The sequence below is a fragment of the Pseudoalteromonas sp. P1-9 genome, from assembly GCF_001399975.1.
Taxonomy (GTDB): domain Bacteria; phylum Pseudomonadota; class Gammaproteobacteria; order Enterobacterales; family Alteromonadaceae; genus Pseudoalteromonas.
In genome coordinates this window covers 55981-113651 of sequence record NZ_LKBD01000004.1, presented here as the reverse complement: position 1 = coordinate 113651, position 57671 = coordinate 55981, and the positions used below count along the sequence as shown (strand labels likewise).

62 protein-coding genes and 1 tRNA gene (2 of these 63 only partly in view) are annotated in these 57671 nt (G+C 40.1%); 52 read left to right on the top strand and 11 right to left on the bottom strand.

What is annotated here, in order from left to right:
• Together AN214_RS04310 and eno are read left to right on the top strand one after the other, a co-directional pair.
• Nucleotides 1-53, top strand: the 3' portion of a protein-coding gene (locus AN214_RS04310) for a CTP synthase (protein ID WP_054978562.1). It extends 1582 nt beyond the left edge of the window; the window shows 53 of its 1635 coding nt (coding positions 1583-1635); its start codon lies off the left edge, out of view; its stop codon occupies nt 51-53.
• Nucleotides 54-158: 105 nt separating this feature from the next.
• Nucleotides 159-1451 (top strand): phosphopyruvate hydratase, encoded by a 1293-nt coding sequence (gene eno / locus AN214_RS04305; protein ID WP_054978561.1) that lies wholly within the window; start codon nt 159-161, stop codon nt 1449-1451.
• Between the two features lie 106 nt (nt 1452-1557).
• Here the strand turns inward: eno and mutH are convergent, their stop codons facing one another.
• Complete coding sequence (gene mutH / locus AN214_RS04300; protein WP_054978560.1) at nt 1558-2235, bottom strand: DNA mismatch repair endonuclease MutH; 678 nt, start codon at nt 2233-2235, stop codon at nt 1558-1560.
• A gap of 421 nt (nt 2236-2656) precedes the next feature.
• On the opposite strand from mutH, the gene rppH reads away from it, so the two are divergent.
• The 10 genes from rppH to AN214_RS04250 all read left to right on the top strand — a co-directional run bounded on the left by rppH (nt 2657) and on the right by AN214_RS04250 (nt 10906).
• Nucleotides 2657-3166, top strand: coding sequence for an RNA pyrophosphohydrolase (rppH, locus tag AN214_RS04295; RefSeq protein ID WP_010560756.1), 510 nt, complete (start codon nt 2657-2659; stop codon nt 3164-3166).
• A gap of 14 nt (nt 3167-3180) precedes the next feature.
• Nucleotides 3181-5457, top strand: a complete 2277-nt coding sequence (ptsP, locus tag AN214_RS04290; RefSeq protein WP_054978559.1) for a phosphoenolpyruvate--protein phosphotransferase — start codon at nt 3181-3183, stop codon at nt 5455-5457.
• Nucleotides 5458-5471: 14 nt separating this feature from the next.
• The gene (locus tag AN214_RS04285; RefSeq protein WP_010560754.1) at nt 5472-6275 is read left to right on the top strand and encodes a sulfite exporter TauE/SafE family protein; all 804 of its coding nucleotides are present in this window, start codon (nt 5472-5474) and stop codon (nt 6273-6275) included.
• A gap of 19 nt (nt 6276-6294) precedes the next feature.
• Entirely contained in the window at nt 6295-7086 is a 792-nt protein-coding gene (gene lgt, locus AN214_RS04280; RefSeq protein ID WP_054978558.1) for a prolipoprotein diacylglyceryl transferase, read from the top strand.
• On the top strand, nt 7083-7934 hold the full coding sequence (locus AN214_RS04275; protein ID WP_054978557.1) for a thymidylate synthase: 852 nt from the start codon (nt 7083-7085) through the stop codon (nt 7932-7934). The genes lgt and AN214_RS04275 overlap by 4 nt, the downstream gene beginning before the upstream one ends.
• A gap of 24 nt (nt 7935-7958) precedes the next feature.
• Nucleotides 7959-8837, top strand: a complete 879-nt coding sequence (gene galU / locus AN214_RS04270) for a UTP--glucose-1-phosphate uridylyltransferase GalU (protein ID WP_054978556.1) — start codon at nt 7959-7961, stop codon at nt 8835-8837.
• Nucleotides 8838-8925: 88 nt separating this feature from the next.
• Nucleotides 8926-9525, top strand: a complete 600-nt coding sequence (locus tag AN214_RS04265; protein WP_054978555.1) for a FlgO family outer membrane protein — start codon at nt 8926-8928, stop codon at nt 9523-9525.
• Nucleotides 9525-10178: a FlgO family outer membrane protein gene (locus AN214_RS04260; protein ID WP_054978554.1), complete on the top strand. Its 654-nt coding sequence runs from the start codon at nt 9525-9527 to the stop codon at nt 10176-10178. Before AN214_RS04265 ends, AN214_RS04260 begins: the two co-directional genes overlap by 1 nt.
• A gap of 10 nt (nt 10179-10188) precedes the next feature.
• A complete protein-coding gene (locus AN214_RS04255; protein WP_054978553.1) occupies nt 10189-10749 on the top strand; it encodes a FlgO family outer membrane protein in 561 nt (186 codons plus the stop codon).
• 80 nt (nt 10750-10829) lie between these two features.
• Nucleotides 10830-10906 (top strand) — tRNA-Arg (locus tag AN214_RS04250).
• Between the two features lie 200 nt (nt 10907-11106).
• On the opposite strand, the gene AN214_RS04245 is transcribed toward AN214_RS04250, so the two are convergent.
• Entirely contained in the window at nt 11107-12255 is a 1149-nt protein-coding gene (locus AN214_RS04245; protein WP_054978552.1) for a flagellar assembly protein T N-terminal domain-containing protein, read from the bottom strand.
• Nucleotides 12256-12366: 111 nt separating this feature from the next.
• On the opposite strand from AN214_RS04245, the gene AN214_RS04240 reads away from it, so the two are divergent.
• Nucleotides 12367-12834: an LPP20 family lipoprotein gene (locus tag AN214_RS04240; RefSeq protein ID WP_152960704.1), complete on the top strand. Its 468-nt coding sequence runs from the start codon at nt 12367-12369 to the stop codon at nt 12832-12834.
• A 28-nt stretch (nt 12835-12862) separates the two neighbouring features.
• Here AN214_RS04240 and flgN read toward each other — a convergent pair whose 3' ends face one another.
• The 3 genes from flgN to flgA form a co-directional block, all read right to left on the bottom strand.
• Nucleotides 12863-13276: a flagellar protein FlgN gene (gene flgN / locus AN214_RS04235; RefSeq protein ID WP_054978550.1), complete on the bottom strand. Its 414-nt coding sequence runs from the start codon at nt 13274-13276 to the stop codon at nt 12863-12865.
• 3 nt (nt 13277-13279) lie between these two features.
• Entirely contained in the window at nt 13280-13600 is a 321-nt protein-coding gene (gene flgM / locus AN214_RS04230; RefSeq protein WP_010560744.1) for a flagellar biosynthesis anti-sigma factor FlgM, read from the bottom strand.
• Between the two features lie 131 nt (nt 13601-13731).
• On the bottom strand, nt 13732-14448 hold the full coding sequence (gene flgA, locus AN214_RS04225; protein ID WP_054978549.1) for a flagellar basal body P-ring formation chaperone FlgA: 717 nt from the start codon (nt 14446-14448) through the stop codon (nt 13732-13734).
• 140 nt (nt 14449-14588) lie between these two features.
• Between flgA and AN214_RS04220 the strand changes: the two genes are divergently transcribed.
• The 22 genes from AN214_RS04220 to AN214_RS04115 all read left to right on the top strand — a co-directional run bounded on the left by AN214_RS04220 (nt 14589) and on the right by AN214_RS04115 (nt 36345).
• Nucleotides 14589-15521, top strand: a complete 933-nt coding sequence (locus AN214_RS04220; protein WP_010560742.1) for a chemotaxis protein CheV — start codon at nt 14589-14591, stop codon at nt 15519-15521.
• A gap of 17 nt (nt 15522-15538) precedes the next feature.
• Entirely contained in the window at nt 15539-16363 is an 825-nt protein-coding gene (locus AN214_RS04215) for a protein-glutamate O-methyltransferase CheR (protein WP_010560741.1), read from the top strand.
• A 63-nt stretch (nt 16364-16426) separates the two neighbouring features.
• On the top strand, nt 16427-16831 hold the full coding sequence (gene flgB, locus AN214_RS04210) for a flagellar basal body rod protein FlgB (protein WP_010560740.1): 405 nt from the start codon (nt 16427-16429) through the stop codon (nt 16829-16831).
• Nucleotides 16832-16833: 2 nt separating this feature from the next.
• Entirely contained in the window at nt 16834-17256 is a 423-nt protein-coding gene (flgC, locus tag AN214_RS04205) for a flagellar basal body rod protein FlgC (RefSeq protein ID WP_010560739.1), read from the top strand.
• 12 nt (nt 17257-17268) lie between these two features.
• Complete coding sequence (locus AN214_RS04200) at nt 17269-17955, top strand: flagellar hook assembly protein FlgD (protein WP_010560738.1); 687 nt, start codon at nt 17269-17271, stop codon at nt 17953-17955.
• A 79-nt stretch (nt 17956-18034) separates the two neighbouring features.
• On the top strand, nt 18035-19357 hold the full coding sequence (gene flgE, locus AN214_RS04195) for a flagellar hook protein FlgE (protein WP_054978548.1): 1323 nt from the start codon (nt 18035-18037) through the stop codon (nt 19355-19357).
• Nucleotides 19358-19509: 152 nt separating this feature from the next.
• A complete protein-coding gene (locus tag AN214_RS04190) occupies nt 19510-20256 on the top strand; it encodes a flagellar basal body rod protein FlgF (protein ID WP_010560736.1) in 747 nt (248 codons plus the stop codon).
• Between the two features lie 18 nt (nt 20257-20274).
• Entirely contained in the window at nt 20275-21063 is a 789-nt protein-coding gene (gene flgG, locus AN214_RS04185) for a flagellar basal-body rod protein FlgG (RefSeq protein ID WP_010560735.1), read from the top strand.
• Between the two features lie 12 nt (nt 21064-21075).
• A complete protein-coding gene (gene flgH, locus AN214_RS04180; protein WP_010560734.1) occupies nt 21076-21759 on the top strand; it encodes a flagellar basal body L-ring protein FlgH in 684 nt (227 codons plus the stop codon).
• Between the two features lie 8 nt (nt 21760-21767).
• On the top strand, nt 21768-22862 hold the full coding sequence (locus AN214_RS04175; RefSeq protein WP_010560733.1) for a flagellar basal body P-ring protein FlgI: 1095 nt from the start codon (nt 21768-21770) through the stop codon (nt 22860-22862).
• A 134-nt stretch (nt 22863-22996) separates the two neighbouring features.
• Entirely contained in the window at nt 22997-23986 is a 990-nt protein-coding gene (gene flgJ / locus AN214_RS04170) for a flagellar assembly peptidoglycan hydrolase FlgJ (RefSeq protein ID WP_054978547.1), read from the top strand.
• Complete coding sequence (locus AN214_RS04165; RefSeq protein ID WP_054978546.1) at nt 23986-25998, top strand: FlgK family flagellar hook-associated protein; 2013 nt, start codon at nt 23986-23988, stop codon at nt 25996-25998. Before flgJ ends, AN214_RS04165 begins: the two co-directional genes overlap by 1 nt.
• 5 nt (nt 25999-26003) lie before the next feature.
• Nucleotides 26004-27230, top strand: a complete 1227-nt coding sequence (flgL, locus tag AN214_RS04160; protein WP_054978545.1) for a flagellar hook-associated protein FlgL — start codon at nt 26004-26006, stop codon at nt 27228-27230.
• Nucleotides 27231-27536: 306 nt separating this feature from the next.
• Complete coding sequence (locus AN214_RS04155; protein WP_054978544.1) at nt 27537-28502, top strand: flagellin; 966 nt, start codon at nt 27537-27539, stop codon at nt 28500-28502.
• A 449-nt stretch (nt 28503-28951) separates the two neighbouring features.
• Nucleotides 28952-29920, top strand: coding sequence for a flagellin (locus AN214_RS04150; protein ID WP_054978543.1), 969 nt, complete (start codon nt 28952-28954; stop codon nt 29918-29920).
• Nucleotides 29921-30122: 202 nt separating this feature from the next.
• On the top strand, nt 30123-31088 hold the full coding sequence (locus tag AN214_RS04145) for a flagellin (RefSeq protein ID WP_054978542.1): 966 nt from the start codon (nt 30123-30125) through the stop codon (nt 31086-31088).
• Between the two features lie 82 nt (nt 31089-31170).
• A complete protein-coding gene (locus AN214_RS04140; RefSeq protein WP_054978541.1) occupies nt 31171-31584 on the top strand; it encodes a flagellar protein FlaG in 414 nt (137 codons plus the stop codon).
• 34 nt (nt 31585-31618) lie between these two features.
• On the top strand, nt 31619-33013 hold the full coding sequence (gene fliD / locus AN214_RS04135) for a flagellar filament capping protein FliD (RefSeq protein WP_054978540.1): 1395 nt from the start codon (nt 31619-31621) through the stop codon (nt 33011-33013).
• Nucleotides 33014-33023: 10 nt separating this feature from the next.
• Nucleotides 33024-33449: a flagellar export chaperone FliS gene (fliS, locus tag AN214_RS04130; protein WP_054978539.1), complete on the top strand. Its 426-nt coding sequence runs from the start codon at nt 33024-33026 to the stop codon at nt 33447-33449.
• Nucleotides 33439-33723: a hypothetical protein gene (locus tag AN214_RS04125; RefSeq protein WP_054978538.1), complete on the top strand. Its 285-nt coding sequence runs from the start codon at nt 33439-33441 to the stop codon at nt 33721-33723. The genes fliS and AN214_RS04125 overlap by 11 nt, the downstream gene beginning before the upstream one ends.
• Before the next feature lie 9 nt (nt 33724-33732).
• Nucleotides 33733-35832: a 6-hydroxymethylpterin diphosphokinase MptE-like protein gene (locus tag AN214_RS04120; RefSeq protein WP_054978537.1), complete on the top strand. Its 2100-nt coding sequence runs from the start codon at nt 33733-33735 to the stop codon at nt 35830-35832.
• Nucleotides 35833-35853: 21 nt separating this feature from the next.
• A complete protein-coding gene (locus tag AN214_RS04115) occupies nt 35854-36345 on the top strand; it encodes a GNAT family N-acetyltransferase (protein ID WP_054978536.1) in 492 nt (163 codons plus the stop codon).
• Here the strand turns inward: AN214_RS04115 and AN214_RS04110 are convergent.
• Nucleotides 36342-37340, bottom strand: coding sequence for a hypothetical protein (locus AN214_RS04110; RefSeq protein WP_054978535.1), 999 nt, complete (start codon nt 37338-37340; stop codon nt 36342-36344). The two genes, AN214_RS04115 and AN214_RS04110, sit on opposite strands and share 4 nt — an antisense overlap.
• Before the next feature lie 83 nt (nt 37341-37423).
• Here AN214_RS04110 and AN214_RS04105 point away from each other — a divergent pair, with 83 nt between their 5' ends.
• The 9 genes from AN214_RS04105 to AN214_RS04065 are packed head-to-tail and all read left to right on the top strand — an operon-like array spanning nt 37424 to nt 45855.
• The gene (locus AN214_RS04105) at nt 37424-38749 is read left to right on the top strand and encodes an aminotransferase class III-fold pyridoxal phosphate-dependent enzyme (RefSeq protein WP_082428486.1); all 1326 of its coding nucleotides are present in this window, start codon (nt 37424-37426) and stop codon (nt 38747-38749) included.
• A gap of 1 nt (nt 38750) precedes the next feature.
• On the top strand, nt 38751-39515 hold the full coding sequence (locus AN214_RS04100; protein WP_054978533.1) for a cytidylyltransferase domain-containing protein: 765 nt from the start codon (nt 38751-38753) through the stop codon (nt 39513-39515).
• Nucleotides 39508-40575: a pseudaminic acid synthase gene (gene pseI, locus AN214_RS04095; protein WP_054978532.1), complete on the top strand. Its 1068-nt coding sequence runs from the start codon at nt 39508-39510 to the stop codon at nt 40573-40575. The genes AN214_RS04100 and pseI overlap by 8 nt, the downstream gene beginning before the upstream one ends.
• A gap of 1 nt (nt 40576) precedes the next feature.
• The gene (locus AN214_RS04090) at nt 40577-41947 is read left to right on the top strand and encodes an NAD(P)-binding protein (protein ID WP_054978531.1); all 1371 of its coding nucleotides are present in this window, start codon (nt 40577-40579) and stop codon (nt 41945-41947) included.
• The gene (locus tag AN214_RS04085; protein WP_054978530.1) at nt 41937-42896 is read left to right on the top strand and encodes a hypothetical protein; all 960 of its coding nucleotides are present in this window, start codon (nt 41937-41939) and stop codon (nt 42894-42896) included. The genes AN214_RS04090 and AN214_RS04085 overlap by 11 nt, the downstream gene beginning before the upstream one ends.
• The gene (locus tag AN214_RS04080; RefSeq protein WP_054978529.1) at nt 42889-43557 is read left to right on the top strand and encodes a class I SAM-dependent methyltransferase; all 669 of its coding nucleotides are present in this window, start codon (nt 42889-42891) and stop codon (nt 43555-43557) included. Before AN214_RS04085 ends, AN214_RS04080 begins: the two co-directional genes overlap by 8 nt.
• Complete coding sequence (locus AN214_RS04075; protein ID WP_054978528.1) at nt 43548-44483, top strand: DegT/DnrJ/EryC1/StrS family aminotransferase; 936 nt, start codon at nt 43548-43550, stop codon at nt 44481-44483. Before AN214_RS04080 ends, AN214_RS04075 begins: the two co-directional genes overlap by 10 nt.
• The gene (locus AN214_RS04070) at nt 44480-45112 is read left to right on the top strand and encodes a trans-aconitate 2-methyltransferase (protein WP_152960703.1); all 633 of its coding nucleotides are present in this window, start codon (nt 44480-44482) and stop codon (nt 45110-45112) included. The genes AN214_RS04075 and AN214_RS04070 overlap by 4 nt, the downstream gene beginning before the upstream one ends.
• On the top strand, nt 45109-45855 hold the full coding sequence (locus tag AN214_RS04065) for a WbqC family protein (RefSeq protein ID WP_054978527.1): 747 nt from the start codon (nt 45109-45111) through the stop codon (nt 45853-45855). The genes AN214_RS04070 and AN214_RS04065 overlap by 4 nt, the downstream gene beginning before the upstream one ends.
• 22 nt (nt 45856-45877) lie before the next feature.
• Here AN214_RS04065 and AN214_RS04060 read toward each other — a convergent pair whose 3' ends face one another.
• From AN214_RS04060 to pseB, 3 genes are read right to left on the bottom strand one after another with little or no spacing between them, the layout of a single operon-like run.
• Nucleotides 45878-46744 (bottom strand): aldo/keto reductase, encoded by an 867-nt coding sequence (locus AN214_RS04060; RefSeq protein WP_054978526.1) that lies wholly within the window; start codon nt 46742-46744, stop codon nt 45878-45880.
• The gene (gene pseC / locus AN214_RS04055) at nt 46741-47883 is read right to left on the bottom strand and encodes a UDP-4-amino-4,6-dideoxy-N-acetyl-beta-L-altrosamine transaminase (RefSeq protein WP_054978525.1); all 1143 of its coding nucleotides are present in this window, start codon (nt 47881-47883) and stop codon (nt 46741-46743) included. Before pseC ends, AN214_RS04060 begins: the two co-directional genes overlap by 4 nt.
• Nucleotides 47880-48881 carry a UDP-N-acetylglucosamine 4,6-dehydratase (inverting) gene (pseB, locus tag AN214_RS04050; protein WP_054978524.1) on the bottom strand — a complete coding sequence of 334 codons (1002 nt, stop codon included), beginning with the start codon at nt 48879-48881 and terminating at the stop codon, nt 47880-47882. The genes pseC and pseB overlap by 4 nt, the downstream gene beginning before the upstream one ends.
• 198 nt (nt 48882-49079) lie before the next feature.
• Here pseB and AN214_RS04045 point away from each other — a divergent pair, with 198 nt between their 5' ends.
• From AN214_RS04045 to AN214_RS04035, 3 genes are all read left to right on the top strand, one after another.
• The gene (locus AN214_RS04045) at nt 49080-49865 is read left to right on the top strand and encodes a flagellin (protein WP_054978523.1); all 786 of its coding nucleotides are present in this window, start codon (nt 49080-49082) and stop codon (nt 49863-49865) included.
• Between the two features lie 136 nt (nt 49866-50001).
• On the top strand, nt 50002-51450 hold the full coding sequence (locus AN214_RS04040) for a sigma-54 dependent transcriptional regulator (RefSeq protein WP_054978522.1): 1449 nt from the start codon (nt 50002-50004) through the stop codon (nt 51448-51450).
• Between the two features lie 210 nt (nt 51451-51660).
• The gene (locus tag AN214_RS04035; protein ID WP_054978521.1) at nt 51661-52707 is read left to right on the top strand and encodes a hypothetical protein; all 1047 of its coding nucleotides are present in this window, start codon (nt 51661-51663) and stop codon (nt 52705-52707) included.
• A gap of 56 nt (nt 52708-52763) precedes the next feature.
• On the opposite strand, the gene AN214_RS04030 is transcribed toward AN214_RS04035, so the two are convergent.
• Nucleotides 52764-54038, bottom strand: coding sequence for a hypothetical protein (locus tag AN214_RS04030; protein WP_152960702.1), 1275 nt, complete (start codon nt 54036-54038; stop codon nt 52764-52766).
• Between the two features lie 124 nt (nt 54039-54162).
• Here AN214_RS04030 and AN214_RS04025 point away from each other — a divergent pair, with 124 nt between their 5' ends.
• From AN214_RS04025 to AN214_RS04015, 3 genes are read left to right on the top strand one after another with little or no spacing between them, the layout of a single operon-like run.
• Nucleotides 54163-55068 (top strand): M14 family metallocarboxypeptidase, encoded by a 906-nt coding sequence (locus AN214_RS04025; protein ID WP_054978519.1) that lies wholly within the window; start codon nt 54163-54165, stop codon nt 55066-55068.
• A 12-nt stretch (nt 55069-55080) separates the two neighbouring features.
• The gene (locus tag AN214_RS04020; protein WP_054978518.1) at nt 55081-55545 is read left to right on the top strand and encodes a cyclic nucleotide-binding domain-containing protein; all 465 of its coding nucleotides are present in this window, start codon (nt 55081-55083) and stop codon (nt 55543-55545) included.
• Nucleotide 55546: 1 nt separating this feature from the next.
• Nucleotides 55547-55843: a hypothetical protein gene (locus AN214_RS04015; protein WP_054978517.1), complete on the top strand. Its 297-nt coding sequence runs from the start codon at nt 55547-55549 to the stop codon at nt 55841-55843.
• 3 nt (nt 55844-55846) lie between these two features.
• On the opposite strand, the gene AN214_RS04010 is transcribed toward AN214_RS04015, so the two are convergent.
• Nucleotides 55847-56593 carry an MBL fold metallo-hydrolase gene (locus tag AN214_RS04010; RefSeq protein ID WP_054978516.1) on the bottom strand — a complete coding sequence of 249 codons (747 nt, stop codon included), beginning with the start codon at nt 56591-56593 and terminating at the stop codon, nt 55847-55849.
• Between the two features lie 23 nt (nt 56594-56616).
• On the opposite strand from AN214_RS04010, the gene AN214_RS04005 reads away from it, so the two are divergent.
• The gene (locus tag AN214_RS04005) at nt 56617-57282 is read left to right on the top strand and encodes a sulfotransferase family protein (RefSeq protein ID WP_327077683.1); all 666 of its coding nucleotides are present in this window, start codon (nt 56617-56619) and stop codon (nt 57280-57282) included.
• Between the two features lie 60 nt (nt 57283-57342).
• On the top strand, nt 57343-57671 hold the 5' portion of the coding sequence (locus tag AN214_RS04000; RefSeq protein WP_054978515.1) for a tRNA-(ms[2]io[6]A)-hydroxylase. It continues 244 nt past the right edge of the window; the window shows 329 of its 573 coding nt (coding positions 1-329); it begins with the start codon at nt 57343-57345; its stop codon lies off the right edge, out of view.

Genomic DNA, 57671 nt, shown 5'->3' with positions numbered 1-57671 from the left:
TATTTGAAGGCTTCGTGGGTGCAGCATACGCGCAACAAAAAGACGAAAATTAATTACTAAGCCGTGACCTGTGTCGCGGCTTTTTTATTTTAACTGCCTGTGATTTTGAACCCTTCGCAGGCTTAGCACAACAACCTTTATGGGAAAGAGGATATAAGATGTCTGAAATCGTAAAAGTCATTGGTCGTGAAGTAATGGATTCACGTGGTAACCCAACTGTTGAAGCTGAAGTACATTTAGCAAATGGCATTTGGGGTCGTGCATGTGCACCATCGGGCGCATCAACGGGTACCCGCGAAGCACTAGAACTTCGTGATGGTGACAAGAGCCGTTACTTAGGTAAAGGTGTTTTAAATGCGGTGAATTTCATCAATGGTCCAATCGCTGACGCTTTAATCGGCAAAAACTCTCACCAGCAAAAAGACATTGATGGCATCATGATTGATCTTGATGGCACAGAAAACAAAGAAAAACTGGGCGCGAACGCGATTCTAGCTGTTTCTCTAGCGAACGCTAAAGCAGCGGCTCAAGACAAAGGTCAAGAGTTATTCGAACACATTGCTGAACTAAACGGTACGCCGGGTAAGTTTTCAATGCCAGTACCTATGATGAACATCATCAACGGTGGTGAGCACGCGGATAACAACGTAGACATTCAAGAGTTCATGGTTCAGCCAGTAGGCGCACCTAACTTTAAAGAAGCACTTCGCATGGGTGCAGAAATCTTCCACAGCCTGAAGAAAGTTCTTAGTGCACGTGGCTTAAACACAGCTGTTGGTGATGAAGGTGGTTTTGCACCAAACTTATCATCTAACGAAGAAGCGCTTGCTGTAATCGTTAAAGCGGTTGAAGCTGCTGGCTACAAAATGAATGAAGATGTAACGCTTGCGCTAGACTGTGCTTCATCTGAATTCTACACAGATGGTAAATACGACCTGAAAGGTGAAGGTAAAGTATTTGATTCAGAAGGTTTTGCTGACTTCCTAGCGGATCTTTCTGCACGTTACCCAATTGTGTCAATTGAAGACGGCTTAGACGAAAGCGATTGGGCAGGTTGGAAAGTACTAACAGATAAGATCGGCGACAAAGTACAGCTAGTTGGTGACGATTTATTCGTAACCAATACTAAGATCTTAAAGCGTGGTATTGATGAAAAGATTGGGAACTCAATCTTAATCAAGTTCAACCAAATTGGTTCACTTACTGAAACACTTGAAGCAATTCAAATGGCGCACGAAGCTGGCTTTACAGCGGTTATCTCGCACCGCTCGGGAGAAACTGAAGATGCAACAATTGCTGATTTAGCTGTAGGTACTGCGGCAGGTCAAATTAAGACTGGTTCACTATGTCGTTCTGACCGTGTTGCTAAGTACAACCAACTTCTTCGTATCGAAGAAAAGCTAGCTGAAAAAGCGATTTACAATGGTCGTAGCGAAATTAAAGGTCAGTAATTGACACTTAATTTGTAGCTGAATAAAAAACCGCTGTTTTGCAGCGGTTTTTTATTTTTCAGATTTCAGGTTTCCTCTCTTAATCCTGAACTCTAAAAGCTTTCTTTTACCCAACGCCAAACTGTTCGGCTAATATTTGCCGGGTAAATTCTGTTTTTAAATAATACCCCCGTGGCAAGGTCAAAATTTCTTTGCCGTTAGGTCCAATAGCTTGGGTAAGGGCTTTGCTATTGGCTGCTTTTGGGCGCAGTTGCAGTACTTGACCAAAATGACCGTTAATCTGTTCAATGTTGCCAAGCGCAATCATCTCTGTAAGCTCTTCCCAGTCTTTTTTTAGCTGTGCCTCTTGCAACGCACTTGGTTGCCATAAAAAACCATTGCCAATAATGCGGTCTGTTGGTGCAAGTTCGCGCTCTGATAAAATCGGTAACCACAAAACATGCGACAGCTTTTTCTTCACAACTGAGTTTTGCCAAGTTACACCGTGTAAATTGGTAAGTGGTGTAATTGACACATAAGTTGTTTCTAATGGTTTGCCACTGTATGAAATGGGTAATGTTTTAAGTTCTATACCTAAATGTTCAAAGTCGGGTTCAGGCTTTGAAGCTGCGGTCGCTCCCAACACATACTCAATAAGTTGGCCTATCCAGCCTTTTTCTCTTAATAAGTTTTCCGGTGTGTTGAATGCATAGCTTGCTGCTACTTCTCCTAACGTTAAACCAGCGATATCGTTAACGCGCGCCATAAGTTCAGAGGTACTAGCAGGTGGTAGGGGTTTAGTCATACAGTAAGCGCTATAAATTAAAATCGCAGTTTAGCAAATTTACCGATTACGGATAACCTTAAAGGATTGTTTTGTTTGGTTATAAAATGCACTGCTTTTTGAATGTGCCTATTTTATTGTGTTTAAATAGCTTAAATAACTGATATATATGAAAATATTTTTTATGGTGTTGTGGTTTTACTAACTGCTCTGCTGTATTTATGCACTAAATACACAAATATAAACAATGTTATCCACAGAATCTGTGGAGAAGTGTGCTTTTTGAATAGGTGATTGTGGATTTGTTTGAGAAATGTGCGTTTATTTTTAGTTTTATTCACAACTTGTGGGTAACCTGAGTATATGCTGGTTTTTCATTTGCTGTTAGATACGGATTATGGAACAATCGAGCTATATTAAGAATTAAAAGAGGCACATGCGGGTGATAGATGCCGAAGGGTTCCGTGCCAACGTTGGAATAGTTATTTGTAATAATCAGGGACAGGTATTTTGGGCTAGACGTTATGGTCAACACTCGTGGCAATTTCCACAAGGTGGCGTTGACCAAGGTGAAACTGCCGAGCAAACCATGTACCGAGAACTGAATGAGGAAGTTGGATTAAAACCCGAAGACGTTGAAATCATTGCAAGCTCTAAACACTGGTTACGTTATAAGTTACCAAAGCGTTTAATTCGCCGAGATTCAAGTCCAGTGTGTATAGGTCAAAAGCAAAAATGGTTTTTACTTAAATTACGCTGTCCCGATGAAGACGTTGATTTGTCTAAAACTAATCATCCTGAATTTGATGATTGGCGCTGGGTCAGTTACTGGTATCCTGTACGCCAAGTCGTTTCGTTTAAACGAGACGTTTACCGCCGCGTTATGAAAGAGTTTGCACCTCATGCAATGCCATTTCATAAAAAAGACCAAGGCTGGCGGAATAGGCGCTAATTAATGAGGTAACTGTGCTAACAGCATTACGAGAAATCGCGCAAAAAGTGTCGCAGCAAAGTAATTTAAAAGCGGCGCTTGAGTGTTTTGTTTCAAGTGTTAAAAGCACTATGAAAACACAGTGCTGCTCGGTTTATTTTGCTGATTATGCACAAGACGCATTTGTTTTGATGGCAACAGATGGTCTTAACCCTAAAGCGGTTGGTGAATTCAGAATTGGTTTCACCGAAGGTTTAGTTGGATTAGTTGCCCAGCGCGAAGAAGCCATCAACCTTGCGTTTGCAAAATCCCACCCAAGATTCAAACTTGCACCTGAAGTTGACGAAGAAAACTATAACGCATTTTTAGCAGTACCTATTGTGCATCAAGGTAAGATCCTTGGCGTAATAGTTGTGCAGCAACAGCTCGCAAGAGTATTTAGCCAAGATGAAGAATCTTTTTTAGTTACCTTATCAGCCCAATTGGCAGCGCAGTTAGCGAATGCGGAAGTTCAACATTTACTCGAATTTAGCGAATCTGAGCAAAAGACTACCTGTTTAAAAGGGTTAAGCTCAGCCCCAGGCATTGCACTTGGCAAAGCCTATGTGATGGCGCCAAGTATCGATTTTAGTCAATTAGAATTGATGAAATGCGATGCTCATAGTGAACAAATTCGACTTTTCCACCATGCGGTCATAACCACTCGTAAAGAATTTCGTCGCATGGCTGCACAACTTGATAGCGATCTTGGTCAAGAAACGTTGGCGGTGTTTACCGTTTATGAACAACTGCTTGAAGCAAAGAGTTTAGGGGATCAAGTTGAAGCTAAAATTTATGAAGGCTGGTGTGCTAAAAGTGCATTAAAGTTAGTGATTGAAGGCTTGGTTGTTCAATTTATGGCAATGCAAGATACCTACATTCGTGAGCGCGCCATTGATATTCAAGATATTGGTATTCGCGTATTACATCATTTGCTCAACAGTGAATATAAAAAGCATCATTTTGATGCGCCAATTATTTTGGTCGCCGATACCATAACACCGACCATGCTTGCGGAAATTCCAAGGGAGATGCTAGCTGGGGTGGTGAGCATTAGTGGTGCGGCAAACTCACATGCCTCTATTTTGACGCGTGCAATGGGTATTCCCGCAATTTGGGGGTTATCTGGCTTACCAATTTCCCATGTGGCAGAGAAGTTTTTAATTTTAGATGCGTATGCAGGCCGTGTTTATATTTCGCCTACCAAAGCACTTATTAACGAATATTCCAAGTTAAAGCGAGAAGATGCACGTTTGCACGATGCATTTGATGCCGAGTATCAGCTAGAGGCAGTAACGCTTGATGGGGAAGAAATAAGCTTGTATGCCAATACCGGGCTTGAAGTTTCAAATGATTTGATAAATGCTAAGTATTTAGATGGCATAGGTTTATATCGTACCGAAGCTTGGTTTATGCAACAAAACGCATTTCCAAGTTTGGCAGAGCAAGAAGCCTGGTATCGTGAAATACTATCAGCCTACCATCCGTCGCCTGTGACCATGCGTACATTGGATATTGGTGGTGATAAATGCTTAAGCTATTTTAATTTCTCAGAAGAAAATCCATTTTTAGGATGGCGTGGTATTCGTATCAGCTTAGATCACCCTGAGCTTTTTTTAGAGCAAGTAAAAGCTATGCTGAAAGCCAATATGGGGTTAGGTAATTTAAAAATTATGTTGCCTATGGTGGCTGATGTAAATGAGGTGGAGTCATCAAAGCGCCTTATTCAACAAGCCTTTTTTGAGTTGCAAGATGAGTGGCTTCCTGAGCAAGGAAAGTTAGAAATGCCGCAAGTCGGTATTATGCTTGAGGTACCGTCGAGTGTTTATTTATTACCTGAGTGGGCTAAGTGCGTTGATTTTTGCTCGGTGGGAAGTAATGACTTAACGCAATATATGCTGGCGGTAGATAGAACTAACGCGCGAGTTGCGAATTTATTTGATAGTTATCACCCGGCAATATTGCGCGTACTTAACGACATTGCGATTCAATGTATCGATTATCAGCTACCGTTTAGTTTGTGTGGTGAGCTGGCTGCTGACCCTGAAGGCGCGTTATTGTTAGTGGCTATGGGTTATCGTGATTTAAGTATGAGTCCAAGCGCAATTAATAAAGTAAAATACGTACTACGACGCTTAAACGCCAGCGATATGGAACAACTGTTGGTGACCTGTTTGGCGGCAAAAAACGCAAAACAAGTGCATCGGTTATTAAGAGAATTTATAATTCATCACAAATTAAGCCAAATTCTGTATACTAGCGCAGTCCACTAAAACCTAGGTTGTTCATGTCTGATATTTCGATAGTTTTTTTTAGTTGTATGGCGCTTGGCTGCTTGGTTGGATTTTTGGCTGGACTGCTTGGTATTGGTGGTGGATTAATTATTGTACCGGTGTTGAGCTACCTTCTACTAGCGCTAAATTTAGTACCTGCCGATCAAGCCATGGTGGTTGCTATCGCTACATCGCTGGCATCGATTATATTTACCTCATCAAGCTCCGCTTACGCACATCATAAAAATCAAAATATTCCATGGAAAATAGCCCCTTGGGTATTAGTTGGTGTATCAGTTGGTGCATTATTAAGTGGCGTGATTGCCACAGGTATCAGTAACGATACGCTACAGTTGATTTTTGCCAGCTGCGTTATTTTTATCGCGCTACGAATGATTTTACCGCATCAACCAAAAGCACAATCAGCATTGCCTCACGGCAGTATTTTAACCCTAGGAACCAGTGTTATTGGTGCGGTGTCTGGCATGGTGGGTATTGGTGGCGGTGCGTTGTTAGTGCCGTTTTTAACGCATTTTAAACTCGATATGCGAAAAGCCATCGGTTGTGCGGCATTGAGTGGCATTTTAATCGCTACTTTTGGCGTAGTCGGTTATATTAGCTTAGGTTTGCAATATCATGATGTAAGCGAGGGCTTTATTGGTTTCGTTTATTTACCAGCATTAATCGGAATTGTATTAACGTCTGCGTTTTTTGCACAGTTTGGCGCAAAAGCGGCGCAGTATTTACCAGTAAAAATAATAAAACGTATTTTTGCGGCGCTGTTAGTGATTGTCGCAATTAGAATGTTAAGTAGTTAAAAAGGAAAGGTGGAAAGAAGTGGATTTTCCAAATATTGATCCAGTGTTTATTGAGATAGGTCCAATAAAAGTGCACTGGTACGGCATGATGTATTTGATTGCGTTTGTAACGGCTTCATTTTTAGCATCGCGCGCGGCAAGTAAACCAAATAGTGGTTGGACTAAAGAGCAAACTAGTGACTTATTATTTTACGGTATGCTTGGCGTTATTTTAGGCGGCCGTTTTGGTTATGTATTCTTCTATCAATTTAGCTACTTCTTAGAAAACCCACTGTATTTATTTAAAATTTGGGAAGGCGGCATGTCGTTCCATGGTGGTGTAATTGGTGTAGTAACGGCGATAGCCTGGTTTGCCAAAAAACAAAATAAAACCTTGCTGGGAGTTGGTGACTTTGTTGCACCGTTAGTGCCTTTAGGTTTGTTCTTTGGCCGCATCGGTAACTTTATTAACGGTGAATTATGGGGCCGTGCCTCTGATGTGCCTTGGGCGATGGTATTTCCAACAGGTGGCCCTGTGGCGCGCCACCCGTCGCAACTTTACGAAGCTATTTTAGAAGGTTTAGTGCTTTTTGCGATCATTCAGTTTGTAAATAGAAAGGCGCGCCCTGAAGGTGTTATTGGTGGCTTATTCTTATTTGGTTACGGCTTCTTTAGGTTTATTGTTGAATACTTCCGTGAACCAGATGCACATATAGGCCTTTATGGCGGTATTATTTCGCAGGGGCAAATCTTGTCGCTTCCAATGATTTTAGCTGGCCTTGGTTTAATGTTCTGGGCTGCAAAACGCCAACAAAAAGAGTGTAATGCATGAAACAATATTTAGAGTTATGTCAGCGTATTGTTGATGAAGGCCACTGGGTAGAAAATAAACGCACCGGTATTCGCTGCCTAACGGTGATAAACGCTGATCTAGAATACGATGTAGCGAACAATAAGTTCCCGTTAATCACCACTCGTAAAAGTTTTTATAAAGCGGCGATAGCCGAGTTATTGGGTTATTTACGTGGCTACGACAACGCCGCACAATTCAGAGCGATTGGTTGTAATACCTGGAATGCCAATGCTAATGAAAACAGCGCGTGGCTAAACAATCCGCACCGTAAAGGTGAAGATGATATGGGCCGTGTTTATGGCGTTCAGGGGCGTGCTTGGCAAAAGCCCGATGGTACAACGCTTGATCAATTGAAAAAGATTGTTGATAACCTTAAAAATGGCGTTGATGATCGCGCCGAAATCTTAACTTTTTACAATCCAGGTGAGTTTGATATGGGCTGTTTACGCCCATGTATGCATACTCATACCTTTTCGTTGTTAGGTGATACGCTTTATCTAACATCTTATCAGCGCAGCTGTGATGTGCCGCTTGGTCTTAACTTTAATCAGATTCAATGTTTTGTACTATTAGCATTAATGGCACAAATCTGCGGATTAAAAGCGGGTAAGGCGTACCATAAAATCGTAAATGCCCATATTTATGAAAACCAACTTGAGTTAATGCGTGATGTGCAGCTAAAGCGCGAGCCGTTTGAATCACCAAGCTTAACCATTAACCCAAATATTAAAACGCTAGAAGATATTGAAGCCTGGGTGACTACCGATGATTTTACGGTGGAAGGCTATCAATATCACGAGGCGATTAAATACCCATTTGCCGTATAACTACAATTAAGGAAGAGAATAATAATGAAAGCAGTCATTCCTGTAGCAGGCTTAGGCACACGTATGTTGCCAGCAACCAAAGCTATTCCAAAAGAAATGCTTCCAATCGTCGATAGACCATTAATTCAATACATTGTTGAAGAAGTTGCCGCAGCTGGCATCAAAGAAATTGTATTGGTGACGCATTCGAGTAAAAACTCGATTGAAAACCACTTTGATACGAGTTTTGAGCTAGAAGCGACGTTAGAGCGCCGCGTTAAACGTCAATTACTTGAAGAAGTTCAGGCGATTTGCCCAAAAGACGTGACGATTATTCACGTACGTCAAGGTGAAGCAAAAGGGTTAGGTCACGCTGTTGAGTGTGCCAGACCAATCGTTGGCGATGCGCCGTTTGCCGTGGTGTTACCTGATGTAATTCTAGATAACGTGAGCTGCGATTTAAATAAAGATAACCTTGCCGACATGATTACCCGTTTTAATGAAACTGGCCATAGTCAAATAATGGTTGAAAAGGTTGCTGATGAAGACGTGGATAAGTTTGGTATTGTGAATATTAATGGCAATGAGCTGTTACCTGGTGGCAGTACCGCAATCAAAAATATTGTTGAAAAACCAAAACGCGATGAAGCACCTTCTAATCTTGCAGTGGTAGGGCGTTACGTTCTAGATCAATCCATTTGGCCGCTACTTAAGAAAACACCGTTAGGCGCGGGAAATGAGATTCAACTTACCGATGCCATTGCAATGCAAATGAAAGAGCAGCAAGTCGATGCCTATTACATGAAAGGCAAATGCCACGACTGCGGCTCAAAGATTGGCTATATGAAAGCCAATATTGAATATGCACTGCGTCGTGATGACCTTAAAGATGAGTTAAAGGCCCATATTCAATCATTACTATAGTTTTTAAATACTTTTTGAGAATGCCACTTCAAAGTGGCATTTTTTTTGCTTTATTTTTGTAATGTCAATGTGTTTGAAGGTGTCACAAATGAAACAAATTTTTTGCATTGGTTTTACTAGCCTTATACTGTTGGGTTGCTCAAGTGAGCCTGTAATCACACAGCCAATTGAAGCTAAAGTATTCAATCAAACCAATGTATCTGAACGAAATGTTTATAGCTTTGCAAAGCAGCTTGCCGTAACTATGTTTGATACCATGCCTAAGTTAAATGCAGACAATCGTATTGCAGTGGGGACTTTCTTGCCAGAGCAAGATCTTAAAGACAAACAAGACCCGCAATTGTTGACTCTTGGCAATCAAGTTCAAGCAAGTCTTCAGACACTTTTTACGCAAGTTGGTGCAAGCGTTATAGAATTTAAAACTTCAGAATACATCACAATTGCCGATACCCAAGACATTATGCTGACACGCGACAAATCACAGTTGTCTGACAACTTGGCTGTTGATTATTTTTTAACAGGTACAATCAGCAAGATTGAAACGGGCTTTTTAGTGAGTGCAAGATTAATAGACTTATCTGATAAACGGGTTGTTTCGGCAGCAACCGAAATGTTCCCAGCTAACGTTAATTGGCAGCAAAGCAAGATATCGTTACGTGATGGAAAACTTTATAGGAGTACATACTAATGAAGGGTCGCATGGTTAAATCAATCGGGGTCGCATCAATAGCTGCTGTTGTGGTTGGATGTACTACATTGGGTAACAATACAACAGTTGCAGCTAGTGACGAAACAACGGAGCAAGTAGATAGTCGTTTTCAAGCTTACAGTGCGGACTCGTTTATGGCGAATAAGGGGACGGTTAAAGAAATTAAAAATATTAACCATTATGTTCGAGGATTAATGCATCAACTTGCAGATAATGTTAAATACGTTAACCAAAGTACTCCAATTGCTGTGACTAGCTTTGTGCTGCTTGATAGTGATTTACAAAAAACTAATTTAGTTGGTAATCAGATTGCTGAAAGTTTTATTCATGAAATTCATAAGCTAGGTTTACCTGTTTTGGATTACAAGACCACTGATTTTTTCCGAGTGAGTACGGAAGGAGACTATATTTTTAGTCGGGACTACATGGAGTTACGTTCGGATTTACCAATAGATTATGTGTTATCAGGTACCCTAACGAAGCATCAGAAGGGATATTTAGTCAATGCTAGAATCATTGGCATAAAGTCGAAAGCAGTAGTGGCGTCAGCGCAAGGGCTTGTGCCAGATTATGCGATAAAGTCACTGCAAAATACCAAAAACAACGATGGTATTCCGTTACGAAAAGGTTAGGGCAGTATTTATGAAACATTTAATCGCGGGAGTAGCAATACTTGCTTCTGGTTGTCAAACTACAGTGCAACAATCTCAAGAACAGAAGAAAGTGTATCCTGTTGCACAACATCAACCAGCGAATCGAATTGCACCAATTAATGACTATTTGCTTGATGAATATGCGGAACAAATCGCAATGAAATTGATGGCTAACCTTGATGTAGAGCCGGAGCTGGTTCGCTTAGCCGTAACATCATTTGTTGATTTAGATGATAACTTGCAGTATGCAAGTCGATTTGGAAATCAACTTGCTGAATCGATGCTGACAGAAGTTCAGGCATATGGTTTAAATGTAGTAGACCATAAAGTCATGCCAGTTGTTCGCATAGATGGTAATGGTGATTACACCTATTCTCGTGATGTTAAACAGCTAAACTCTCAAGGTGTTATAAATGCCGTGTTAAGTGGTACTTTACTATATAAAAGTAACGGTGTGGTGGTTAACTCTCGCATTACTAGCTTGAGCGACCAGCGTATAATAGCTAGCGCCAAATACACAATTCCGTACAGTGTTGCATTTGATGAATAGCACATAAAGGTAAACTTTCGTTTCCTATAAGTTGCTTGCTTTCTCTTTTTACTCTTTGATAATCTTGAATAAATGATATTGTTCTCGTAGCTCAGTTGGATAGAGCATTCGCCTCCTAAGCGAAGGGTCGCAGGTTCGACTCCTGCCGGGAACGCCATTAAAGTCTATAAAGTTTTAACCCGTCTTTTTTAATTGTTATTTGAACGTCATCAAGCATCTTTTAAATCGAGCTATCTTTTATTGTTTTGTAGCCGCGTGATTAACGTATTTCTTGAAGGTTACGTATTTAAACCGAGTTATTTTGCGATAGAACAGGTTATTGAAACTAAATGCTAAGCTTGTCCTGGCTCTAGCCCCTTAGAAGCTTGCTAACGTAACCAAATCACCAATTTGTACATTTGCCAGGAGTTTGTCGCCTATCACTTGGGCAATGGCGGTGTTTTGATTTACCTGAGTGACTCTCAACTGGTAATCAGTATTAATAATAAGCTGCTTTTGATTAAATCCTTTGCGCAGTGCTACTTGCAGCTTTTGCCCTTTCACTAGATTATTCTCAGCGCCAAGGCTAATGATCACGGTATCGTGGTCGACGCTTAAAATACGTGCTTGCGCTGGAATACAGGCAAGATAGCTTGCTAAATCTTGGCCAAGCTTTAAATTGATATCTGATATTGCTTGTCCATAAGGCATGGTCCAAAATTTTTCACTGTTCACATCGATACGGGCTGTTTTTTTGGTTTGCCAGGTGGCAAATGTATCGTAGTGTGTTTGTTTCAGTAGTTCGCCAGTTAAGCCATTGTATAGCGCCGTATTAATCGAGAAAAAACGTTCATAAGCTTTATTTTGCCAAAATGCTAACGATGAACTCTGTTGCTCACCAAGAGATAAGTCTTCTATTTGCGAAATCCAGACAAACTGACTGTTGTTTTGGTCGGCAATTTGTTGAATAAGGGCGCTTGAGTCGGCATCAAAATGAGCGGTAAACAGGTTTTTGGTATTAAGCTTACGGTTAATATCGGCTTTTGTGTTGAATAAATGGGTAAACTGATACAAATGCTTTGCGAGCTTTTCGCTGTATGCTTTTGGTAATTCAAAAATTTGACCATACGTTGCATGGCTTGGAGTCTTAAAACCTGTTCTTGTTAGAGCCACATTCTTTTTAATCGATGAATTTTGGCAAGTCTCGCTATTATCTAAAATATCTAGTCTAAGTGTAATTGAGAGCGTGTTGTCTGATTGAATTTCATCAATTACTTCAATCTGATCGATTGCGCCATGAGAGTAAACTTGGGTACTTGGTGTTTGCCAAATGCCATTTACCACTTGCTGTAGACTAGTAACTTGCGCACCTGAAAAAAGTAGAGCTTGCTGAATAGCGTTTTCGGTTGCCATCATTCGAGCTTGTTCAACATTACCATTGCGTATTTTGGCTTGGCCGGTTGATTCATACCAAATTGCATGGGACGAAAAGCTCACAATAAAAAGAAGTAATACTAGATGTCGCATAGCGCAGCTCTCAATTTAAACCTTAGTCTGTATATTCAATTTCTGTACCAAACTATACAGTGGCGCGAAAATTGCTAATTCAAATGTAATATGCATTTGTATGGTGGCAACATGTTGAAATCAATTTTCAAAACATCAACTCTGGTAACGAGCTTATATTTATTAGGTGGCTGTAGCCAACTATTTGATAAACATATTGAATATGAATACCAAACACCAGATAACTACCCAGTGCTGTATGCGGTAGGGTATGCACCGATCAGTTTGCAACCCGGTACAACAATAGAGCAAAAATCGATTATGGCAATGAAGGCATCAAAGCTTGAGGCTTATCGTGAGCTCGCGGAACAAGTCTACGGACAAAAAGTTGACGCGCAAACGAGCGTTAAAGGTCTGATCGCTAGTAATGATATTTTGAAAGTACGTGTACAAGGTGTTGTACGTGGTGCGAAAGTGACCAAAAGCTACGCTGTGGGTGATACGTATGCAACAGAAGTTGAGCTAGATATGAAATTGGTGCATGACTTATATATTGGTCAAACAAAACCAAGAAACGTAAAAAAAGTAACCTACTACTAGCAGGTTACTTTTTATTAGTAAATTCAGATTACGCTTTTAGCCCGCGAGCAATCGGGTTAGGTAGAGAGAAAGATTTGCCCGTTTTGTCGTATCCGGTATGACTTTTACCAAACAAGATATTTTTTAATTTTTGTGAAGCAATCTGGCTTTGATTTGCTGCTACTTGATTCACGTCATTCTGCTTTTTGCAGTCAGCTAATACCTGATTAATTTGGTTGATTGTTGGCTGATATTCAGCTTTATCAATACCGTCTTGAACAATTAATTTGGCAATGTGTTGGTCACGTTGCTGAATTGACTGCAACGATGCAACTTTGCTTTCAACAACAGATATCAACGATTCATGATCGCGCGCAACTATCGCTTCTAATTCCTGCTTTAGGATGTCAGCCATAGTATTCAACTCATCAAGTTGTTGCGCTAATATCTGTTCTAGATTCATAAACTATCGACCGAAAAGTTTAAATTCAAGCTTATTGATATTTTCAGCAAGCTTCTCTGCATCAATTTTATACTCGCCGTTAGCGATCGCTTTTTTAAGCTCGTTTACTTTTTTCTCATCAATACCTGATGATTGCTCCGCTTTTTCATTTAGCTTTTTAAGCTGTTGAGCTTGCGGTGTAATGCTTACTGAATCGCTAGTTGCCTTTGCAGTAGCAGTATTCACTTGCACTTGTTTATTAGCAGTTTCAGACGCTTGCTGCTTAGAGCTTTCAAGCCTGACGTTTGCTTGGCTGTTTGAGCCTTGATTTATTTGATTAACCATGACAGTTCTCTCTACTAAGATTTCACATCTTATGTATCGGCATCTCGGGTACAACCTTTAATAAAAAATGCACTATTTTTATTAAATTTGTAAACTCTTATTTAACCTGAAATTTCTACTAGAGTACAGCGCTAAATTGTGACTTTTACCAGCTCAGTGTTTAAAACTCTTGCTTGAATTTTCTTTTTAGATTTTACATTGCGAATACTAATGTTGTCGCCTATGCGTCCATCTTCAAGCGCTTCACCTTGCGTTTTAATTGTCATGCCTTTAAAGCTTGCCAAAATAGTAATTTTATCGCCTTTACAAATAGTACAAATATAATTGTAGTTGATAGTTTGTCCCGCACGAACATTTCGTTTACTGCGGCTACCTACTAAGTTAGTACTCGATTTAAATTGATTCGAACGCGTTAAATGCTTTGCAACTTGCTTGCTGGTTAAATGTTGCGCGGTAATTCGTTGTCCTTTACTGATCCCTTTTGCAGCTGTAATCACTTCAATGAGCTCTAATTGCTTTACATGCACAAAAACTTGCCAATTATTTTGATCTAAACACTTAATTTTTATAGTAGATTGCCGATTAGTATTGATAGGGTTTGCGGCACTTACTTGTAACTCGCGCTGACATGTTCGTGTTTTGATACGAGTATCGAGCGGTAATGCCGTAATCGACAATTGCGAATTCGGGTGTCGGTTAGGGTTGGGTTGTCTATTATCCGCAACATAATCTATTGCGATTTGCTGCAATTCTAACTTACTGTAAACCTTTGCTTTGAGTGAAGTCATAGCAAGCGCAGCAATTTGTATTAAAATAAAGAAATAAAGATTTTTTTTAAACAAACTCATAATGTTTCGACTATGCTTTATGGGTAAAACAAGGTATAACTAGCGAGTGTCAAAATTATGGCACATCAATGTTATACGGTAGTACAATAACAAAGAAGCAAGAAGTATTCCTTTTCATTGCTTCAAGTTAGGAGATTGAAATGGCAGGCATTTTAGATTCGGTTAATCAGCGAACGCAACTCGTAGGTCAAAATAGGCTAGAGTTGTTGCTGTTTAAGTTAAAAGGCAGGCAGCGGTTCGGAATTAACGTGTTCAAAGTACGTGAGGTTTTACAGTGTCCTAACTTAACGGCAATGCCAAAATCTAATCATTATGTTAAAGGTGTGGCGCATATACGTGGGCAAACAATTTCGGTTATCGATCTTTCGTTAGCTATTGGTGGCCCAGGAATTCAAGATACAAAAGATTGTTTTATTATCATTACTGAATATAACCGTTCAGTGCAGGGCTTTTTAGTCGACTCGGTTGAACGTATCGTTAATATCAACTGGGAATCAATTATGCCACCCCCGTCAGGTTCGGGGCGTTATTCGTATTTAACTGCAGTAACTGAAATCGAAAAGGAACTCGTTGAAATACTGGATGTAGAAAAGATACTGAATGAAATTTGCCCAGTAAACACCGAGGTGAGCGCTGATTTGGTTTCAGATGGTGAAATGCAAAAAGACCTTGGTGAGCGTATTGTATTTATTGCCGATGATTCGACAGTTGCGAGAAACCAAGTGAAACGTGCACTTGAGCCTTTAGGTGTGCAAACTGAGGTGGCAAAAAATGGACGCGAGGCGCTCGTTCGCCTGAAAGAAATTGCCGAGAAAGATTGCCAAAGTGTGGTTACTGAACGCGTGGCCCTACTTATTTCAGACGTAGAAATGCCTGAAATGGATGGATATACGTTAACAGCGGAACTAAAGGCTGATCCCAGAACAGCACCGCTTCATGTTATATTACATACATCACTCAGTGGTGTATTTAATCAGGCGATGGTTGAAAAAGTCGGAGCTGATGATTTTATTGCGAAGTTTAACCCAGACGAGCTAGCTACTGCGGTTAAAAAGTGGGTTCATGAAGATTAGACCAGCGAGTAATAAACTTGAACAAAAACTTAGATGATAAAGAATATCAGCAATTTAAAAGCTTTTTAGAGCAGCAATGTGGCATTGTGCTAGGTGACAATAAACAGTATCTAGTAAAGAGCCGTCTTGCACCTTTAATGGCAAGGTTTGATGTCGACTCTTTATCAGAATTAGTGACTAAAACGCTTAGCCCGCGTGAACGTCAGTTAAGGGCTGCGGTTGTTGATGCAATGACAACTAATGAAACTCTGTGGTTTCGTGATACATACCCATTCGAATTGCTTAAAAATAAACTTTTCCCTGAACTGTCGGAGCTGCGCAGACCTATTAAAATTTGGTCAGCAGCAAGTTCTTCAGGGCAAGAACCGTATTCAATCGCTATGAGTGCCGCTGAATTCAAGCAGTCAAAGCCAGGAGCACTAGCGGGCGTTAATATTGTTGGTACAGATATATCTAACACCATGTTAGATATCTGTAAAAATGCTGAATACGATTCGCTTGCGCTGGCACGAGGCCTATCACCTGAAAGACGTCGCAAGTTTTTTACGGATTCGGATCACGGTATGGCAAAAGTGAACGATGATATAAAGCGGATGGTGAGCTTTCGCCACTTAAACTTGTTAGATTCGTATGCCCTTATGGGTAAATTTGAAATCATTTTTTGTCGTAATGTGTTGATTTACTTCTCACCGGAAGTTAAAGCAAAAATTATTAAACAATTTCACCAAGCCCTTAGCCCTAAAGGGTATTTATTTCTAGGCGCGTCAGAATCTATGACTGGATTAAGCGAGGATTTTGAAATGATCCGCTGTAATCCCGGTATCATTTATCAAAAAAAATAATTAGTCAGTAGCTCTGGCTTACTATTTGCATGACTTCTTCAAAGTCACTTTTTTGGAGAAGTTATGGCTATCAGTTTTGACAGAGCACTCGGCATTCATCCGCAAGCTACTCTTGCTCGTTCGCAAAGAGCAGAAGTGCTAGCAACCAATATTGCTAACGCAGATACGCCAAACTACAAAGCGCGAGACATCGATTTTTCAAAAGCCCTTGAGCAGGCTAAATCGAGCCAATCTAAGCGCTTGTCGACCACTCACGAAAAACACTTCGATCTATCTATTAATAGTTTAGAAAGTAACACCTTGTATCGAGTACCCACTCAGCCTGATACCGGCGACGGTAATACTGTGGATATGCAGGAAGAACGTAGTAAGTATGTTCAAAACGCAATGGAGTACCAAGCAAGCATTAACTTTTTAGGCGGTAAGTTTAAAGGCTTGAAAAAAGCACTAGGTGGGCAAGGGGCATAATTATGAGTCTATATAATGTATTTAACATTTCTGGTACTGGCATGAGTGCACAATCTGTGCGTTTAAATACGACTGCAAGTAATTTGTCTAATGCTAACTCAGTGAGTTCAAGTGCTGATGAAACTTACCGTGCGCGTCATCCTGTTTTTTCTGCAGAATTGAGCAAAGCGGTCAACGCGCAACAAGGTGAAGCGGTTGGAGTAAAGGTGCTTGGTATTGTTGAAAGTGACAAACCACTTAAGCGTGAATTCAATCCAGAGCATCCGCTGGCTGATAAAGATGGTTTTATCTATAAGCCGAATGTCAATGTTGTGGAAGAAATGGCAAATATGATTTCTGCATCACGTAATTACCAAACCAATGTTCAAGTAGCTGATGCAGCGAAACAAATGCTGTCTCGTACTCTGCGCATGGGTCAAAACTAATAGGAGCTGATCATGACAACAAACGTGAGTAACGACAGTTTTATTGATTCAGTTAAATGGAAAACACCGACAGGTGTTCCTGAACAAAATGATAACGATCAGCTAAAACAAGAAGATTTCTTTGCATTGTTAACGCAGCAGTTATCGTATCAAGATCCGACTAAACCTGCGGATAACGATCAGATGATTGCGCAAATGACTAGCTTTTCGATGGCTGATGGTATTAGTCAATTGAATGCAAACTTTGAAAGCTTTGCTTCAACGATGACTTCGAATTCTGCACTACAAGCATCAACTTTGGTTGGTAAAGATGCACTGGTTCCATCAACAGTGCTAGAACTAAGAGATGGCAAAACATCGACTGGCAGTGTGGCGCTGGATACCTCGGCTCATGATGTCACGGTAAAAATCAAAAATGCAGCGGGTGAGGTTGTTCGCACGCTGGATATTGGTTCGAAGACAGCGGGCGCAGCAAAGTTTGAGTGGGATGGCAAAGATGAAAGCGGTAATCCGTTGCCACCTGGCAATTACGCGATGACGGCGGAAGGACGAGTCGCAGATGGTGAGTATATGAGTTTTCCAACTGGTGCGTTTTTGAACATTTCAAGTGTTAGTTTAAAAGGCACACATGGCTTGGTACTTAACACGGGCGCTGGTTCGATTAATTTAAGTGATGTTGTCGAAATCGCTCAAGGTTAATCTTGGCATTAAAGTTGAATAAATAACTCCGAGTAAGCAGTTTTCTAACAATCAGGACTGCGAGTTTAAGAGGTGAATTATGAGTTTTAATATTGCATTAACGGGATTAGCTGCGGCACAAAAAGATCTCGATGTAACCGCAAACAATATTGCGAACGTAAACACAACAGGTTTTAAAGAGTCACGAGCTGAATTCGCAGATGTATATGCTGCGTCGGTATTTAGTTCGGGCAAAACGAAAAATGGTGACGGTGTGCAAACAACGGTTGTTGCACAACAGTTTAATCAGGGTTCATTACAGTTTACTCAAAACGCGCTTGATTTAGCGATTACCGGCGAAGGTTACTTTGCGATGACTGATTCCTTATCATCGCAAGATTATACCTATACACGTGCTGGTGCATTCAAACTTAACAAAGATAATTTCGTTGTCGATGCACAAGGTAACTTTTTACGTGGTTTCCCTGTAGACCCATCGAATGGTGATACAACGTCTGTAAGTTTAAGCACAGCTTCTCCGATTCAAATTCCGGATGCATCAGGTGCACCACGCGCAACAAATAATGTGTATACCTCATTTAACTTAGATGCAGGTGCAACTCAGCCTACAGTAGCGCCATTTAATCCAACAGATTCTGCTACGTTTAATGCATCTACATCTACGACAGTATACGATTCACTTGGTGAGCCGCATATTATGCAGTTTTACTTTGTTAAAACGGCCACTAATAACCAGTGGGAAGTTCGTGCAACATTAGATGGTCAAGAGTTTGATAATACAGGTACTAATCCTGCAGCAGGTCCTGTTAGCACATTCACATTTGATTCAAGCGGTCTACCATCAGCACCAGTTACGGCCCCAAATACCACATTTGATCCGGTTTCATTAACTGCGGGTAACTTATCTAGTCTTTTAACTAATGGTGCGGCCTTTCCAAATGACGTAAACATCAATTGGCGTGATGAAGCTGGTACTGCAAATAAACAACCAACTCAGTATGCGAGTCGTTTTGAGGTAAAAGCGCTTGAACAAGATGGTGCAACAGTAGGGCGCTTAACGGGTATTGATATCGGCACCGATGGTAAGATCGTTGCGTCATACAGTAATGGAGATTCAACCTATATTAGTCAAGTGTCTATGGTACGATTTGCTAATTCACAAGGTTTATCACAGGTAGGCAATACGGCGTGGAAAGAAAGTTTAACGTCCGGTGAGCCAATAGCAGGTGAGCCTAACTCTGGCACATTAGGTACGATTAATTCAAGTGCGCTTGAGCAATCTAACGTAAACTTAACCAACGAACTTGTGGATTTAATTTCTGCGCAGAGAAACTTCCAAGCGAACTCACGAGCTTTAGAAGTTAACTCAACACTGCAACAAAACATCTTACAGATCCGCTAATTTAGTTAGCGTAATTCACTTCTTTATAGGGCTGATTTTTCAGCTCTTTTTTATTTAATTTGTTATTTCTCAATAGCGTCAATTTTCAATCATTGCGATTGGCATCATTTTTGCTCTACCTAACTATTAGTGATCACTATTAGGTCGAGTCGATGGATAAATTACTTTATGTCGCTGCATCGGGCGCTAAACAAAATATGTTGGGTATTGCAGTTAAAGCTAATAATTTGGCTAATGCAAAAACCACTGCGTTTAAAGCTGATTTAGAACAAGCACGTTCTATGCAGGCATTTGGTGAAGGCTTACCAACTCGCGTATTTGCGATGGAAGAAAGACCGGGCTCACGCTTGAGTGCTGGCGCCTTATCTATGACCGGTCGTGAACTTGATATTGCGGTTGGTGAAAACGGTTGGCTTGCTGTGCAAGATGCAAATGGTGACGAGGCCTACACTCGTTCAGGCAATTTACGCATGAGTGAAACAGGGCAGCTATTTACAGCTAATGGCTTACCTGTCATCGGTGAAGCGGGTCCCGTTATTTTGCCTGTGCCGATTGAAAAAGTACAAATTGCCAAAGACGGCATGATCCAAGTTAGGCCGCAAGGCGCACCTGCAAATTTTATTGAAGATATCGACCGTTTAAAGTTGGTCAGTGCGTATGGTGTTCAACCTTTAGAAAAAGGGTTGGATGGCTTGTTTAGAAATAAAGATGGGGCGGAACTGGATACCGACCCAAATATGACAGTAACTAGCGGTGCATTAGAGATGTCTAATGTGAACCCAGTTGATGAGATGGTGGGAATGATTTCACACCAACGTCAGTTTGAGTTGCAAGTCAAAATGATGAAAACCGCAGAGAAAATTGACGAAAGCCAAAGTTCTCTTATGCGAATTTATTAATGGTTTTTGGAGGTTAGTATGCATCCTGCATTGTGGATCAGTAAAACAGGTATCGATGCGCAGCAAACCGATACGTCTGTAATATCAAATAACTTAGCAAACGCGAGCACCGTAGGGTACAAAAAAAGCCGTGCGATTTTCGAAGATTTGCTTTATCAAAATATTAATCAACCGGGTGGTCGCTCATCGCAAGATACGCAACTGCCATCGGGTTTAATGTTAGGTGCGGGCTCAAAAGTAGTTGCTACGCAAAAGAATTTCTCACAAGGAAATATGCTAACAACTGATAACTCGATGGACTGGATGATTCAAGGTCAGGGTTTTTTTGAAGTTGCGATGCCGGACGGTAGTCTTGCCTATACGCGAAATGGCCAATTTACCACAGATGAAGAAGGTCGCATCGTAACATCGGGTGCAGGTTATCCGTTACAACCAGAAATGAACGTCCCTGACGATGCACAGCAGATTATTGTATCGCAAGATGGCGAAGTATCAGTGCGTATCGCAGGGCAAGCAGATAACGCGGTAATTGGTCAGCTCACTATTTCTGATTTTATTAATCCATCAGGTCTTGAGCCTATGGGGCAAAACCTCTACACAGAAACCGCAGTAAGTGGTGCACCAGTGCAAGGTAACCCGAGTGTGGATGGATTAGGTGTGATTGTGCAGGGCTCTCTTGAAACATCAAACGTGAATGTAACCGAAGAGTTGGTAAATCTTATTGAGACGCAGCGCGTTTATGAGATGAATTCAAAAGTGATTTCTTCGGTTGATGAAATGTTGAGTTACATTAATCAGCAGCTTTAATAGGTGGTTAGCATGAGTAAGTTACTATTAACATTGATCGGCAGCGTACTTTTAAGCGGTTGTGTGACAACAGCAAACCGTTTCGTCGAACGTGATGATCCGTATTATGCGCCGCTGTATCCTGAAGATACCGATGTGTCGCAGGTAAATACGGGCTCACTTTATAATATACATTACTCAAATGACCTTTATTCAGACCAAAAAGCGCTGCGCCAAGGTGACATTATTACCGTAGTGCTGAGTGAATCAACTCAGGCATCAAAAACGGCAAAAACGGAAACTGACCGAGAAACGGATTTTGCACTATCACCGGTTACTGGATTTGGCGGTAATGCAGTGACGATCAATGGTGATGCGTTGCAATACGGTGTTGGTTCAGAGGGCTCATATAAAGGCGATGCGAAGTCAGATCAGTCAAATAGTCTAAACGGTAATATTTCAGTTAATGTGATGCGCGTATTACCAAACGGTAATTTAGTTATTCGCGGTGAAAAGTGGCTCACGCTTAATACCGGTGAAGAGTTTATTCGTTTAGAAGGCATCGTTCGTCCGAAGGATGTTAGTGCTGACAATATGGTGATGTCTACCCGTATTGCAAACGCACGTATTCAGTACTCTGGTAAAGGGGCACTGGCAGATGCACAAGAAGCAGGCTGGTTAGCTCAGTTCTTCTTAAGCCCATTAAACCCTTTTTAGGAGGTCGCATGCGTAATTTTGCTATTGGTTTTATCGCGCTTCTTAGCCTTTTTAGTTTCCCAACAACAGCAGAACGCATTAAAGATGTGACCGTTGTTGAAGGGGTGCGTAGTAACCAGCTTGTTGGTTATGGTTTAGTTGTTGGTTTGCCTGGCACAGGCGAAAAAAGTAGCTTTACCGAGCAAAGTTTTAAAGCCATGCTCAGCAGTTTTGGTATCACTTTACCTGCAAACTTAAAGCCTAAGATTAAGAATGTCGCAGCAGTAGCTGTACATGCTGATTTACCGCCTTTCGTGAAACCGGGCCAAACAATCGATGTTACCGTATCGTCAATTGGTAGCGCATTAAGCTTGCGCGGTGGTACATTAATTCAAACCTTTCTAAAGGGCGTTGATGGCAACGTGTATGCAATTGCACAAGGCAGCATGGTGGTTAGCGGATTAGGCGCCGAAGGTGCTGATGGCAGTAAAGTATTAGTAAATACACCAACTGTGGGCCGCGTGCCAAATGGAGCGATTGTCGAACGTGCGGTTGCGTCGCCGTTCAACCAAGGTGATCACATTACATTTAATTTGCACCGTCCTGATTTTTCTACTGCAAAAGCCTTGTCTGATACGATAAACGATTTAGTAGGTCCAAATACTGCCACAGCAATGGATGCAGCGTCGGTTAAAGTGTTAGCACCACGCGACCCTGCGCAGCGCGTAGCTTACCTCGCTACCTTAGAAAACCTTGAATTCGAACCAGCTGATAACAGCGCAAAAATTATCGTTAATTCGCGTACAGGCACTATCGTTATTGGTAAAAATGTTACTTTGGAGCCCGCTGCAATCACCCATGGTGGATTGACCGTTACGATTGCAGAGCAGCAAAATGTTAATCAACCCAACGCACTTGCTGGTGGGCAAACGGTTGTTACAGAGCAAAGTATTATTGATGTTGCACGCGATGATACCCGCGCCTTTGTATTTGATCCAGGTGCGAGTTTAGATGATCTCGTGCGAGCGATTAACGAAGTCGGCGCGGCGCCCGGTGATTTAATGGCAATACTTGAAGCGCTGAAAGAGGCGGGCGCAATAAGTGGCCAGCTAATCGTGATTTAAGTTTAAAGATTGTTACTAAAGCCCTGCATTGCAGGGCTTTTTTGTTTAGCGTTCTAGTTTGGTTTCTTTGGCTTGATTTTTGCATTGATTTATCAGTGTGTTTCGTAGCCAATTTATTGAATGAGAGCTGACTTATGGATGGTAACAACATAAATCATCAACAAAGTTTCTTTGACTTGAGTAACTTAGATTCTATACGTCAAGAAGCGCTGCAAGGCGATCCTGATAAAAAGGCGCTCAAGCAAGTTGCAGCTCAGTTTGAATCTATTTTTACCCAAATGCTATTTAAAAGTATGCGTAAAGCCAATGAAGCATTTGAAGACGAAGATAGCCCGTTTAATGAAAGCAGCGTTAAATTTTATCGTGATATGCACGATCAGCAGCTTTCTATGGAACTTTCGCAAAGTGGTGCATTAGGGCTAGCCGATATTATCGTCCAGCAACTTTCACCAACGCCAGGAAAATATACGCCTGCAAGTTTGTTTTCAACAGACCAAATAGCGCCAATGCAAAAGCCTTCATTGAATACCGCAAATACAGATTCACCAAAACAGACAAATACTATAGGTGAAGAAACCGCATTTGAAAATGAGCAGTCGTTTGTTTCTGAACTTTGGCAGCACGCTAAAAGCGCAGCTGAAAAAATAGGGTTAAGTCCAGCTGTTATGTTGGCGCAATCAGCGCTTGAAACAGGCTGGGGAAAACATGTGATTACTAAGAGTGATGGGCAAAGCTCAAATAATTTTTTCAATATTAAAGCTGACCGAGCATGGCAAGGTGATAAAGCAGCTAAAGCGTCGCTTGAATTTGAACAAGGCGTTGCCGTTAAAAAACAATCTAATTTTAGAGCGTATAAAAGCATTGCTGAAAGCTTTGATGATTTTGTTAACTTTTTACAGCAAAACCCACGCTATCAATCAGCACTGAAAACAACGTCTGACCCATCTCAGTATCTCGATGAATTACAAAAAGCAGGGTATGCAACTGACCCTAATTACGCAGATAAAATTAAAGATGTGCTAAAGCGCAGTGAATTTACGCAAGCACTCAATGCTGTCGCTTCAGGAATAAATGTAAACAATATGAAGAAAAGTTCGATAACAAGTTTAGGAGGCACTAACTAATGTCTTTTAATCTACTTAACATTGCAAACTCAGGTGTACGTGCAAGTTCAGAGTTACTGCAAACTACCAGTAAAAACATTACCAACGTCAATACCGAAGGTTATGTTCGAGAGCGCACAGAACATAGAACGCTGTTCGATAACCAAGTTGGTTTGGGACAAACTGTAAGATTGGTTAATGATTTCGCCCAGCAACAGCTCAATCGAGATGTATCCAATCTGGCTTTTTTTAATCAGTTTGTTGATGAATCTGCTCGCGTAGATAGCTTGTTTGCTGAAGAGTCTAATAGTTTATCAACCAGTATTAATTCGTTATTTAGTTCATTGCAAGAAAGTTTAAACCAGCCTTCATCAACGGTGAGTCGTTCACTCTTTTTTAATGATGCACAAGGGTACATCGATCAACTTGGCCGTTTGTCAGGCATCGTATTTGATCAAAAGACTATTGTGAATGACCAACTTGAAATTTATGCCGATGAAGCAAATGGTCTTATTACAAAAATTAGCGAACTTAATTTAGCAATAGCCTCAGGCTCCTCCGGTCCCGATGGCAGTGCATTAAATAGCACCATTAATCAACGGGATTTGGCAATAAAAGAGCTTTCTGAATATATTGATGTTGAGACTTTAGATGGACCAAATGGTGAGAAATTAGTATTTATGGGCACCGGTGAAGCTGTCGTCATGGAGAATGGGGCATTCAACTTATTTTCCTTGTCGGGTGATCCTGACCCTAACTTTAAAGATTTGAAACTTGATGTTGATTCAGGAAAAGCAATTCCACTGGAAGTAAATACCAGTGTGTTAAAGGGAAAAATAGGTGGATTATTAGCGTATCGTGAGGAAATATTAATCCCGTCACAGAATAAACTAGGTCAGCTTAGTTTGGCGATGGCTGATGCGTTTAATCAACAAAATAAGCTTGGCCTAGATGCTGATGGTGAGTTAGGTGGTGATTTATTTACGATTCCCACTTCAGGAGCCTACGCCTTCGCAGCAAATACGGGCACAGGACAAATTACAGGAACGCTAGAACCAGGCCAAGGAAGTGAGATCCCTGCATCTGATTTCTTAATTGAATATACAGCAGCAAACGAAATCACTGTCTCCGCACTTGATAAATATGGCGATCCTGTAGGTACACCGATTGTGGCTAATATTGTAGCGGGACAAGCAGACTCTACCACAGCAGTTGGCGGCGAGTTATTTGGCCTTCAAATAAACTTGACAGGTGTTGCAAATGTTGGTGACCAATTTGAGCTCAAATTAAATTCAGGTGCTTCAACGAATATTCAATTAGCAACTACTCGACCCGAGGATTTGGCTTTAGCCTCACCTATTCGTACCAGTAGTAACTTAAATAACCAAGGTACGGGCAGTATTTCAAGTGGTTTAGTATCAGATACACAAGCACCAGGGTTTACTGTAGGTCCGCCGCCATCATTAACCAATGGCGCCATTACTATTATAAAAACCGCTAACCCTAATGAATTTAATATAACAGACGGTTCACCTCCTGTAACAAATACAGTAGTGCTAACTGCACCCTATGAAAATGTCTTAAATCAAGCTGGTGCACCTTATGATACCTATGGATTCGACTTTAATATTGAGGGAGTACCCAATACAGGAGACTCTTTTACCCTTGAGTTTAATACTGATGGGTTTGATGACAATCGAAATGGCTTGGCACTCGCTGGGTTGCAAGATAAAGAGCTTGTTAGAGCAAATATTCTTACTTCACCAGGAGGGGATAATTTAACGAAGTTGAATGAGGCCTACGGTAACTTAATCACTGATGTAGGTATTAAAACCTCTGCAGCGAAAACAAATCAAGTGGCATTTGAAGCGCTAGCAGAACAATCGAATGCATGGTATGAGTCTATTTCAGGTGTTAATTTGGATGAAGAGGCTGCTAATCTATTACGCTATCAGCAGTCATACGCGGCCTCGGCGCAAATTTTAAGTACCGCGGGCACTGTATTTGATACCCTATTGAATGCTGCGAGGTAAAAAGTATGCGTTTATCAAATAACATTATGTATCAAAATAATCTTGATAAGATTTTAGATAATCAGCAAAAAGTAGCGATAGCGCAAGAGAAGGTATCGACGCAAACGCGAATTTTAAGCCCTTCAGATGATCCAGCGGCTTCTGCGCAAGCACTCCTTTTTAGTGAACGAATCGATATCAATGATCAATTCCAGAAAAATAATAGTTACCTCACGAGCAAGCTACAAACAGAAGAAAGTGTTTTGCAGAACATCAAAACATCATTACAAAGAGGTTATCAACTAACTGTTCAAGCGGGCAATGGCGCGTTATCTGAACAGGATCGAGAAACCATCGCTGAGGAAATGAAATCAATTCAGGCGACGTTATATGACCTTATGAATTCGAAATCTGAAGATGGAAAGTTTATCTTTTCTGGGTTTCAGGACAGTAAACAAACTTATATTTTTAATAGTGCTACTGGTACTTATGATTATCAGGGGGATCAAGGCAACCATGAAATGCAACTGGCAGTTGGTGTAACCCTTCGATCAAGTGATAATGGTGCTGATGCATTTGAAAATGTTGATGCACGATTGAATGTTGATACAAATACTCCGGCGGTAGGGGGGGGAATTACTAGCAGCTCTGTTTATGTAAAAGAGCAAGCTCAATTTGATGCATTCCACAAGGCAAATTACGACCCATTGGTACCTGCAAATAATAACCTACAAGTTACTGTATCGGCAGGTGTACCAGATACATATTCTATTACACTTGGCGGCACACCAGTGGCAGCAGGTAATTTTACAGGTGAAGTCATAAAGTTTCAGGGCATGGAAATAAGTGTATCTGGTGCCGCACCTGGTACTTCAGACTTTGCCTTAGCACCACCTGAAAAGAAAAATATGCTTAACACCTTAGAAGAATTAATTACAGGTCTTAGTATACCGGGGCTATCTAATGATGCTTATCAAGAGTTTTTGGCGGATGGCATCACGGGATTAACGAATTCACAAAATCAAGTATCGATCACTCAGGCAAACTTAGGCGGGCGCATTAATGTGGCTGAACGTTTGGCTAGCTCTACATCTGATATCAATATTAATCACAAAGAATCCAAAGCAAAGTTGGTCGAATTAGATATGGCTGCTGCAATATCTGATTTAACTAAAGAGGAGACTGCGCTTCAGGCCTCTCAGGCAACTTTTGGCCGTTTAACGCAACTTTCACTGTTTGATTACATTCGTTAGGCATAATTTTTTAGATATAAAAGCGAGGTTTTCCTCGCTTTTTTTATGTAAAAAGCGTTATTTTCCCATTACAAAGAAGTTAAATAAGCTAAAGTAACTTAAATTATAGTCGATAAGTTAAATAAGCCACCTTTTACCTTTTTTTAATTCATTGTTTTTTAATAAAAAATTTAAAAAATAAGCTAAAGGATTTTTTTTGCCGCCCGATAACAAAAGTAACTTAGGAAGATATTGAATTAACACTTCAAGCTTTATCTTAAACCAGAGAAATGAAAGTAAGTTATTTTTACTTCGGGAGAATGAGTCATGGCACTTTATGTAAATACAAACGTAAGTTCATTAAATGCTCAACGTCAATTAATGAATTCAGGAAACGCTTTAGATCAGTCTTTTCAGCGTTTATCTTCAGGTCTACGAATCAACAGCGCAGCTGATGATGCGGCAGGTCTTCAAATCTCAGACCGTTTACAATCACAAATTAATGGTTTAAACCAAGGTAACCGTAACGCTAACGACGGTATCTCACTTGCACAGACAGCTGAAGGTGCAATGGATGAAATAACGGGTATGTTTCAACGTGTTCGTACCTTGGCTCAACAGGCTGCAAATGGTTCAAACACAGATGAAGATCGTCTAGCTCTACAAGAAGAAATTCGTCAATTATCTGCAGAAGTTAACCGTGTAGCAACCGATACAACATTTGGCGGACAAAACCTACTTGACGGTTCATATTCAGCAAGTTTCCAAGTGGGTGCTGATGCAGTTCAGACAATCGGTTTCAGCATGCAAACTGTCGGCGGCACAGCAACTATTAATAGTTTATCTGCAAATGGCGGTTTCACCCTTTCAGGTATTGCGGGCATTGCAAGTGCGGTAACAGGCAATGAATTATCAGCATTAGCATCAGGTGTTTCAGATATTGATGGTGCAGCAATCACGGAAACGTTTGCGAACACTTTTATTGCCACAGCAGTGAGTGTCTCTACACAGACAAATGCGCAAGTGGTGATGGCAGGTATGGATTCATTGATTGCGGTTGTTGATAAAAAACGTGCAGAACTTGGTGCTGTGCAAAACCGTTTCCAATCAACGATCCGTAACCAAGCGAATGTTTCTGAAAACTTAAATGCTGCAAAATCACGAATCAAAGATGCTGACTTTGCTGTAGAAACAGCTGCTTTGACTCGTAACCAGATTCTACAACAGGCAAGTCAAACAATTCTTAGTCAGGCTAACCAGCGTCCACAAGCGGCATTAAGTCTACTAGGTTAATAAAGAAAATGCCCTCGCCAAATGGGGTAGTAGGCAAGGGCATTGGATTGGGTATTTAAAGCGGAGGCATTTGCTAAAATATCCCAATAAGTTAAGTACTAAGAAGCCAGATGGGTCTCTCGTACTAAAATTTAAATAAGCAAATATAGTACCAAGTATAAATCAAGTTTTCTGACGCTGCTATATTTTACCCTTACTTTCATACTCTCTTTTTAAAGGAGCCCAAGGCTCCTTTTTCTTTTGCCTACACTTTTGGCACAGTAATTGAATTAATCTCTTCGAATAAAGATATGTAGGAAAACTTAGGTAGTGTTTTGCCGCTCACCTGTAGTGAGCTGGCAAGTATTTTCCTAAACCCCTAAGGCAATGTTGCAAGTGGTACTTAAGATACTGCGTTTACCGGGTTACTCATATCTAACCATATAAGTAGAGATAGAGAGAGTAAGATTATGGCTTTATATGTAAATACAAATGTAAGCTCGCTAAATGCTCAGCGTCAGTTGGATCGTTCAGGAAATGACCTTGATACAGCATTCAAACGTTTATCATCGGGCTTACGTATCAACAGTGCAGCCGATGATGCGGCAGGCTTACAAATTTCCGATCGATTACAGTCGCAGATCCTCGGTTTAAATCAAGGTAATCGAAACGCAAACGATGGTATTTCACTTGCACAAACTGCAGAAGGTGCGATGGATGAAATGACGTCAATGTTACAACGTGTGCGTGTTTTATCACAGCAAGCTGCAAATGGCTCAAACACGGATGAAGACCGCTTAGCGTTGCAAGAAGAGATTCGCCAGCTGGCCTCAGAAATAAACCGGGTGGCAACAGATACGACATTTGGTGGTCGTAATTTACTCGATGGTAGCTATTCTGCCAGTTTCCAAATTGGTGCTGATGCAGTGCAAACAGTTGGATTTAGTATGCAGAATGTTGGTGGTACTGCGACAATCAATAGTTTGAGTGCAAATGGCGGTTTCACGTTATCAGGCATCGCGGGCATAGCTAGTGCGGTAACAGGTAATGAGCTTTCAGCATTGGCGTCAGGTGTGTCTGATATCGATGGTGCAGCCATTACTGAAACCTTTGCGAATACATTTATTGCAACTGCGATCAGCGTATCAACTCAGTCAAACTCACAGGTCGTGATGGCAGGTATTGACTCATTGATTGCGGTTGTTGATAAAAAGCGTGCAGAACTTGGTGCGGTGCAAAATCGTTTCCAATCGACAATTCGTAACCAAGCTAATATTGCAGAAAACTTAAGTGCGGCAAAATCGCGAATTAAAGATGCTGACTTTGCAACGGAAACCGCATCATTGACACGAGCGCAAATATTACAACAAGCAAGTCAGACTATTTTAGGACAAGCCAATCAGAGGCCCCAAGCGGCGCTTAGTCTACTTCAAGGCTAAGAAGAACAATTAAAAAAACTCCCAATTGGGAGTTTTTTTTGGCCTGTGAAAAAATGTTCAAAAAATTAAAAAAAATTCTAAAGCATTCACTGAAGTTGTCGATAAAACAGTTAGAACCCCTATATTAGGATTCTAATTTGGGCTTATTTTTAAGTAGGGGTACTTCTAAATAAGCACTTAGATTAATAAAGCGGAGGCAATTATGGCTTTATATGTAAATACAAATGTGAGCTCACTTAATGCTCAACGCCAACTATCTCAATCAGGTAGTGCGTTAGATACCTCGTTCCAACGTTTATCTTCGGGTTTGCGTATCAATGGTGCTAAAGATGACGCGGCTGGAATGCAAATTTCTAACCGCCTAAATGGTCAGATTAATGGTCTGAATCAAGGTATCCGAAATGCCAATGATGGTATTTCACTTGCGCAAACTGCGGAAGGGGCTATGGATGAAATTACGGGTATGTTCCAACGTATTCGTACATTAGCACAACAGGCATCAAATGGTTCAAACACCGATGAGGACCGCTTAGCGATTCAAGAAGAGATTCGCTCTTTATCATCAGAAGTAAACCGTGTTGCTGAAGATACGACATTTGGTGGTCAGAACTTACTAGATGGTAGTTATGATGCGAATTTCCAAGTGGGTGCTGATGCAGTTCAAACTATTGGTTTCTCGATGCAAAATGTTGGTGGTACTGCAACAATTAATAGTGTTTCTGCAAACGGCGGTTTTACTCTTTCAGGAATAGCTGGTGTTGCAAGTGCGGTAACAGGCAATGAATTGTCAGCACTAGCATCAGGTGTATCAGACATTGATGGTGCAGCTATAACAGAAACATTTGCGAATACGTTCATTGCTACGGCTGTGAGTGTATCAACGCAGACAAATGCACAAGTTGTAATGGCGGGTATGGATTCGTTAATTGCAGTTGTAGATAAAAAACGTGCAGAGCTTGGTGCGGTGCAAAACCGTTTCCAATCAACAATTCGAAACCAAGCAAATGTATCTGAGAACCTGAGTGCTGCGCGTTCACGTATTCGTGATACAGACTTTGCTGCAGAAACTGCTGCGTTGACACGTAACCAGATTTTGCAACAAGCAAGTACGTCAATTTTGAGCCAAGCTAACCAAAGACCACAAGTGGCGCTTTCTTTACTTGGATAATTGACTCGCTCAAGCTGATTACATTGAAAGTGAGCCTCTTTGTAATCAGCTTAAGCTATACTTGTGAAAAGAGGACTTTGTTATGAATACTATTCAAGAACCGTTAACGAGTGTATTCGATACTAATAACGCACCTGTAGCTCAAGAAACTAAACCCGTTGTTGGTACGGATCGTGCTAAAGATGAAAAAAACTTAACTCAAACGTTGTTGCGACCTGATGAAAGTACAGCGGCGTTAAAAGATAAAAGTTTTTTTGAAGAAATAAAAGATAATTTAAAAAAGATTAATGACTTTATACCTGTTAGCTCAACAAATCTAATTTTCGAATTTGATGAGTTAGGTGAACCACCTGTGGTAAAAGTAATTGATAAGTCAAATGATGAAGTAATTCGTGAGATCCCACCTAAGGAGATACGGGAAGTTGCTAAAGCTTTTGAGAATTTGGCCGATAAGTTAAATACTCAAACGGGGATCTTATTTAACGATTCTGTTTAGAGTGGATTGAAGTGAATTTTAGAGAGGTTGGAATATGGCGAGTATCACATCCGCAGGAGTCGGCTCCGGTTTAGATTTGGAAAGTATTATTAAGGCTTCCCTTGACGCTGAGAATATTCCTAAACTTCAAGCTTTCGCGACAAAAGAAGAGTCACTTCAAAAAGAGTTGAGCTCGATAGATACTATCAGTTCTGCCATTTCTCAGTTTGAATCAACGGTTAAAAAATTAAGCGACATCGATAACTTTAACAAGCGGACTGCCTCTATTACTCAGCCTTCCTCAGGCGAAATCATTGGTGTGAGTACAACTAAAAACTCTACGGCAGGTAAATTTGATATTGAAGTTGTGCAATTAGCCCAAGGTAGTCGTGCCGTTTCAAATACAGGATTCAGTGCGAGCACCGATGTAGTAACAGCATCGGGTGGCACGTTAAGTTTTGCAGCTGGTGGCTCAAGTTTTGATGTTGTCCTTGATGCTGGTGCAACACTTGAGGATGTTCGAAATGCAATTAATGATGAAAATTTAAATTTTGGCGTGGTTGCAAACATTATAAATACTGGTACCGAATCAAAATTAGTACTGACTTCCAACAAGACTGGTCTTGGAAATGATCTCGTTGTAAGCAATGATATCGCTGAGCTTGATGCGGTTTCCACAGTAGCTAATGCCGGTGGTGCAGGAGGGCTTGCAATCGCTGCAACTGATCAAGCTACAGATGCCATCATTAAAGTTGATGGTATCACTGTTACAAACGACTCGAATACCTTTACCGATGCGGTGCAAGATATGACTATCACTGCCAAGCAGGTCAGTGACAATAACGATACTGCTCGAATTACAGTTGGCTATGATAAAACAGAAGTTAACGCTTTGATTGATGAGTTCATTGCTAATTACAATAACTTGATTGGCAACATTGGTTTTCAAACGCGTATCGGCAATCCATTGAATGGTGATGCGTCCATGCGAGCGTTACAAAACCAATTAAATAATTCCTTATCAACAGCTCTGTCAGGTGTTGAACCATTTGAAACCTTATTTGATATTGGTTTAGGTATTGATAAAGAAGGGTATCTTGAAAAATCATCATTAGTTCGCAGTGTTAACGAGTCTCTGGATGACTATTATGATCAAGTTGGCGAGGTTTTTGCTGGTGAAAATGGTATCGCGAGTGCGTTTCAAGGGTTGGTTGACAACTATATTGATTCAAAAGGCATTATCAAAGAACGAGAGTCATCGTTAAACTTACAACTTGATGATCTTGAAGATGATGTTGCAAATCACGAATATAGAATGGAGCAGCTTGAGGTAAGGTTGCGTAAACAGTATTCATCACTTGATGTACTATTGGCAGAGATGCAATCAACACAATCTTATCTCAGCGCTCAGTTGGCTAGTTTACCTGGGTTTACGTCGTCTAAAAAATAAAGGGTAATTTATGTATAACGCTAAAGTAAAGAACTATCAAAAAGAAGCACTTAAAACGAAGGTAGCTGGTGCTGATCGCTATCAAATTATTCAAATGCTAATGGCAGGTGCAATTGAAAAGCTGGTAATGGCAAAAGTGTCTATTGAGCGTAATAACTTAGAAGCAAAAGCAGAGCATATATCTCGTGCAAGTGCAATTATAGAAGGACTTCGCAGTTGTTTAGATTTTGAAGTCGGTGGGGAAGTCATCGAAAACTTATATGCATTGTATTCATATATGCTTGATAGATTGCTCGATGCTAGTATGAATAATGATGCGCAAATCGTTGAAGAAGTGTCATCTTTAGTGAAAGAAATCAAATCAGGTTGGGATGCAATTCCTGTGGAAGTGAGAGAGCAAGTGATGAGTTCTCAAGCCGATGCTCATGCAGGCTAAACTTGAAGATGTGTTGTCACAGCTGACAACAGCCATCCAAGACAATAACCTTCAGCTCTGTCATGAGCTGTCGGCTCAATTCAAAGCGTGTTTTACTTCTGAACTACAGAAAAAAAATATTTCTGCCGAACAGTTACAGCGATTAGAATCTCAACTTGATTCATATCAAGACTTGGTTCAAGTATTGCAAGAAGAAAAAAAGCTAGTTGCCTCTGACATTACAAAATTCAAGCGTAACAGCGCAAAAATATCCAAATATACTCAATACAAATAGATTTTTAATATGGCCTCTTTAGAACAGCAAATCGACCAACTAACACAAACATTAAGTGATAACCAAGGGAGAATAGAACAAGAAGCGCTTTTTGCTGAACGTGGAAACCTAATGTTTGAAAATAATATGTTAGCGTTTAAAGAGTACTTCCCAGATATATTTGACAAATTTTTGACGCATAACCCTTCAGAAAAATTTAACCTTTTTGTGAATGCGAATGGAACGGCAAACCTGATCGATTATGATACTGCAGTCCCTATGTATTCTGATAATCCAGTAACGCAGGTTGCTCAGCAAGTGAAAACCTCACTGGCTAAACCAGAACTAAGCCGTATTAATCAATCTGCTGTAGAGCATTTGGTCAATGAAACAAATTTTCTACACGTCGATTTGATGCGCAATATTGGCGCAGTTTACAATCAAGCTAAAGAGTCTCTTGAGGTTAACAATAAAGTAGACAAGCATATACCAAGCCTTGTTATTTTTGGTGTAGGTCTTGGTTATCACCTTCAATCGTTAATAGAAGCAACAACTGCAGCTTACATTAGTATTTTTGAACCTAACGAGGACTACTTTTTTGCTAGTTTATTCACTTTCGATTGGAAACGATTTCTTTTAACTGTCGATGAACAAGGTGGCTCACTCTATTTAGGTATCGGTGTGCATGAAGATGAACTATACGAAACCTTGTATCAAAGGGCACAAAACATAGGTGCTTATAGTATTGCTCACTCATATTTTTATCAGCACTACCCATCAAAAAAAGTGAATGATTTGATTGCGGAAATACGTTTGAATTTCCATCAGTTTTTTATGGGGTGGGGGTTTTATGATGATGCATTGCTGAGTATTGCTCATACGGTTAAAAACACAGAAAAAGATATTTCAGTTATAGCGCGGGACTTACATGTGCCAAAGGATATTTCAGACTATCCAATCTTTATTGTCGCTAACGGACCATCGCTTGATAATGACATTGGAACAATAAAAGCATTTCAAGATAAGGTCATTGTGGTTGCTTGTAATTCAGCGTCAACTGCACTCATCCAGCATGGTATTATTCCTGATTTCCATGTTGCTCTTGAACGAACTAAAGCTACTTATGATTTTTTGAGTTACATGTTAACAGATGAGCAACGTGAACAAATAAATCTTTTAGTTTTAAATGTGATGTACCCAGACGTGCTGGACTTATTTGGTTGGTGTGGTGTTGCGTTAAAAGGCAACGAAGCAGGTACGAGTTTATTCCATTTAGGTGAGTTTTTAAAACATAAGACCATTACACCGACGATTGGTTATTGTAATCCTTTAGTAGGTAATACGGCATTAAGTTTTTTTACGGCCATGCGATTTAAGCAAATCTACCTATTTGGGGTAGATAACGGCTATGTGGACCCAGAACATCATCACTCTAAATCAAGTTATTATTATAATCAGTCTGGTTCTACGGTACATAAACCATTGAAAATGGGTAAAGAAATACGCGTCAAAGGTAACTTTGCCGAGTCAGTAATTACAGACCACTTTATGCATACCGGTAAAGAACAAATGGAGCGCTTATTACAGTCATTTCAAGGAACAGGTTTGGCCTGCTTTAATTGCAGTGACGGTACTTATATTGAAAATACAATTCCACTTCGTTCAAGTGATATCTTATTAACCCACTCAGGTGATAAGCGTGCAGTAATCGATACTATCAAGACATCATCCTTTAAAGAAATTGATACGGACCTTAATCTTGAGGCACTTTTGGACTTTGATGTGTTTACTGAAATGTGTGGCATGATGGTAGAGTTTTTAGAAAAACCAATGCATAACCGTAGCGACGCCTTAGCCAATCTATTAGAAAGTTTACGCTATCTTTACTCGTTCAAAACTGGTGGCCGTTATGTTCATTTATACTTAATTTTGGAGGGGGAAGCTCTTTATACTTCATCTGTATTGTTAAGTACGTTATATAATTTTGGCGATGAAAAAGAAATTATGCCGTTTTATAAACAAACACTTAATTTATGGATTGCGTTTTTAAAGGATGCACCACAAAATTACCGTGAACGTTGGCATAAACTCAGTGACTATAGTTTTGACTATAGCAAGCCTTCCGTATAAAAACAGGCAATTGGGAATATTATGCGACCGATTGTGACACCACGTTTCGAGCTAATTGAATTAACCCCTAACCATGCCACTAAGCATTATTTGAGTTGGTTTGCTGATCCGCACACTCAGCAGTTTATTGTTACGCTTGCACACTCACTTGAAGAATTAAAAACCTATATTGCAGCAAAGCGAGCGGATGAAAAATGCTTATTTTTAGGTATTTTTTATCATGGTTCACACATTGGAAATATTAAGTATGAGCCGATTGAAAGCTCAAAAGCGCAAGCGACTATGGGGATCCTAATTGGAGAGAAGGATTGGCGAGGAAAAGGGGTTGCGGGTGAAGTGATTATGGCGTCCTCAATTTACTTACGAGAGCATTACGGTATTAACCGTATATTACTTGGGGTTGAGCAGGAGAATATAGCGGCAGTGCAAGCATATAAAAAGCTTGGCTTTGTAAACTATAAAGAAACGCCAGACGGGCTATATATGAGCCTTGATCTCAACCGCGTTAATTAGCTTATTGTAGATATAAACCTGTCATCGCGAATCTTTAAGAAATCCAAACGTCTGTTTTTTCTAACTCTTTGTCTTATTGATAACAGTAAGTCTCTACTTGTCGTACATCGCCTTAAGTACCCATACCGGCTTAGCATACAATGATCAAATTGTGAACTTGCCTGTGGTTGAAAAACGTAAACGTTTAACCCGAGTATATAGGCTTCTAATAACACAGTGGATGCCATCCCAATAACTAAATCATATTGCATTAACTGTTGATGACTAAACGAGTTATAGCGGCAATGATAAGCCGATTTTGTCCGATTTAGTTTGTTTTCTTTAGGATGAAGTTTGACACTTAACGTTTGTTTAGCCCGTAAATGCCTTAAAACTTTCAAAATTGCAAAGAATGTTACTTTCTCATCATACCCGTAAATTTGTTGAATTTGTTGGCGGTTTAAGGTGCTACTTATCGGCTCGCTAATAAATAAAGTCTTAGCCTGTTGCTTTTTTACTTTTCTTGCAGATGGCCTTAATGTCAATGATCTTAAATAGGGTTGTCCACCACAGGCCAGGTCACCGTGGTCACCTACCTCCTTTTTAAACTCTTGTATAGCGTTGTTGTCGGGTAAAATTATTTTATCTGGTAAAACAAACTTATTAAATTGCTTAAAACGAACCTGATAATTTTGCCACTGATCAACAAAAGCAACGGTTTTAATTTTGAGTTGTCTTGCGGCTTTGATAATGTGAGGCTCAATTTGATTTTGATTGCTCGTGCCGAGTAAGACAAGCTCGGGTTGAATGGTTTTAAGTTGCACGAGTGCTTCATCACTTGTTTTTGTTACTTTGTGAGGAATATTAGGATAGTTTTGAAAATAGTTTGTGGCACTTTGGCTTACACATAAACTTATCGCAAACTTCGCCGATAACTTACTAAACACAGTTCTGATGATTTGCGCGGCGCCAATATCGCATACGAATATAAATAAGCGCTTTTTAATTGCTGTCATTATTATTACACTTAAAAGATATCATGCTGGTGTAAATATTGCAGATGATCTCTTGAAAAACAATGTATTGTGGAGCTTTTACTTTGTCTCTTAAAGAAAATTCAGGCGCTAAGCTTTGGCAGCGTGCAAAACAAATCATTCCAGGTGGCAATCAGTTGCTGTCAAAGCGTGCAGAAATGTTTTTACCCGAAGCTTGGCCTGCTTATTATAGCAAATCAAACGGTTGTGAAGTATGGGATCTAGACGATAATCACTATTATGATTTCTCGATTATGGGAATAGGAACAAGTTCTTTAGGTTATGCACACCCTGAGATTACTCAAGCGGTTGTTGATGCAATCCAAAATGGTAGTATGGCGAGTTTAAACTGTCCAGAAGAAGTAGCATTAGCTGAAAAACTGTTAGCAATGCATACTTGGGCAGGAGCGGCGCGTTTTACCCGCACTGGGGGAGAATCTTGTGCGCTAGCGATTCGTATTGCAAGGGCGTATTCAAAACGCGATATGGTCGCGTTTTGTGGCTATCATGGTTGGCATGATTGGTATTTAGCAACCAACATTGTTGATAAAGATAACCTTGATGAACAATTACTGCCAGGTCTTCAACCGGCAGGTGTGCCGCAGCAACTTGGTGGCTCGGTTGTACCCTTCAAAGAGGGCGATATTGCCAGATTTAAGCAAATTATTGAAAAACACGGCGATCGTTTGGGAGTTGTGATGATGGAAGTATTTCGTCACGGCCAACCTGATCTTGCATTCATTCGCGAAATTCGAGCCCTTTGTGATCAGCATAATATTGTACTAGTGTTTGATGAAATCTCTTCTGGCTTTCGTTTAAATACCGGAGCGTCACATTTATTATGGGATATTGAACCAGATATTTGTGTGCTTGGCAAAGCGCTAGGCAATGGTCACCCTATCGGTGCGGTTATTGGTAAGCATAATGTAATGGATGCGGCGCAATTGTCGTTTATTAGTAGTTCATATTGGACTGAACGTGTCGGCTTCGTTGCCGCACTTAAAACGCTAGAAGTGTTTGAAAAAGAGCACGTTCCTGAGAAGCTTAATCAAATAGGGCAGTACCTAAAAGCTGGGCTTGAAGCCATTATTGATGAAACAGGCTTTGAACTAGGTATTATTGGTATCGATAGTGTGCCAATATTTATTTTTCCAGGGGAAGAGCCGCTGGCGACCAAAACGCTCTTTACACAAGAAATGCTAAAGCGAGGTTTCTTAGCCAGCAATGTGATCTATTTATCGATTGCCCATACACCAGAGCTTGTCGATAAATACTTAGCAGCGGTAAAAGACGTATTTATATTTATTAAGCAGGCAATGGATAACGGGATTGCGCTTGAGACCTTGCTGGAGCATCAAGTGTGCCACAGTGGCTTCCAGAGGCTCAATTAACATGGGCACGACCGCATTTATCCAGGCAAGAATGGGATCGTCAAGGCTGCCGGGCAAGGTTATGAAATCTCTCAATGGGTTGCCAGTGATTATGCACATAGTGCAGCGTTTAGAAAAGTGCAAACGAATCGATAATATTGTCGTGCTTACATCAACTAAACCTGAGAATAAAGCGTTAGTTGACTACCTTAAATCTCATGGTGTTGCTGTATTTCAAGGTGATGAGGTCAATGTACTAGCACGTTTTCAGGCTGCGTTACACCATTACCCATGCGATACCATTGTGCGCATAACCGGTGATAGCCCTTTACTTGATGCCGAAATATGCGACCAATTAATCGACTACTTTAACTCGCAAGCGGCAGATTATGCTTACTTAAGTGAGCAATTTGCCGAAGGCGTTGATTGTGAAGTTGTTAAGGCAAGCTTATTGGCAAAGCTTGATATCAATAAGCTGCGCCCATCTGAGCAAGAGCATGTAACCTTGCATTTCTATGAAAATAATGAAAATCAATTTAATTGTGTTGAGTTGGCAAATAAGCACGACGATAGTCACTATCGCTACACCTTAGATACGCTCGAAGACTGGCAAGTTATAGCGACCTTGTATCAAAGCAATAAGGACATCGCTAATATGGATTATGCTGCGGTTAAAGCGTATTTCGATTGCCACCCTGAAGTTAAAGCAATAAACCAGCATATAACACGTAATGAAGGGTTAGCAATATCTCTACAGCAAGAAATAAGTGGGAATGTAAATGAGTAAGTTTATAATAAATCGTAGAGATATTGGTGCTAATGAACCTTGCTATATTATTGCTGAAATGTCTGCTAACCACGGAGGCAACTTAGACAAGGCGATTGAAATATTACATGCGGCAAAAGCTGCGGGTGCAGATGCCATTAAACTTCAAACGTATCGTGCTGAGACCATTACACTTAATTCAACTAAGCCTGATTTTTGTTTGCCTTCAGATAACCCGTGGCAGGAACATGTTTCACTGTACTCGCTGTATGAAAAAGCCTATACACCTTGGCAATGGCATGAAACCTTATTTGCAGAAGCCAAAAAAATCGGTTTAGATATTTTCTCTTCCCCATTTGATGCCAGTGCAGTTGATTTGCTCGAATCGCTCGACGCACCAGTCTATAAAATTGCCTCGCCAGAGATTACAGATATCCCATTATTGAAGAAGGTTGCCAGTACTGGCAAACCTATTATTCTATCGACAGGTATTGCTGAACTAAGTGATATTGAACTGGCTGTTGATACCCTTAGACAAAATGGCTGCGAGCAACTTGCTATTTTAAAATGTACAACGGCTTACCCTACGCCGTTTTCGGAATGTAATTTAGCAACTATCGCGGATATTGCGACACGCTTCAATTGTGTTTCTGGCTTGTCAGACCATACCCTAGGATTAGTGTCACCAATTGCTAGCATTGCTTTAGGTGGCAAGATTATAGAAAAGCACTTTATCTTAGATAAATCAGATGATTCGGTAGATGCGTTTTTTTCACTCGATGAAAAAGAGTTTAAACAATTGGTAGATGCGGTTAGGGATGCTGAACAAGCTATAGGTACAGTCAACTATACGATCACCCAGTCTGCACAGAAAAACATTCTTGCTAGACGTTCACTGTATTTTTGCCGAGATTTAAACGCTGGCGCTGTGATAACAGAAAAAGATATTCAATCGGTACGGCCGGGGTTTGGCTTACATACCCAATACTATGATGATGTTCTAGGTAAAACCGTCGCCCGAGATGTTTCTCACGGTGATCGTGTTACCTTTGATGTGGTAACGGGTTTGACGGAGAAGTAGAATGAAAGCATGCGTTGTTGGTGGTGGGATCAGTGGCTTAACAGCTTCTATCTTACTAAAAAAGCATTTCGACTCAGTGTATTTGATTGAGCAAGGTGATCAGTTAGGTGGCTTGTTATCGAGCGTCTCAGATGAGCTTGGCAATAGCTACGATCAAGGTACACACATTCCTGAAAAAACAGGGGTCGCAGAAATAGATGAAATTCTATTTGACGAGCAGGACCTTAGTGAAAATTGGCATGCTCTATCGCCTTTAGTCACAGGCAACTACTTTGCAGGTAGTTGGGATAACACGACGCAAACAATTGATGCCCGTAAGTTACCAGCTGCTTTGTACCAACAAGGGGTTGGTGAGTTTATGCAATTGGTAGATACTCCTGATTCAAGCAGTATCGAAGCTTATTTAAATTCAACACTAGGTCCGACATTCTATCAGCATCTTGCTGAGCCAATAATTAAAAAGCTATATGGTAGTGAGGTAGATTGCGCCTCCCTTGCGGTGCGAACTGGGGTGAATTACTTTGGTGCTGGCCGAATAAAAGCATTTGATAAAGCAACAACTCAAGTGTTAAAAACACATCCAAGTTTTGATAGCAAACTTGGTTTTCACAGTGCAGCAGAATATGAAACCTTGTTAGCAGAACAAGGCGTTTTATTACCTGAGTACTATTACCCAAAAGGGGAGCGTGGCGCAGAAGTATGGATTAATAAACTGACTGCCAAAGCGCAAAAAGTTGGCGTCGAGATTCTCACCTCACAGCAAGTGGTAAAAATAAATAGTAAAGCCAAGGTAATTACCAGTGTGCAGTTAAGTGATGGGCAAGTGTTAGATTGCCAGTTGGTGTATTGGAGTGCGCCGCCCATTTTTGCTTTAAAAGCCGCACAGTTAGAGATTGCAACGGCACCAATTAGTTTTAGAACGGCTAATTTACTGCATTATACACTTGATACTAAACCTAATAATGATATTGCACACTATTTGTGGAATTGGGACGCGTGTTCGCCAATCTTCAGAATCACCTTGTACCATAATATTCGTAAAAATAAGCAATATCAGCTAACAGCTGAAATTTTAAGCAGTAAAGAAGGCGCGTCAGAGATTAGCCTAGAACAAGGTCTAAAAGACTTAAAAGCGATGGGACTTATAGCAGAAAGTACACAAGTATTATCGAGTCTGAAGCAGACTATACATAATACATTTCCAGTACCCACCCATGATTTTGCAAAATTGACGGATGCTCATTACCAACAATTAACTCAGCATTTTGATAATTTTATTTTGTCCGGTCGCTTTAGTGGCCGATGTTGGTTGCAAGGTGATGTGCTTAAATTAGCGCAGCAAGAAATACAGGAATTCTGTAGTGAGTTTTGATGTCATTATTTATTGTCATGGCACACAAAAAACGGGATTAGGACATTTTTCGCGCTGCTTTAATCTCGCTTTGGCGTTACAAAAATTAAGTGCGAGCTTGGCTTTTTATGGTCAGTTTGATGTATTTGCACGTTCTCGTCTTGAACAATCTGGATTTGCATGTCTATCTCAACTACCACTGTGCTCACATCCAATCATTGTTTGCGATGATTATCATTTTACGCACGTTGAATTAAAAGAGTTACATGATGCGGGTGCAAAACTCGTAATCATTGATGACTTTGATCAGTATAATTTTGAATTTATTAAACGAATCGTTAATTTTCGCTATCAGGCGGCTTCACTATGTCAGGTTAGCGAGCGTCACCTATTGGACCTTAATTACTTTCCATTTCATGAAGACTTGAAAGCAGTGCGTGCACACGCTTTAAAAATAGAAAGTGCAGCGAGAGAGATTAGTTCAATCTTATTGTTTATTGGCGCACATGACAGGCATAAAATTGCCGCTCGTTTGCTATGTGCGCTTGATAACTTAGTAAATGGTAAGCGAGTTATATTAGTGGCCAGTGAGCAATGTGCATTTGATTGTAAAAATAACCGATTAACGCAATTAAATTTTGTTGATGATATGGCAGGCTTATATTGCAAAGTTGATATGGTGATTTCAGGCGGTGGTCTGACGAAATATGAAGCGGGTTTTTGCTTATTGCCTAACGCAGCCTTCTCACAAACAAAACAACAGCAACTCGATACCGAAATATTGGCTGAGGCTGGCTTATGTTATGATTTAGGTCTTTCTACAGCAACAGAGCAAACGGAATTGGAAAATCGATTGAGTTTGTTTTTAAGCGATGAATTTAGACATCAATTTGAAAAGCAAAAATCAACGTTTAGCATTGACTCTACACGCCATTTAGCGCAAAAAATATTAGAGGTAAGTGATGAGTGAATTTCTAAAAAAACAGTCTGAATGGCAACAGCAAGCAAGTTCATCTGATGATTTTAAAGTACAAGTCGGACGCCCTCAAAGCGATGAAAGCTGGCAGCAGCTTGCGTTAGATGTAAAGCAAAAGCTTAATCTCGTACAAAGTGACTCACTACTTGATGTGGGCTGTGGTAGCGGGTTGTTATTATCTAAATTAGCAGCTCAATGTGCAACTGTTTCGGGTGTTGATTACGCACAAGCCATGATTGATAAAGCGCAACAATTATTGCCTCATAGCGAGTTCTATTGTGGCGAAGCGACATCACTTAAATTTGATAAAAATGCATTTGACAAATTATTGAGCTACAGCATTTTTCATTATTTTCCAAGCCAAGAGTATGCCATTGAAGTAATCAAAGAAATGATCCGCGTAGTTAAGCCCGGAGGTGTAATCTTGATTGGTGATGTACTTGATGCAGAGTTCGAAGTAGTAATTAAATCTGGTAGTAACTTAGAATACGAACAGAAAATACCTTATATTCATCGTTATTCTCAGTGGCGCTTTTATGACTTAACGCAATTACAGGCAGCCGTTTCACCCTTAGTAAAAAAATATGAAGTGCTTTCTCAACCGAGTGATTTTGCCCTTTCGGCTTATCGAAAGGATATCCGCTTGTGGCTTTAGGTAAGACGCAGCAGCGTTTGGCAAGCATGTGTCAACGCCAGCATGCGATATTGACGCGCTCTGGCAGTATGGCAATTATAGCTGCCTTGCATGCTGCGCAAATAAAGCCAAATAGCAAGGTAATAATGCCTGCTAGTTGCTGCCCGATTGTACTCTTTGCAATTCAACTTGCAGGCTTCGATGTTGTGCTTGCTGATGTATCTCTAATCTCATTGTCGATGGAAGTAGAGCATATTGATGCTGTTTATAACGAACAGGTCTCGGCTATTATTGCTGTGCATGGCTATGGCCACTATTGTGATATTGAAGCAATAACTGCGTATGCAAATAACAAGCAGCTGATTCTAATCGAAGACGCCTGCCTTGCCTATGGCGCTTACTTTAACGGTAAAGCACTCGGAAGCTTTGGAGATTTTTCTGTATTAAGTTTTGGTTATGATAAGCCAATCAATTTAGGTTATGGCGGCGCTGTACTCGTCAATAGTAAAAAGTTTGCGGTATCACTTAATCAATTTCTCTCGGGCAATAATATGAGCCGCTTTGATGAAATATCGATTCTGCCAGAGCTCAATTCTGCACTGGAGTCTTTGCCTAAATATATCGCTCAACGTAAACAGAATATTGCGTTTTTACAGCGGGAAATAGTGCACCCGGCATTTACGAAAATGCCGTATAACGATGAGTTAGTGTATTGGCGTTATCCGCTTCTAGTTAAAAATAGGTCTCAGTTTTTAGCATATGCTGCAAATAATAATGTTATTTTTACATCACATTATAAAAGCTTAAGTGATTTACAAACCGCGGCGAACTGTCCAAATGCGCAGCGTATCGGTAGCGAAATGATTAACTTGTTTGTCCGTCATCAAACGACGCAACAAGAGTTGGATGCTATGGTGCAATGTATTAATGAGTACCCATTAAAATGACAGATTTAAAAGCCTATTACCAAAAGCTATATCAACAACATGGTGCCAGCCATAACGCTGTTCAACATGTTTCAAAGGCATCTCAACAAGTTAGATTTGCAATATTTAATGCTTTGATCAACGAACATGATAGCATTATTGATCTCGGTTGTGGGCTGGGTGATATGTTAGGTTACTTAAGAGAAAAAGGCTTTAAAGGACGTTACTTAGGTTGTGACTTTGTGCCCGAGTTTATTAATTTTGCAAAGCAAGCTTATAGTGATGATAAGCGTGCCGAGTTTATTGAATTTGATATCTTTAAACAGCAGTTACCGAACGATTATGATCATATTCTGATCAGTGGCATTTTTAATAATAAGATGGCAGATAACTTTGCCTTTTTAAGCCATACACTTGAAATGAGCTTTAATGCGTGTAGGCGCTCGGTTATTTTTAATGCCTTATCTGATTTTGTGGAGTTTCAAGACCCTGAACTATTTTATATTTCGCCGCTTACGCTATTTGAACACTGTAAAAAGCAGTTAACCCCCTATGTTTTATTAAAACACGATTATGTAACGAAACAAGGTGGTTTCCCTTATGAGTTTACCATGCAACTAAATAAACAAGCGGAGCCAATAGCGTTATGATTGTTAGTGTCATGCAACCTACTTATTTACCTTGGCTTGGCTATTTTGACCTTATTGATAGCTCAGACACTTTTGTTTTTCTTGATGATGTGAAACTAGAGAAGAGTGATTGGCATGTGCGAAATCGTATTAAAGGTGCTAGTGGCGAGTTAATGCTAACATGCGCCGTAGCAACACCTAATGGGCGCATGGAGGCAAAGATCAATACTACGGAGTTTGCTAAAGGTCATCCTTGGCGTAAGAAACATTTAAAAAGTATTGAAGCGTGTTATCGCAAAGCGCCATTTTTTAATGAATTATTCCCTAAGCTTAGCGCATATTATTTAGCATCAGACAGAATGCGATTAGGGCAATTTAATATCGGATTAATTAAATTATTATCTGAGTATATGTCTATATCCAGTCAGTTTATAACTGCCTCAGAACTTGTGGGAATAGCAGGGGTAAAAGACCAAAGGTTGGTGAGTATTTGTCAAAACTTAAAGACAACTCATTATTTATCGCCAATCGGTGCAAAAGCCTATATAGAACAACACCAGCCAGGTGGTCAACTTGCTGAAAATGGTATCGATGTATTTTATCAGAACTTTGAACACCCGCACTATCAGCAGCTTTTTGGTGATTTCATTTCTCACCTTGGTGTCATTGATTGCTTATTTAATCTTGGGCCAGAAAAAACTTTAACACTGATTCGTCAAGCACATAAACCTGCGATTCATTATCATGATATCAGCAAGCTATAGTTTATTGCGTACATCTATCTTATCAGATTTGCCATAAACTTGGGTTAATAAACGCCTCATTTTCGCAGCTTAATCTTTGCCAGTCACATTTCGGTAGTGGTAGGTTTAAAGATTGAATAATTGCTGCGAGCTGTGCTTGGTTATTAACTCCTACTACTACTTTATCAACCTGTGGTTGCTGCATTACAAAGTTAAGTGCCACAGCGAGCTGTGATAGGTTGTTTTCGGTGCAGAGCTTGTCTAATTGTTGGAAGTGACTAGCGAGACCCTTAAAATAGCTAGGTCTTTGTGTTTTATTCATCAGTAATAGGCCTTGTAAAAAGGCTGAGCGCACATGTACTTCAACCCCTTTATCTTTTAACCTTTTAAGCATGCCTGAATGAATAAACCTTTGATCAAACAGATTTAATGGAATTTGTATTAAATCGATATGGCAGTGTTCAAGTATATTAGCTGCTTGCTCTGGGCTATAGACGGAGACGCCAATTTTGTATATTACACCTTGTTGCTGTTTAACAGTGAGCCAATTTCTGACACTTGCATAGGTGAGCATATCTTCGCAATGATGGTATAGGTAACCATAAATATGATTTGATTGTAGATTCTTGAGCGTGGTCTGTAATGAGTTTTCAGCAAAAGCGAGAGCTTGCTGGCTAGAACTATCAGATTTAATTGGCGGCAGTTTTGACACAAGTTCAAAATCTTTAACGTTGGCACGTCCTAAAACTTTTTCAGCATCACCATAGGCAGCGGCTGTATCAAGCAGGGTTATCCCTTGTTTCTGGGAATAGTTGAGAATAGCTTTTACATGTTTCTGTGATGTTTGACCAGTGTTATTACTCACTCCATAATCGAGGCCAAACTGTACCGTACCAATTGCAAGCTTCACATTAGTTCTCTTAATGTGTCTGAAATAAAGATAATGTCATTTTCAGTTAAATTTGGGTGAAGCGGCAAAGTAATGGCTTTGGAATAATATTCTTCCGCATTTGGGTATTCACCTTTTCTAAAGCCTAAATTGCGGTAGAAAGGCTGTAAATGAATTGGAATATAGTGAACGTGAGCAAATATACCTCTGGCACGTAATTGGGTAACGATTTCTTTTCTTTTTGCAGCATTATCCAAAAGCACCACATATAAATGATAAGAAGAATAGCAATCAGGTGATTGCATGAGGTGCGTTAGGCTAGTTGGTAAATACTTGGTATATAACGCTGTGAGTTGGTGACGCTTGGTAACAAATTCATCTAAGCGTTTCATTTGACTAAGGCCAAGAGCAGCTTGAATATCCGTGATGCGATAATTAAAACCGAGAGATTGTTGCTCGTAATACCAAGGCCCTTGATTATCTTTTTCGAGCTCTTCTGGTTGGTTTGTAACGCCATGACTACGCAAGCTTTTTAACTTGGTTGCGATATTACCGCACTTGGTTGTTAGCATACCGCCTTCGGCGCTAGTGATGATTTTTACCGGGTGAAAACTAAAAACACAAATATCGCTGAACTGGCAATTACCTACTGGCGAGTTTTGATATTTTGCACCGATTGCATGAGATGCATCTTCGATAATTTTAAAGTGGTATTCATTTGCCAGTTTTGCAATTTCTGCCATGTCACATGATTGACCCGCAAAATGCACTGGTATAATGACTTTAGGTAATTTGTTGCTGTTTTTTGCTTCTTGTAATTTCGCGCGAAGTGAAGCAATCGAGATATTCCCTGTTTCAACATCAATATCAACAAAGTCTACGGTTGCGTCACAGTAAATCGCGCAGTTACTGCTGGCTACAAATGAGTTTGGTGAAGTCCAAACATAGTCTCTTTTGCCGACACCAAGCGCTAAACAGGCGATATGTAATGCTGACGTTGCGCTATTAACCGCAACTGCATACTGAGCACCACAATATTCACTAACCGACTGTTCAAATCGACCAATTGCTGGACCTTGCGTTAAGTAATCCGATTTTAAAACGTTAACAACAGCATCGATATCGTCTTGATTGATATCTTGTTTGCCATAGGGAATCACTTAAGTGCCTCAATATTAAAATTGGCAATTTGCTCAATTGTCATATAGTCAGGGTTGTCTAATGAGTTATATTCAAAGCCAGGTTCAACTTCTTTGCCTTTCTCACCAATCGCATTAATAGTGAAGTCATTGCTTCTGCTGCTGAATTTGATGCCCGGTGCAATGACGAAGTGATCGTCGTATTCAAATGTGTCATAGCATAGATCGGCTGGGCACATTACTTCGTGTAACTTTTCGCCAGGACGAATGCCAATGATTTTAAGTGGTAAATTAGGTGCCATTGCTTTGGCTAAATCGGTGATTTTAATTGACGGAATTTTAGGTACGAAAATTTCACCGCCAAGCATACGTTCAAAGTTCTTCAGAACGAAATCTACGCCCTGTTGTAGGCTAATCCAAAAACGCGTCATATCTTCATGCGTAATAGGAATGTGAGCTTTACCTTCATCGATAAACTTTTGGAAAACAGGTACTACTGAGCCTCGAGAACAGACAACATTACCGTATCGCACTACAGAAAACGTGGTTTTATGACCACCGGCGATATTATTTGCCGCGACAAATAGTTTATCTGACGCAAGCTTTGTTGCGCCGTAAAGGTTAATGGGATTTGCTGCTTTGTCAGTTGATAGGGCAATGACTTTTTCAACGTCATTGTTGAGAGCTGCATCAATCACATTTTCAGCGCCATTGATGTTTGTTTTAATGCATTCCATTGGGTTGTATTCAGCTGCTGGAACCTGCTTTAAAGCTGCTGCATGAATGACGTAATCAACCCCTCTCATTGCTCGATTGAGTCTTTCTTTATCTCTAACATCACCAATAAAATATCGCATACAATCTTGGTTGAAATCTTGTTGCATTTCGAACTGCTTTAATTCGTCGCGAGAAAACACAATAATTTTTTTAGGGTTATAAAGTGATAACAATGTTTTGACATATTTTTTGCCAAAAGATCCTGTTCCACCTGTTATTAAAATTGTCTTATTGTCGAACATAGTGTTTCCCACTGTATTTACTGAATTTCACAAAGATTAATAATTCTTTCATTACTTTAGCTTATTAAGCACTAAATATGCCAATAGTTTGTCAATAAACCCTTTAGTCACGGGTAAAAAAGAAGCTTCTTGTACTATAATTGTACTAATTGAATATTGATATAATTCCATCAGATTACGGGTAGGAGGCAACCTAGTATGAAGATCCAAAATCAAAATTTTGCTTTTTTTAATCGCTCAGAGGAAAAAAGCAAAACATTACTTGAACAATTAGCTAGCGGAAAGCGGGTTAATTCAGCATCTGATGACGCAGCGGCACTGCAAATTATTGACAGGTTGCAAGCGCAGCAAAACGGTCAAAACCAAGCTATCCGAAATGCTTATGATGGTATTTCATATGCTCAAGTCGCTGAGGGTGCACTCGCTGGGGTAAATGAATCGGTATCTCGTATTGAGCAATTGTCATTGCAAGCTGCAAATGGCGCATTAACAGACGCCGACAGAAATGCAATTCAAGAAGAGATATCGCAACTACAAACAGGTATTACTGAAACCTATGAAAACACTACATTTGGTGGTGCAAAATTGTTTGACGGTAATGAGGTAACCTTTCAAGTGGGTGCAGATGCAAATCAAACCCAAAGCTTGAATCCAGGTGATAATAGTGTTGTTTCTAATGTACTTACTATTGACGTTTCGACCCAAGCTGGCGCTCAAGCTGCCATTAGTGTGACTCAACAGACACGTGATGATATTAATTCTAATCGTGCTAGTTTAGGTGCTAGTCAAAACGCGTTTGAGCAGAATATTCGTGGGTTGACGAATAATGCGATTAATGTGGCTGCGTCACAAAGCCGCATTCAAGATACTGATTTTGCTCAAGCAATTTCTCAACGCACCGCTAATGATATTCTCTCACAGGCATCTATCGCATTGCTCGGGCAGGCAAATCAGAATGCAAGCCAAGTACTTGGCTTGCTTTAATTTGCTTGTGATAAATCAAACTTTGGTGTCAATTTTTTGAATTGACGCCAAAATCCCGCCACTTGTACCTTGCAACATCGGTCTAAGCCGTTACAATAAAAAAATAATTAGAATAACATTATAATTGTGCCCGTATATGAGCCTTACCAATTCCACTTGGGTTATTGACGAAAACGAGAATCGAGCAAATAAGTTAGTTGCATCACTGTGTTTTATTGGAGAACACGCGAAAGTGGTAACCGCAACAGACGTGCAAGAATCAGCATTACATCATGTGGAAACGGTGTTTTTAGGTGCGTTAACGGGTCATGATCATGAAACGCTGATAAAAAGCCAGCCAGAGACTCCTTTTATTCTAATTGGTGAAACGCTACGACCGCTATTATCGTTGGCTAACGTGATTGGCATTTTAGCTGAGCCCTTCGCTTATGCGCCAACGACTGAATTGCTGCGCGACTGCCAAGAATACAAACGTCATTTACCTAACTTAACCAATTCGCAGAATGAAAAACGCTTTGACGGCTTAATTGGTGCGACGTCTGAAATTGAACATATTCGTTTTTTAATCCAACAAGTAGCAAAAACAAACGCGAATGTACTTATTTTAGGTGAGTCGGGCACAGGTAAAGAAGTTGTCGCACGCAATATTCATTTATTGTCTAATCGCAACAATGGGCCATTTATTCCGGTTAACTGTGGCGCAATTCCCGGTGATTTACTGGAAAGTGAGTTATTTGGCCATGAAAAAGGGGCATTCACAGGGGCTATTTCTACGCGCAAAGGGCGATTTGAGATGGCACAAGGGGGAACTTTATTCCTTGATGAAATCGGTGATATGCCAAGCCAAATGCAGGTTAAGCTACTGCGAGTTTTACAGGAGCGTGTATACGAACGCGTGGGTGGCGGCAAGCCAATAAAAGCGGATGTTCGTATCATCGCAGCCACGCACCGCAATCTAGAAACCATGATTGAAGAAGACGCGTTTCGTGAAGATTTATATTATCGCTTAAATGTATTTCCCATTGAAAATCCATCGTTGCGTGAGCGTAAAAACGATGTTCCTTTATTATTACAAGAGTTGATTAAGCGCAACGTTGCAGTTGGCGGTGCAAACGTAAAGTTTACCGAGCGAGCGCTTGATAGTTTAAAAGAGCATGGTTGGCCTGGTAACGTTAGGGAGCTCTCTAATTTAGTGGAACGTATGCAAATTATGTTTCCGGAAAAAGTGGTTGATGTGTCTGATCTGCCGAAAAAATATCAGCATATTGATGTGGAAGAGTATATTCCTGAATATCCAGAAGAGATTTTAGAGCGTCAGGCTCTCAACGATATTTTTAGTGAAGGCTTTGGTGAATTTGAAGAAAACGACAGCGATGCATTTGATACTCCACTTGATACAAGTCAACCCGCAGTACTGCCTGTAGAAGGTATCGAATTAAAAAGCTATTTAGCAGAATTAGAAGTGTGTTTAATTGAACAAGCACTTGAGCGTAATGAAAACGTGGTAGCGCGCGCTGCTGAAGTGCTTGGTGTAAGGCGTACAACGTTAGTTGAAAAGATGAAAAAGTATAATCTAAACAACTAAATAAGTTCACACTCATGGCTGCTTGTTAATTCATTATGGCGTTAACAGTAGGCCATTTAGTCGACATTTCCCCTATACAAATCTAAACGACAATTAGAGTCTAAACTCTATATTTCTTGTACCTAAGATAAATTATATTGAATTCAACTGTAATAATTGTTAATTTTTTGTATCGAGGTTGAGGAAAATAATAATTATAAGGTTGGTAGTATGAAACAATTAACAATTACGGCATGTTTAGCCTTGTCTTTACTTGGTTGTGGCGATCCCGATAGTTTGGATAACATTGAATTTGTTAAACGTAATTTAGAAAATAAAAACCTACACGAAAAGCTACTGACAATTGAGCTTACGAAAGATCGCTCAAAGCAGCACCAAGAGCTGTATCAAAAAATTAGCACAAGCTATAAATTACTTGAGCAAAGTAAAACTGAGAAAGACCGCTTTTCCTCGTACCACCATAGCTTTCTTGCCCGTGATGCATACTATACCGATGAATCTGACTATCAAGCCGTCGTGAGTGCCAAGAAACTAGAGGACGTCACTGGGCTATATCGTCGTATTGAGCCTTATTTTAAAAATGAACAAGCTGCAGACTTTATTTATACCACTACGGCAGATACATGGGATATTTACTCGGTAATACAGCAAGTAAAATACAACGCGCAGGTTTTACATGCGGTTGACGAAGGTAAAAATGTTAAGAAGAAAAATAACAACCCAGAATTAAGAAAGTGGCTAGATAGAGCCATCGCACGTGAGTATCAAGAACTACAAGAAATCGTTTTTATATTGGTTCAGGCTAGTGAGACCAACAAGGAAGATTTTTACGCGGATAAAAAACAAATTGAACAAGACGCCGACCGAATTCTAGCTGGTGTGCGTGCAGAAAAAGCCAGACAAATGTTAAAACCAGATATGTATGCTTGGCAGCAAAAGAACTTATGGCGCTACGAACTGGTTAATAATACGTGCATGGTACTGGATGAAAAAATTAGAGATTACGCCATCGCAAAAGATTGTCATCGTTTATTAAAGGCATACGAAGGTTACACAATCGAGCCTGATGAATTTTTAAACTTCGCAGCTAAATCTCGTATGGCACGTAACAAGTTAGCAGCCGTGACCGAAGAATTAAAAGAACGCTACAACTACAGCGAAAAAGTGCAGAAGTCTGATTTAAAACCGAATGACCAACTTAATTTGTTGATGCTTTCCTTAAAAAAAGATTTATATCGCGCAACGCCAAAGCTTTAAGTAGGGTGAGCACCTTGAGTTAGGTGTACTCTCAGTCGAGAGTACACTTGAATCAATCAGCTTTGTGTTAAGATTTGAAGAAGCTTTTCTAACTTAGTTTCGTCAATCGAAAGAGAAACACCGTTATTAAAGGAGTCACTTAGCATTCGTTCTCTGGAAAAGTAATTAAAATAATTGTCTTCGTTTTTTAGCTCGAGAGAGTTTAATATTTTATTGAACCGAGGATTGGTCGTCTTAGTAGCAGGGATTGATTCTATTTTTATGTTTAAGGACGAGACCTTAAAATGTGCTTTCCATTTTTGCGATATATCTAATATATTTTTTTCAATTTCTTCAATGCTCTTTCCATATGGTAATCTGGAATGAAGTTCTAGATGTGTGTGGTTTTCATCACCATTTAAAGCATGAGGCCAAAGAGTAACAGGCCCCATACTTTCATCTTTGAATGCTAACTCTCCAAACCTTACTGCATAAGGGTTTAATGCTATTAAACTGTTTAAATATTTAACAATTTTCCCGCTTTGATTTAGCTCTATTGGTAGCCCCTTAAAGAGCGATGCTATATAACTAATCGCATTAATATTCATTATTTCTTTGTCATGACCGAAGAATTCACCACTAGCTATTATTTTTAACCCGTTGCTTTGGTTTAGAAATGCATAGCTAACGACTGATTTCTTTTCTGATCGGACACGGCTTACTTTTTTAAGATGTTCACTTCTTTGCTTTATTTTCTTAAGTAATTCGGGAGTGATATTCTCAACTAGGATACTGGCCAAAACAGGGAAGTTGTTATCTTGAGTACTACTAAATTGAGATAGTTTTAAAGCTTCACCCTCATACTCAACTCCCTCTGAGAATTGAATGTTAATTATACTTCGACCATAAAAGTCTATAATACTCGGATAGGGCGAATCCAATGAGATTGTTATATCACTTTTAGACAGTGATTTTAATATGTCATCAGAATTGTTTAAAAGAATAACAATCCTAGAATTACTTGTGTTTATATTTTTATCTATCTTATTTAAAATTGTAGCTAATTCTTCAAATGTATTCGGATTGCTGGCATCAATTAAAATCTGACTTTTTACCACTCCATTAACTGATGAGGTATAAATAACATCATCTTCTTCGTGAAATTCTATTTCTTTATGAGTTAATTTCATTTTGATAAATGAAGAGATTGTTGAACCTTCATTTGAATTGTCAATAGCGATTAAGTTCTGCTTTGTCAGTTCATTTACAGAGCTAACGGCAAACGAATATTTAGAAAAAATTATATATATGCACAAACAAGAGATGTTAATACTTGATTTTAATAGTTTCATTTGAGTTATGAGTATCATTAATACATGTTCTCTATAATATCAATGTCATTCTCAACTTTGAATATGTAGAATGACAATGATGCGACAAAGATTCTTAAAACGACTTATAAGTTAATTAAATAATATGAAAAAATACGCCATAGGTATTCCTGGCCAAAAGTGGAATGACGCAGAAAAGTCACAATGGTTAAATCAGCAACAAAAAAAGCGTGATTATAATCAGCTGGTGGTTTCACAAATAAACCAACTAACCGATGCATTTGATATTGAAAGTTATGGGCAGTTGCCTTACGGTGATGATCTCATTCTGTTCGCTCTGCGTTCTAAATCTTGGCAACAAGATAAGCCATGTGTATTAATTACAGGTGGAGTACATGGTTACGAAACTAGCGGCGTAATGGGTGCTCTGGCATTTGCTAAAAACGATGTCAAAGACTTTGAAGATGCGTTTAATTTTGTGATTCTACCTTGTATTAGCCCGTGGGGATTTGAAACCATTAATCGCTGGAATTCTTATGCCGTCGATCCAAATCGGTCTTTTTTTAATGATTCCCCAGCACCTGAATCTCAGGCGGTATTAAATTACTTAAGCAAACTTAACTGTGACTTTTTAATGCATATTGATTTGCATGAAACCACAGATACGGATAATTCTGAATTTCGCCCAGCATTAGCAGCACGTGATGGCGTTCAGCATACCAATTGGAATATTCCTGATGGGTTTTATCTGGTAGGCGATTCAAAACGTCCTCAAGCGGCGTTTCAAAAAGCCATTATTGAGTCAGTTGAACAAGTCACCCATATTGCGCCGGCGGATGAAAATGGTGAATTAATCGGCGTAGCGATTTCACAATTTGGCGTATGCGACTATGACTGTAAAGGTTTATCTCTGTGCGCTGGTATTACTGATGCGATATATGTCACTACCACAGAAGTTTATCCGGATAGCCCTAAAGCGGATGAGCAAAATTGCATTGATGCACAAGTTGCCGCAATTCGTGGCGGGTTAAACTACTTGAACGCGTTGTAACGGAGAGAATTAGTGGCACTGATCACACAAATTCCCCTAATCAAAAAAATGGAGTTGGTTAACCGCCTGCCATTTTTTAAAACGCTTACATTAGCAGAAAGGCAAATGGTGGTTGAATCATTTTCTGAATTGCATTTGTTCAAAAAAGACAAAATGGTATTTAGACAAAATGAACACGATAATCACCTTTATATTGTGTTGTCTGGTGAGCTAGTGTTGTTTAAACAGCAGCATAAACCATCGCTCGTTTCTATTCAGCCTGGCGATTTTGTTGGCGAAGGATCATTTGTCGAAACACATAGTCGCAGTATTAATGCCAAAGCGAACACTGAAACTATCGTGTTGGCTATTTCACATACTGCAATGCAAAAATTGCCTTACGCAATTCGCGATAAGATAAAAGATCGCATTATTTTAGGCATGAGCCAACGCATTGAAAAACTTGGCGTAGTGATTGAAAAACTGCAAGGAAGTTAGCATGAAATTATATAAATTATTGGCTTTGGTAAGCGCGATTGTCGCGTTAAGTGCGTGTAGTACTGTGCCAAGAAATAGCAACCAAATCGAATGTAATGGTGAGCATTATCCTGTGACCTACATGAGCGAAATGCAGCAATATGAGGTAGAGCGTTTTGCAATGCGTCACGATTTCAGACCCGGTTGTGTATCGGGCAAGCTAAAAGAAATTAAAGCGCAAACTTGTCAGACAGCGTCATCTCTCAGCTATGAGCAATGGATGACATTGTATAACAGCTGTGTGGTTAATAAGCCTTAGGCTTTAACTTTTAGTAATTTGCTTTAACTTACTTTTTACAGAGCGCCAATGTGTCATCGGGATACTTGGCGCTTTTTTTAGTAAGTAATTAAAATCAATGTCAGCGAAATTTATTTTGCCATCATGGGCAAGTAGCACTGAGGTTGGCTTTAAAGTTTTTAGCATCAATAATGAATTAAGATAGCGCTTGGGGTAAAAAACTGGAAAAGGCGGGATCAGCTTTCCTTTTACGTTCACCATAAGGTCGGCGACGTAAATCATATTGCTGGGAATGTGATGCAAGCAAATATCTCTGTCAGTATGGCCTGGACTATGATGTACTTGCCACTCATCAAAATCAGGAATGCTAACACCATCAGGCAAATAAATATCGGCCTTAAGCTTACGTGGGTACCACATAAAAGCTTGTTTTTTACCTTTACGATTGGCAACCCAACGCGCCAATAAAATATCGGTAATGTGCATCATAATGCCATCAAAGCCTTGATACCAATGACCAGGTGCGTTTGATGTGGCGATTTTTGCACCTGTCATACGGCGCAGTTTGTGTGCACCACCGGCATGATCAGGATGCATATGCGTAACCATAATCAATTTTAGATCCGATAATGGACGCTTTAGCTCTTGTGTAATAAAGCGTGCAACGAGTTCACAATCCGCGCGGCAGCAGCCGTCCAACAGCATTAATTTATCTGGATATTCTACTAAATAGATCGATTGTATGTGTCCATTTAAGTTATGTAGTTGCATAATAAGCGCATTGTTTAAACGTGATATTATTCAGCTTATCGCAACTCATCAGACCACTCAAGAGGTGTCTTATTAGCAGTCAGAAAATCTTTGTTTTAGGCTTACCCCGCACTGGCACAACGAGTGTGTGTGCCGCTGCGCTCGCATTAGGCTTTAAAACGGCGCATACAGTGTATATTCAATCAACGTTAGATAGTGCTGAGTTTGTCGCAGACACACCGGTTTTTAACGACTATGAGGCGCTGCTACAGCAATATCCTACGGCAAAGTTTATTTACCTTGAGCGGGATTTAGCAAGCTGGTTGCCATCAATCAAAGTTTTGTTAACGCGTATGGCAGATAGGCTGCTAATTGAACACGGTGGTTTTTTTCCAAGCTTAAAACGCTGTTATGGCGATATTTTCTATCCGCTAAATAAGCAAACTATGTTAGATGATGCGCATTTAACACAGTGTTATTTATCGCATAAAGCCAAGGTAATGGACTTTTTTCAGCACATCGATAACCAGCACTTAGTGGTTAACTTGTCTGATGATAACAGCTATCAGCAATTTTGTTCGTTTCTGGGTAAACAAGAAAAAGGCGGTTTTGAACAGCTCAATGTAAACGGTAAAGTTACGGCGTGGAAGCAAATCAAAAGCCCGCTAAAACTCGACTCAACACGCAATGGTAAAGCGGATTTAAAATAGACATCTTTGAAGCTGACCATTAAACTGCGGCTAATTTGAATTACTAACATTAAGCCAAGTATGTTTGAACTGAAATACAAAACGCCATTTTCTTGGACTGAAGCGGTAATGGCCGATTTTGATACCTTTTTACAAGATCACGCAGCCGCTGAGAAAAAAGCGTCGGGCATGGCACTATCAATGCTTTCGCATTACCCAGATCGCCGCAAATTAGTGCGCGCAATGACTGACTTAGCGCTTGAAGAAATGATCCACTTTAAGCAAGTGGTGAAAATTTTGTTGGAGCGCGATATTACTCTAGGCAAAGACACTAAAGATTCGTATGTAAAAGACTTACGTGCGCTATTTCGCCAAGGTAAAGACGTATTTTTACTCGACCGCTTACTGGT

What these genes read in the sequence shown, in the direction of transcription:
- eno (WP_054978561.1), top strand. Translation starts at nt 159, where the DNA reads ATGTCTGAAATCGTAAAAGTCATTGGTCGTGAAGTAATGGATTCACGT.
- mutH (WP_054978560.1), bottom strand. Translation starts at nt 2,235, where the DNA reads ATGACTAAACCCCTACCACCTGCTAGTACCTCTGAACTTATGGCGCGC.
- AN214_RS04285 (WP_010560754.1), top strand. Translation starts at nt 5,472, where the DNA reads ATGTCTGATATTTCGATAGTTTTTTTTAGTTGTATGGCGCTTGGCTGC.
- AN214_RS04275 (WP_054978557.1), top strand. Translation starts at nt 7,083, where the DNA reads ATGAAACAATATTTAGAGTTATGTCAGCGTATTGTTGATGAAGGCCAC.
- galU (WP_054978556.1), top strand. Translation starts at nt 7,959, where the DNA reads ATGAAAGCAGTCATTCCTGTAGCAGGCTTAGGCACACGTATGTTGCCA.
- AN214_RS04265 (WP_054978555.1), top strand. Translation starts at nt 8,926, where the DNA reads ATGAAACAAATTTTTTGCATTGGTTTTACTAGCCTTATACTGTTGGGT.
- AN214_RS04260 (WP_054978554.1), top strand. Translation starts at nt 9,525, where the DNA reads ATGAAGGGTCGCATGGTTAAATCAATCGGGGTCGCATCAATAGCTGCT.
- AN214_RS04255 (WP_054978553.1), top strand. Translation starts at nt 10,189, where the DNA reads ATGAAACATTTAATCGCGGGAGTAGCAATACTTGCTTCTGGTTGTCAA.
- AN214_RS04245 (WP_054978552.1), bottom strand. Translation starts at nt 12,255, where the DNA reads ATGCGACATCTAGTATTACTTCTTTTTATTGTGAGCTTTTCGTCCCAT.
- AN214_RS04240 (WP_152960704.1), top strand. Translation starts at nt 12,367, where the DNA reads ATGTTGAAATCAATTTTCAAAACATCAACTCTGGTAACGAGCTTATAT.
- flgN (WP_054978550.1), bottom strand. Translation starts at nt 13,276, where the DNA reads ATGAATCTAGAACAGATATTAGCGCAACAACTTGATGAGTTGAATACT.
- flgM (WP_010560744.1), bottom strand. Translation starts at nt 13,600, where the DNA reads ATGGTTAATCAAATAAATCAAGGCTCAAACAGCCAAGCAAACGTCAGG.
- flgA (WP_054978549.1), bottom strand. Translation starts at nt 14,448, where the DNA reads ATGAGTTTGTTTAAAAAAAATCTTTATTTCTTTATTTTAATACAAATT.
- AN214_RS04220 (WP_010560742.1), top strand. Translation starts at nt 14,589, where the DNA reads ATGGCAGGCATTTTAGATTCGGTTAATCAGCGAACGCAACTCGTAGGT.
- flgB (WP_010560740.1), top strand. Translation starts at nt 16,427, where the DNA reads ATGGCTATCAGTTTTGACAGAGCACTCGGCATTCATCCGCAAGCTACT.
- flgC (WP_010560739.1), top strand. Translation starts at nt 16,834, where the DNA reads ATGAGTCTATATAATGTATTTAACATTTCTGGTACTGGCATGAGTGCA.
- AN214_RS04200 (WP_010560738.1), top strand. Translation starts at nt 17,269, where the DNA reads ATGACAACAAACGTGAGTAACGACAGTTTTATTGATTCAGTTAAATGG.
- flgE (WP_054978548.1), top strand. Translation starts at nt 18,035, where the DNA reads ATGAGTTTTAATATTGCATTAACGGGATTAGCTGCGGCACAAAAAGAT.
- AN214_RS04190 (WP_010560736.1), top strand. Translation starts at nt 19,510, where the DNA reads ATGGATAAATTACTTTATGTCGCTGCATCGGGCGCTAAACAAAATATG.
- flgG (WP_010560735.1), top strand. Translation starts at nt 20,275, where the DNA reads ATGCATCCTGCATTGTGGATCAGTAAAACAGGTATCGATGCGCAGCAA.
- flgH (WP_010560734.1), top strand. Translation starts at nt 21,076, where the DNA reads ATGAGTAAGTTACTATTAACATTGATCGGCAGCGTACTTTTAAGCGGT.
- AN214_RS04175 (WP_010560733.1), top strand. Translation starts at nt 21,768, where the DNA reads ATGCGTAATTTTGCTATTGGTTTTATCGCGCTTCTTAGCCTTTTTAGT.
- flgJ (WP_054978547.1), top strand. Translation starts at nt 22,997, where the DNA reads ATGGATGGTAACAACATAAATCATCAACAAAGTTTCTTTGACTTGAGT.
- AN214_RS04165 (WP_054978546.1), top strand. Translation starts at nt 23,986, where the DNA reads ATGTCTTTTAATCTACTTAACATTGCAAACTCAGGTGTACGTGCAAGT.
- flgL (WP_054978545.1), top strand. Translation starts at nt 26,004, where the DNA reads ATGCGTTTATCAAATAACATTATGTATCAAAATAATCTTGATAAGATT.
- AN214_RS04155 (WP_054978544.1), top strand. Translation starts at nt 27,537, where the DNA reads ATGGCACTTTATGTAAATACAAACGTAAGTTCATTAAATGCTCAACGT.
- AN214_RS04150 (WP_054978543.1), top strand. Translation starts at nt 28,952, where the DNA reads ATGGCTTTATATGTAAATACAAATGTAAGCTCGCTAAATGCTCAGCGT.
- AN214_RS04145 (WP_054978542.1), top strand. Translation starts at nt 30,123, where the DNA reads ATGGCTTTATATGTAAATACAAATGTGAGCTCACTTAATGCTCAACGC.
- AN214_RS04140 (WP_054978541.1), top strand. Translation starts at nt 31,171, where the DNA reads ATGAATACTATTCAAGAACCGTTAACGAGTGTATTCGATACTAATAAC.
- fliD (WP_054978540.1), top strand. Translation starts at nt 31,619, where the DNA reads ATGGCGAGTATCACATCCGCAGGAGTCGGCTCCGGTTTAGATTTGGAA.
- fliS (WP_054978539.1), top strand. Translation starts at nt 33,024, where the DNA reads ATGTATAACGCTAAAGTAAAGAACTATCAAAAAGAAGCACTTAAAACG.
- AN214_RS04125 (WP_054978538.1), top strand. Translation starts at nt 33,439, where the DNA reads ATGCAGGCTAAACTTGAAGATGTGTTGTCACAGCTGACAACAGCCATC.
- AN214_RS04120 (WP_054978537.1), top strand. Translation starts at nt 33,733, where the DNA reads ATGGCCTCTTTAGAACAGCAAATCGACCAACTAACACAAACATTAAGT.
- AN214_RS04115 (WP_054978536.1), top strand. Translation starts at nt 35,854, where the DNA reads ATGCGACCGATTGTGACACCACGTTTCGAGCTAATTGAATTAACCCCT.
- AN214_RS04110 (WP_054978535.1), bottom strand. Translation starts at nt 37,340, where the DNA reads ATGACAGCAATTAAAAAGCGCTTATTTATATTCGTATGCGATATTGGC.
- AN214_RS04100 (WP_054978533.1), top strand. Translation starts at nt 38,751, where the DNA reads ATGGGCACGACCGCATTTATCCAGGCAAGAATGGGATCGTCAAGGCTG.
- pseI (WP_054978532.1), top strand. Translation starts at nt 39,508, where the DNA reads ATGAGTAAGTTTATAATAAATCGTAGAGATATTGGTGCTAATGAACCT.
- AN214_RS04090 (WP_054978531.1), top strand. Translation starts at nt 40,577, where the DNA reads ATGAAAGCATGCGTTGTTGGTGGTGGGATCAGTGGCTTAACAGCTTCT.
- AN214_RS04080 (WP_054978529.1), top strand. Translation starts at nt 42,889, where the DNA reads ATGAGTGAATTTCTAAAAAAACAGTCTGAATGGCAACAGCAAGCAAGT.
- AN214_RS04070 (WP_152960703.1), top strand. Translation starts at nt 44,480, where the DNA reads ATGACAGATTTAAAAGCCTATTACCAAAAGCTATATCAACAACATGGT.
- AN214_RS04065 (WP_054978527.1), top strand. Translation starts at nt 45,109, where the DNA reads ATGATTGTTAGTGTCATGCAACCTACTTATTTACCTTGGCTTGGCTAT.
- pseB (WP_054978524.1), bottom strand. Translation starts at nt 48,881, where the DNA reads ATGTTCGACAATAAGACAATTTTAATAACAGGTGGAACAGGATCTTTT.
- AN214_RS04045 (WP_054978523.1), top strand. Translation starts at nt 49,080, where the DNA reads ATGAAGATCCAAAATCAAAATTTTGCTTTTTTTAATCGCTCAGAGGAA.
- AN214_RS04040 (WP_054978522.1), top strand. Translation starts at nt 50,002, where the DNA reads ATGAGCCTTACCAATTCCACTTGGGTTATTGACGAAAACGAGAATCGA.
- AN214_RS04035 (WP_054978521.1), top strand. Translation starts at nt 51,661, where the DNA reads ATGAAACAATTAACAATTACGGCATGTTTAGCCTTGTCTTTACTTGGT.
- AN214_RS04030 (WP_152960702.1), bottom strand. Translation starts at nt 54,038, where the DNA reads ATGAAACTATTAAAATCAAGTATTAACATCTCTTGTTTGTGCATATAT.
- AN214_RS04025 (WP_054978519.1), top strand. Translation starts at nt 54,163, where the DNA reads ATGAAAAAATACGCCATAGGTATTCCTGGCCAAAAGTGGAATGACGCA.
- AN214_RS04015 (WP_054978517.1), top strand. Translation starts at nt 55,547, where the DNA reads ATGAAATTATATAAATTATTGGCTTTGGTAAGCGCGATTGTCGCGTTA.
- AN214_RS04010 (WP_054978516.1), bottom strand. Translation starts at nt 56,593, where the DNA reads ATGCAACTACATAACTTAAATGGACACATACAATCGATCTATTTAGTA.